Annotated in this window: 48 protein-coding genes and 1 pseudogene (1 of these 49 only partly in view); 17 read left to right on the top strand and 32 right to left on the bottom strand. The window is 74.3% G+C overall.

Features of this window, described 5'->3' with window-relative positions:
* Positions 1 to 61 precede the first annotated feature (61 nt).
* From ABZ449_RS17270 to ABZ449_RS17255, 4 genes are all read right to left on the bottom strand, one after another.
* Positions 62 to 961 carry a Gfo/Idh/MocA family oxidoreductase gene (locus ABZ449_RS17270; protein WP_360346361.1) on the bottom strand — a complete coding sequence of 300 codons (900 nt, stop codon included), beginning with the start codon at positions 959 to 961 and terminating at the stop codon, positions 62 to 64.
* A gap of 170 nt (positions 962 to 1131) precedes the next feature.
* Positions 1132 to 1812, bottom strand: coding sequence for an O-methyltransferase (locus ABZ449_RS17265; protein ID WP_360346359.1), 681 nt, complete (start codon positions 1810 to 1812; stop codon positions 1132 to 1134).
* 111 nt (positions 1813 to 1923) lie between these two features.
* Positions 1924 to 2589: a DedA family protein gene (locus tag ABZ449_RS17260; RefSeq protein ID WP_360346357.1), complete on the bottom strand. Its 666-nt coding sequence runs from the start codon at positions 2587 to 2589 to the stop codon at positions 1924 to 1926.
* Positions 2590 to 2791: 202 nt separating this feature from the next.
* Positions 2792 to 3607: a class I SAM-dependent methyltransferase gene (locus tag ABZ449_RS17255; RefSeq protein ID WP_360346355.1), complete on the bottom strand. Its 816-nt coding sequence runs from the start codon at positions 3605 to 3607 to the stop codon at positions 2792 to 2794.
* Between the two features lie 337 nt (positions 3608 to 3944).
* On the opposite strand from ABZ449_RS17255, the gene ABZ449_RS17250 reads away from it, so the two are divergent.
* The 3 genes from ABZ449_RS17250 to ABZ449_RS17240 all read left to right on the top strand — a co-directional run bounded on the left by ABZ449_RS17250 (position 3945) and on the right by ABZ449_RS17240 (position 6216).
* Entirely contained in the window at positions 3945 to 4505 is a 561-nt protein-coding gene (locus tag ABZ449_RS17250) for a pyridoxamine 5'-phosphate oxidase family protein (protein WP_360346353.1), read from the top strand.
* A 91-nt stretch (positions 4506 to 4596) separates the two neighbouring features.
* Positions 4597 to 5592: a WYL domain-containing protein gene (locus tag ABZ449_RS17245; RefSeq protein ID WP_360346351.1), complete on the top strand. Its 996-nt coding sequence runs from the start codon at positions 4597 to 4599 to the stop codon at positions 5590 to 5592.
* Between the two features lie 225 nt (positions 5593 to 5817).
* Positions 5818 to 6216 carry a hypothetical protein gene (locus ABZ449_RS17240; protein ID WP_360346349.1) on the top strand — a complete coding sequence of 133 codons (399 nt, stop codon included), beginning with the start codon at positions 5818 to 5820 and terminating at the stop codon, positions 6214 to 6216.
* Between the two features lie 18 nt (positions 6217 to 6234).
* Here ABZ449_RS17240 and ABZ449_RS17235 read toward each other — a convergent pair whose 3' ends face one another.
* The 8 genes from ABZ449_RS17235 to ABZ449_RS17200 all read right to left on the bottom strand — a co-directional run bounded on the left by ABZ449_RS17235 (position 6235) and on the right by ABZ449_RS17200 (position 12552).
* Entirely contained in the window at positions 6235 to 6762 is a 528-nt protein-coding gene (locus ABZ449_RS17235; protein WP_360346347.1) for an NADAR family protein, read from the bottom strand.
* 189 nt (positions 6763 to 6951) lie between these two features.
* Entirely contained in the window at positions 6952 to 7116 is a 165-nt protein-coding gene (gene rpmF, locus ABZ449_RS17230; RefSeq protein ID WP_360346345.1) for a 50S ribosomal protein L32, read from the bottom strand.
* Between the two features lie 10 nt (positions 7117 to 7126).
* The gene (rpsR, locus tag ABZ449_RS17225) at positions 7127 to 7345 is read right to left on the bottom strand and encodes a 30S ribosomal protein S18 (protein WP_360346371.1); all 219 of its coding nucleotides are present in this window, start codon (positions 7343 to 7345) and stop codon (positions 7127 to 7129) included.
* A gap of 72 nt (positions 7346 to 7417) precedes the next feature.
* The gene (locus ABZ449_RS17220; protein ID WP_360346343.1) at positions 7418 to 8590 is read right to left on the bottom strand and encodes a GTP-binding protein; all 1173 of its coding nucleotides are present in this window, start codon (positions 8588 to 8590) and stop codon (positions 7418 to 7420) included.
* Positions 8587 to 8892, bottom strand: coding sequence for a 30S ribosomal protein S14 (gene rpsN, locus ABZ449_RS17215; RefSeq protein WP_360346341.1), 306 nt, complete (start codon positions 8890 to 8892; stop codon positions 8587 to 8589). The genes ABZ449_RS17220 and rpsN overlap by 4 nt, the downstream gene beginning before the upstream one ends.
* Positions 8892 to 9128 (bottom strand): 50S ribosomal protein L28, encoded by a 237-nt coding sequence (gene rpmB, locus ABZ449_RS17210; RefSeq protein ID WP_360346339.1) that lies wholly within the window; start codon positions 9126 to 9128, stop codon positions 8892 to 8894. The genes rpsN and rpmB overlap by 1 nt, the downstream gene beginning before the upstream one ends.
* A gap of 195 nt (positions 9129 to 9323) precedes the next feature.
* Positions 9324 to 10796, bottom strand: coding sequence for an APC family permease (locus ABZ449_RS17205; RefSeq protein ID WP_360346337.1), 1473 nt, complete (start codon positions 10794 to 10796; stop codon positions 9324 to 9326).
* A 127-nt stretch (positions 10797 to 10923) separates the two neighbouring features.
* Positions 10924 to 12552, bottom strand: coding sequence for an amidohydrolase (locus tag ABZ449_RS17200; protein ID WP_360346335.1), 1629 nt, complete (start codon positions 12550 to 12552; stop codon positions 10924 to 10926).
* Between the two features lie 114 nt (positions 12553 to 12666).
* On the opposite strand from ABZ449_RS17200, the gene ABZ449_RS17195 reads away from it, so the two are divergent.
* Entirely contained in the window at positions 12667 to 13278 is a 612-nt protein-coding gene (locus tag ABZ449_RS17195; protein ID WP_360346333.1) for a TetR/AcrR family transcriptional regulator C-terminal domain-containing protein, read from the top strand.
* 191 nt (positions 13279 to 13469) lie between these two features.
* Here the strand turns inward: ABZ449_RS17195 and ABZ449_RS17190 are convergent, their stop codons facing one another.
* The 7 genes and pseudogenes from ABZ449_RS17190 to ABZ449_RS17160 all read right to left on the bottom strand — a co-directional run bounded on the left by ABZ449_RS17190 (position 13470) and on the right by ABZ449_RS17160 (position 22724).
* Entirely contained in the window at positions 13470 to 14933 is a 1464-nt protein-coding gene (locus ABZ449_RS17190) for a PHB depolymerase family esterase (RefSeq protein ID WP_360346331.1), read from the bottom strand.
* A gap of 371 nt (positions 14934 to 15304) precedes the next feature.
* A pseudogene (locus ABZ449_RS17185) lies at positions 15305 to 16081 on the bottom strand (GAF domain-containing protein); the annotation flags it as partial.
* A 94-nt stretch (positions 16082 to 16175) separates the two neighbouring features.
* Complete coding sequence (locus tag ABZ449_RS17180) at positions 16176 to 17561, bottom strand: MFS transporter (protein WP_360346329.1); 1386 nt, start codon at positions 17559 to 17561, stop codon at positions 16176 to 16178.
* Positions 17562 to 17875: 314 nt separating this feature from the next.
* Positions 17876 to 18424 carry a hypothetical protein gene (locus ABZ449_RS17175; protein ID WP_360346327.1) on the bottom strand — a complete coding sequence of 183 codons (549 nt, stop codon included), beginning with the start codon at positions 18422 to 18424 and terminating at the stop codon, positions 17876 to 17878.
* Positions 18425 to 18534: 110 nt separating this feature from the next.
* Complete coding sequence (locus ABZ449_RS17170; RefSeq protein WP_360346369.1) at positions 18535 to 19329, bottom strand: fused MFS/spermidine synthase; 795 nt, start codon at positions 19327 to 19329, stop codon at positions 18535 to 18537.
* 89 nt (positions 19330 to 19418) lie between these two features.
* Complete coding sequence (locus ABZ449_RS17165) at positions 19419 to 20390, bottom strand: alpha/beta hydrolase (RefSeq protein ID WP_360346325.1); 972 nt, start codon at positions 20388 to 20390, stop codon at positions 19419 to 19421.
* 18 nt (positions 20391 to 20408) lie between these two features.
* Positions 20409 to 22724 carry a tetratricopeptide repeat protein gene (locus ABZ449_RS17160; protein ID WP_360346323.1) on the bottom strand — a complete coding sequence of 772 codons (2316 nt, stop codon included), beginning with the start codon at positions 22722 to 22724 and terminating at the stop codon, positions 20409 to 20411.
* A 96-nt stretch (positions 22725 to 22820) separates the two neighbouring features.
* On the opposite strand from ABZ449_RS17160, the gene ABZ449_RS17155 reads away from it, so the two are divergent.
* Entirely contained in the window at positions 22821 to 24224 is a 1404-nt protein-coding gene (locus ABZ449_RS17155) for a selenium-binding protein SBP56-related protein (RefSeq protein ID WP_360346321.1), read from the top strand.
* Between the two features lie 37 nt (positions 24225 to 24261).
* Here the strand turns inward: ABZ449_RS17155 and ABZ449_RS17150 are convergent, their stop codons facing one another.
* The 4 genes from ABZ449_RS17150 to ABZ449_RS17135 form a co-directional block, all read right to left on the bottom strand.
* Positions 24262 to 25503 (bottom strand): globin domain-containing protein, encoded by a 1242-nt coding sequence (locus ABZ449_RS17150; RefSeq protein WP_360346319.1) that lies wholly within the window; start codon positions 25501 to 25503, stop codon positions 24262 to 24264.
* 276 nt (positions 25504 to 25779) lie between these two features.
* Complete coding sequence (locus tag ABZ449_RS17145; RefSeq protein ID WP_360346317.1) at positions 25780 to 26310, bottom strand: DUF6114 domain-containing protein; 531 nt, start codon at positions 26308 to 26310, stop codon at positions 25780 to 25782.
* A 2-nt stretch (positions 26311 to 26312) separates the two neighbouring features.
* Positions 26313 to 26969 (bottom strand): DUF6230 family protein, encoded by a 657-nt coding sequence (locus tag ABZ449_RS17140; RefSeq protein WP_360346315.1) that lies wholly within the window; start codon positions 26967 to 26969, stop codon positions 26313 to 26315.
* A 187-nt stretch (positions 26970 to 27156) separates the two neighbouring features.
* A complete protein-coding gene (locus ABZ449_RS17135) occupies positions 27157 to 27885 on the bottom strand; it encodes a TetR/AcrR family transcriptional regulator (RefSeq protein ID WP_360346313.1) in 729 nt (242 codons plus the stop codon).
* 540 nt (positions 27886 to 28425) lie between these two features.
* Here ABZ449_RS17135 and ABZ449_RS17130 point away from each other — a divergent pair.
* The 3 genes from ABZ449_RS17130 (at position 28426) to ABZ449_RS17120 (ending at position 31610) form a co-directional block, all read left to right on the top strand.
* Positions 28426 to 29094: a Tat pathway signal sequence domain protein gene (locus ABZ449_RS17130; RefSeq protein ID WP_360346311.1), complete on the top strand. Its 669-nt coding sequence runs from the start codon at positions 28426 to 28428 to the stop codon at positions 29092 to 29094.
* Between the two features lie 222 nt (positions 29095 to 29316).
* On the top strand, positions 29317 to 30189 hold the full coding sequence (locus ABZ449_RS17125; RefSeq protein WP_360346309.1) for a MoxR family ATPase: 873 nt from the start codon (positions 29317 to 29319) through the stop codon (positions 30187 to 30189).
* A complete protein-coding gene (locus tag ABZ449_RS17120) occupies positions 30186 to 31610 on the top strand; it encodes a VWA domain-containing protein (protein ID WP_360346307.1) in 1425 nt (474 codons plus the stop codon). The genes ABZ449_RS17125 and ABZ449_RS17120 overlap by 4 nt, the downstream gene beginning before the upstream one ends.
* A 92-nt stretch (positions 31611 to 31702) precedes the next feature.
* Here ABZ449_RS17120 and ABZ449_RS17115 read toward each other — a convergent pair whose 3' ends face one another.
* The 3 genes from ABZ449_RS17115 to ABZ449_RS17105 form a co-directional block, all read right to left on the bottom strand.
* Entirely contained in the window at positions 31703 to 32671 is a 969-nt protein-coding gene (locus tag ABZ449_RS17115) for an alpha/beta hydrolase (RefSeq protein WP_360346305.1), read from the bottom strand.
* Between the two features lie 139 nt (positions 32672 to 32810).
* Positions 32811 to 36329, bottom strand: coding sequence for a S8 family serine peptidase (locus ABZ449_RS17110; RefSeq protein ID WP_360346303.1), 3519 nt, complete (start codon positions 36327 to 36329; stop codon positions 32811 to 32813).
* 283 nt (positions 36330 to 36612) lie between these two features.
* Positions 36613 to 37464, bottom strand: a complete 852-nt coding sequence (locus ABZ449_RS17105; RefSeq protein ID WP_360346301.1) for a siderophore-interacting protein — start codon at positions 37462 to 37464, stop codon at positions 36613 to 36615.
* A gap of 81 nt (positions 37465 to 37545) precedes the next feature.
* Between ABZ449_RS17105 and ABZ449_RS17100 the strand changes: the two genes are divergently transcribed.
* A complete protein-coding gene (locus ABZ449_RS17100) occupies positions 37546 to 38373 on the top strand; it encodes a TetR/AcrR family transcriptional regulator C-terminal domain-containing protein (RefSeq protein WP_360346299.1) in 828 nt (275 codons plus the stop codon).
* Here ABZ449_RS17100 and ABZ449_RS17095 read toward each other — a convergent pair whose 3' ends face one another.
* Positions 38374 to 38571 carry a hypothetical protein gene (locus ABZ449_RS17095; RefSeq protein ID WP_360346297.1) on the bottom strand — a complete coding sequence of 66 codons (198 nt, stop codon included), beginning with the start codon at positions 38569 to 38571 and terminating at the stop codon, positions 38374 to 38376.
* 293 nt (positions 38572 to 38864) lie between these two features.
* Between ABZ449_RS17095 and ABZ449_RS17090 the strand changes: the two genes are divergently transcribed.
* Genes ABZ449_RS17090 through ABZ449_RS17080 form a run of 3 tightly spaced genes read left to right on the top strand, consistent with a single transcriptional unit; the run spans position 38865 to position 41347 of the window.
* Positions 38865 to 40112, top strand: coding sequence for a D-alanyl-D-alanine carboxypeptidase (locus ABZ449_RS17090; protein ID WP_360346367.1), 1248 nt, complete (start codon positions 38865 to 38867; stop codon positions 40110 to 40112).
* A 17-nt stretch (positions 40113 to 40129) separates the two neighbouring features.
* Positions 40130 to 40915, top strand: coding sequence for a DUF4239 domain-containing protein (locus ABZ449_RS17085; protein ID WP_360346295.1), 786 nt, complete (start codon positions 40130 to 40132; stop codon positions 40913 to 40915).
* Positions 40916 to 40936: 21 nt separating this feature from the next.
* Complete coding sequence (locus ABZ449_RS17080) at positions 40937 to 41347, top strand: PPOX class F420-dependent oxidoreductase (RefSeq protein ID WP_360346293.1); 411 nt, start codon at positions 40937 to 40939, stop codon at positions 41345 to 41347.
* A 15-nt stretch (positions 41348 to 41362) separates the two neighbouring features.
* Here ABZ449_RS17080 and ABZ449_RS17075 read toward each other — a convergent pair whose 3' ends face one another.
* Positions 41363 to 42142: an MBL fold metallo-hydrolase gene (locus ABZ449_RS17075; RefSeq protein WP_360346291.1), complete on the bottom strand. Its 780-nt coding sequence runs from the start codon at positions 42140 to 42142 to the stop codon at positions 41363 to 41365.
* Between the two features lie 183 nt (positions 42143 to 42325).
* Between ABZ449_RS17075 and ABZ449_RS17070 the strand changes: the two genes are divergently transcribed.
* Positions 42326 to 42727: an NTP pyrophosphohydrolase gene (locus tag ABZ449_RS17070; protein ID WP_360346289.1), complete on the top strand. Its 402-nt coding sequence runs from the start codon at positions 42326 to 42328 to the stop codon at positions 42725 to 42727.
* Here the strand turns inward: ABZ449_RS17070 and ABZ449_RS17065 are convergent.
* Complete coding sequence (locus tag ABZ449_RS17065) at positions 42665 to 44431, bottom strand: TROVE domain-containing protein (RefSeq protein ID WP_360346287.1); 1767 nt, start codon at positions 44429 to 44431, stop codon at positions 42665 to 42667. The two genes, ABZ449_RS17070 and ABZ449_RS17065, sit on opposite strands and share 63 nt — an antisense overlap.
* 337 nt (positions 44432 to 44768) lie before the next feature.
* On the opposite strand from ABZ449_RS17065, the gene ABZ449_RS17060 reads away from it, so the two are divergent.
* From ABZ449_RS17060 to ABZ449_RS17050, 3 genes are all read left to right on the top strand, one after another.
* Positions 44769 to 44930 (top strand): hypothetical protein, encoded by a 162-nt coding sequence (locus ABZ449_RS17060; RefSeq protein ID WP_360346285.1) that lies wholly within the window; start codon positions 44769 to 44771, stop codon positions 44928 to 44930.
* Positions 44931 to 44977: 47 nt separating this feature from the next.
* On the top strand, positions 44978 to 47164 hold the full coding sequence (locus ABZ449_RS17055; protein WP_360346365.1) for a heavy metal translocating P-type ATPase: 2187 nt from the start codon (positions 44978 to 44980) through the stop codon (positions 47162 to 47164).
* Positions 47165 to 47241: 77 nt separating this feature from the next.
* On the top strand, positions 47242 to 47727 hold the full coding sequence (locus ABZ449_RS17050) for a copper chaperone PCu(A)C (protein WP_360346283.1): 486 nt from the start codon (positions 47242 to 47244) through the stop codon (positions 47725 to 47727).
* Between the two features lie 66 nt (positions 47728 to 47793).
* Here the strand turns inward: ABZ449_RS17050 and ABZ449_RS17045 are convergent, their stop codons facing one another.
* Positions 47794 to 48801 carry a hypothetical protein gene (locus ABZ449_RS17045; protein ID WP_360346281.1) on the bottom strand — a complete coding sequence of 336 codons (1008 nt, stop codon included), beginning with the start codon at positions 48799 to 48801 and terminating at the stop codon, positions 47794 to 47796.
* Positions 48802 to 49013: 212 nt separating this feature from the next.
* Entirely contained in the window at positions 49014 to 49865 is an 852-nt protein-coding gene (locus ABZ449_RS17040; RefSeq protein ID WP_360346279.1) for a universal stress protein, read from the bottom strand.
* Between the two features lie 391 nt (positions 49866 to 50256).
* On the opposite strand from ABZ449_RS17040, the gene ABZ449_RS17035 reads away from it, so the two are divergent.
* The gene (locus ABZ449_RS17035) at positions 50257 to 51954 is read left to right on the top strand and encodes a GAF domain-containing protein (RefSeq protein WP_360346363.1); all 1698 of its coding nucleotides are present in this window, start codon (positions 50257 to 50259) and stop codon (positions 51952 to 51954) included.
* A gap of 88 nt (positions 51955 to 52042) precedes the next feature.
* Here ABZ449_RS17035 and ABZ449_RS17030 read toward each other — a convergent pair whose 3' ends face one another.
* Positions 52043 to 52801, bottom strand: the 3' portion of a protein-coding gene (locus ABZ449_RS17030; protein WP_360346277.1) for an alpha/beta hydrolase. Its footprint extends 81 nt past the window's final position; the window shows 759 of its 840 coding nt (coding positions 82–840); its start codon lies beyond the right edge, outside the window; its stop codon occupies positions 52043 to 52045.

Genomic DNA, 52801 nt, shown 5'->3' with positions numbered 1-52801 from the left:
GGCCGGGTGCGCTACCACCTCCGCACCGGGCCCCGCCGCGTCGACCGCTCGGACCGCCGCCTCAGACCGCCACCGGCCCGCCGCTCGCCAGCGAGCGCTCGGCTCCGACCAGGATCTCGACCACCCGCAGGCCGAAGTCCGCCCCGCAGGGGTGCGGCTCGCCCGAGGCGGCGGAGGCCTGCAGGGCGTCCAGCGCCCGGTGCAGGGCCGCGACCGGGCCCTCACCGCGCGGGGGCAGCTCCACCACGCCGTGCTCGCCGCGCAGCTCCATGCCCGTCCCGCCCGCCGCGAGCGGCGCGGTCAGGCTGAGCGCGAGCGTGCTGGAGGCACCGCCGGCGTGCCGCACCACCAGGTGCACGGTGTCCAGCGGTCCGGCCGTCGCCGTCACCTGCGTCGCGTCGCCCAGCACCGGCAGCAGCACGGACAGCGCGTGCGGGCCGACGTCCCACAGCGCGCCCTTCTCCACCCGCCACGGCGAGGCCGCGTACGGGCTGGTGCTGCCGGGGGCGAACACCGAGCCGAGCCAGTCCGAGCGGCCGGTGAACCAGCCGCCGAGCTCCGCCTGCCGCTCGATCCACGGGATCTGCTCGCCGCCGAAGCGCACGGTGAAGAAGACCACCGAGGCGACCTTGTGCTCGCGCACCGCCTCGGCCACGGCCTTGGCGTCCGGCACGGTCAGCGCGACCGGCTTGTCCAGCAGCAGGTGACAGCCGGCCTCGGCGGCGCGCACCGCGAGACCCGCCTGCACGGTCGGGGGCAGCGCGATGGAGACCGCGTCCACCTCTGCCAGCAGCCGGTCGAGGTCCGCGTACCCGGGCACGCCGTGCGCGGCGCCCAGCGCCTCGGCCGCCTCCGGCCGGCGGCCCCAGACGCCGGTGAACTCCAGCCCGGGGTGCTCGGCCAGGACGGGCGCGTGCACCCGCTCCGCCCAGGGGCCGGTTCCCAGCAGTCCGATCCGCACGATGTCTCCGTTCTCCGATGAGCGCCCGTGGGCGCGAGTGGTGGGTGAGCGCCGGTGAACCCCGGCGGCGCAAGTGGGCCCCGGCAGCGCGAGTGGGCCCCGGCAGCGCGAGTGGTCCCCGGTGGTCGGCACGAGCGAGCGCGGGCGAGTACGGGCGGGCGGGCGAGGGCTCAGCCCTTGACGCGGGCCAGGGTGAAGCCGTCGTAGCCCTTGCTGCCGACCGTCTGCACCGAGGTCGCGGTGACCCTCGGCTCGGCCGCGATCAGATCGTGCAGCGCCCGGGTGCCGACCACCCCCGGGTCGGTGCTGGCCGCGTCGGCGACGGCTCCGCCGCGCACCACGTTGTCGACGATGATCAGCGAGCCCGGCCCGGTCAGCTGGAGCGCCCGGCGGAAGTACTCCGGGTTGCTCGGCTTGTCGGCGTCGATGAAGACCAGGTCGAAGGGCTCCGCGCCCTGCTCCACCTGCTCCACCAGCTCGGCCAGCGAGTCCGCGGCCCGGCCCACCCGTACCTCGGCGACCCCGGCCAGCCCGGCGGCCGCCAGGTTGTCCCGGGCGACCTCGGCGTGCCGGGGGTCGAGTTCCAGGGTGAGCAGGGTGCCGTCCGGGGGCAGCGCCCGGGCCAGCCAGATCGCGCTGTAGCCGCCGAGCGTGCCGACCTCCAGGATCCGCTTCGCGCCCTGGGTCAGCGCCAGCAGGTGCAGCAGTTTGCCCTGGTTGGGGGCCACCGCGATCTTCGGCAGCCCGGCCGCGTCGGCGGCTGCCGTGGCCCGCTCCAGCACCGGATCGTGGCCGACCAGCCGCTCGGAGAAGTAGGTGTCCACGGCGTCCCAGGTCGGCTGCGAAGACATCGGGCCCTCCGGAGTGCAAGATCGGCAGTACCCGACCGATGCTACTCCGAGGGCCCGAGGACACCACGGGGGTGGTTGTGGACGACCGGTCTCCCGATCCGCATGGGGTGGTCAGTCGGCGACCGGCTCCTTCGCCCCGGCGGCGGCCTTGGCCGCCTCCTCCGCCTCGATCTTGGCGTGCGTCTTGGCGGCGCGGCGCTTCATGATCCAGGCCGAGAGCAGGCCGATCACCAGCGCCGCCCCCAGGCCCGCCCAGGAGAACCGGGCCAGCCAGGGCTCGATGCTCTTGCCGACCTTGTAGACCAGCAGCGTCGTACCGCCGGCCCAGACCACGCCGCCCAGCACGTTGGCGATCAGGAACTTCCAGTACGGCATCTTCAGCGCGCCCGCGAGCGGACCGGCGAAGATGCGCAGCAGGGCGATGAACCGGCCGAAGAAGACCGCCCACATGCCCCACTTGTGGAACGAGCGCTCGGCGGTGGCGAGGTGCGACGGGCCGAAGTGCTTGGGGAACTTGCGTCCCAGCTTCTCGAAGAGCGGCTTGCCGCCCTTGCGGCCGATCGAGTAACCGATCGAGTCGCCGATGATCGCGCCGGCGATCGCGCAGATGGCGACGCCCCACGGGCTCACCACGCCCTTGACCGCCATGAGGGATGCCGTGACCAGGGCGATCTCGCCGGGGAGCGGGATACCGAGCGACTCCAGGCCGATGATCAGACCGACTACGGCGTACACCGCCGTCGGCGGAATCCCTTCGATCCAGGCGTCGATGTGCAAGGCCAGTCCCTCCGTGGCAGGACGGGACCGGCCGCTCTCCCCCTTGGAGCCGCGTGCCCGTCCCGGCAGTTCGTCCGATGGCGGCACCCAGGCCGCTCCCCCGGAGCGAGCCTAACGTGCCGGGCGGCCTGTCCCCCCGACCGATCACCCGTGGTTACGACGTACGCCCCGGGACCATGGTTCCAGGTTGACCAGCGTTTCTTCAAGATTCGGCAAAACGCAGCGCGACCACGGACGGGCGCTGCTTGATCCAGCGCGCGATCGGCAGCAGGGCGCTCAGCGGCGGACGCCCGCCCTCCGGGTACACCTCCCGGACGTCGGTGACCCGCGGGTGCGCCGTGGCCAGCAGACCGCGCTGGTCCGCGTCCATCCCGAACGGCATCGGCGGCGCCTGGTAGTGCCCGTGCCGCAGCTTGCCCTCGACGGCCCGCCGGCTGAACCAGCGCGGCACCGCGTCCAGCACCATGGCCGCGCCGGGGAAGCGCTCGGCGCAGGCCGCGATCAGGTCGCGGACCTCCCGCGGCCGCAGGTACATCAGCACCCCCTCGGCGCTGATCAGCACCCCGTTCGCCGGGTCCACCTCGTCCATCCAGCCCGGGTCGGTGACCGAGTGGGCGACGATCCGGCGCCGCTCGTCCGGCGGCAGCAGCGTCCGCCGCAGCCCGGCGGTCTCGGCCAGGTCCACCGACAGCCAGCCCGCCCGCCCGTTGTCGACCCGCCAGGCCTGGGTCTCCAGGCCGTCCCCGAGCCCGACCACGGTGCCGCGCGGGCAGCGGGTCAGGAAGTCGGACACCTCGCGGTCGAAGCAGGCCGCCCGCAGCGCCTGGAGCTGGCTCACCAGCGCGTTCTCCCCGAACCGCGCCGCGAACGGGAAGTCGATCCGGCCCACCAGCTCCACCGCCTTCGGGTCGGGCAGCACGGTGTCCGGCCGCCGCGCCTCCACCGCCCGGTGCCACAGCGTCCACAGCGCCGTCTCCGGCACCTGCCCCAGCTCCGGCCGCACTCCGCCGCCACCCATCGCTCGCTCCTTCGGACGTCGTCCCGCCACGCAGCCGTCACGCTCCCGCCGCGTTCTCGCGTTCCCACCGCGTTCCCGCGTTCCCACGGCGTTCCCACGGCGTTCCCGTCATGGGCATGAACCCGCCGATTCTGACACCCCGTCCGCACCTTCCCTCGCGCCGACGCGCCGACCACCGCAAGGGGGCGGATCCGGCGGCAGAAGGGCGCGGAACTCGCCGGAGAAACACGACAGGGGATGTCGGGTTCAGCAGGGACAGTGGTGTCACCGGGCGGCGTCGTAATAACGCCGGCCGGGACGACGCACCGCGATCACGACGTACGGACAAAGGACCCCCATGCGCGAAACACCCGACGAGCTGCGCCGCCTCCAGGACCTCCTCGACACCTCGCTCTCCCGTTCCACGGCGCACCTGCGGTCGATCATCAGCAGCGAGCGCACGCTCACGGCCGAGCAGCTCACCAACGTGCTCACCGGCATGTGCACGCTCGCGCTGTCCACCGTGACGGCCAAGGGCGAGCCGCGGATCAGCGGAGCGGACGGGCACTTCCTGCACGGGAAGTGGCACTTCGGCACCGCGCGGGGCGCCGCCAAGGCCCGGCACCTCGCCGCCCGGCCCGCCGCCAGCGTCGCGCACATGCGCGGGGAGGACCTGGGCGTGTTCACCCACGGCACCGTGGAGATCCTCAACCCCCACGACGGCGAACCGGCCGCCGACTGGCCGGACCTGCTCGCGTACTTCCAGGACTTCTACGGCGCCGACGCCTTCGACTGGGACAACGACGTGGTCTACTACCGGCTGCACCCGCAGTGGATGACCGTGTTCGCCCCCGACTACGCCAAGCTCGTCGGGGAGACGGACGAGACCGACGGGACGGACGGGACCGACGGGACATAAGCCCGCCTGTCGGACCCACCCGTGAGAATGGTGCCGGCGCCGCCCTCGGACCACCGGGCGCGCGACCACGACGGACGACCGGGGGACCGACGTGCGGGCGAGCCGGACCATCGCGTTGCTGCTCCTCCTCCAGACCCGGCGGGAGATGACCGCCGCGGAACTCGCGCTCGAGCTGGAGGTCTCCGAGCGCACCGTGCAGCGGGACGTCGCCGCGCTGGTCGAGGCCGGCGTGCCGGTGTACTCCGAACGCGGCCGCGGCGGCGGCTACCGGCTCGTCGACGGCTACCGCACCCGCCTCACCGGCCTCGAACGCGCGGAGGCGGAAGTCCTGCACCTGGCCGGGCTTCCCGGCCCGCTGCACGCCATGGGCCTGGCCGGGCAGGCCCTCGCCGCCCGGCTGAAGGTCGCCGACGCCCTGGGCGACGCCCCCGCGGCCGCCGTCCAGCGCTTCCACCTCGACGCACCGGCCTGGTTCCGCGACGCCGAGACCCCTGCGCTGCTCACCGAGGTGTCGCGTGCCGTGTGGGAGGACCGGGTGCTCCACGCCCGCTACGCGGCCCGCGGCGGCACCCGGGACCGGCGGCTGGAGCCGTACGGCCTGGTCCTGAAGGCCGGGCAGTGGTACGTCGTGGCGCGCGGAGCGTCCGGCCGGTTCGGCTCGTACCGCGTCGGCCGCTTCGAGACCGCCGAGGCCGGTGACGAACGGTTCGACCGCGACCCGGAGTTCGACCTCGCCGACCACTGGGCCGCGGCCGCGAGGGAGTTCACCCGCGCCATGCTGCGCGAACGGGCCCTGGTGCGGCTGAGCCCGCTCGCCGTCGGGAACCTCGCCGTCCTGCTGGAACCGACCGTCGCCGCCGACGCCCTCGCCACCGCCGGCGCCCCGGACGCCGACGGCTGGGTCACCGTGACCCTGCCGGTCGAGACCTGGGACATCGGCTACTTCGAACTCCTGCGCCTCGGCCCGGAGGCCGAGGTCCTCCACCCGCCCGAACTCCGCGCCCGCCTGGCCGAAGCCACCCGCCGCGCCGCCGCGCTCTACACCCGTCCTCACCCGAGCGGGACCGACGGCCCACCCCGCCCATAGCCCGCGAACCGACCCTGACCGGCCGGCCGTTCGCGAACACGGGCCGCGTGAACCCGCGCTCCGCGAACACGGGCTCAGGGGGACGGACGCCGCATAGGATCCCGGGAGCGAGCGGAACCGCCCGGCGGCTTCACGGGAGAGCACCCCGCGGACGTCACCGCCGCCGAGGCCGCGTCCCGCGCCGCCGCCCTGCTCGACTCGGCGGGCTGGGAGGTCGCGACGTCAGTGGAGGACACCGGCGGGGCGCCCCGTCTCCTCGTCGCCGGCCGCCGCGACGGCTGCGGCATCGAGGTCCGCGCGGTCGACCACGTGCCCACCCTCCGGTTCAGCGGGCGGACACCGGCGATGGCCCTGTACGAGTCGGAGGAGTTCCAGCGGCCGGACCCGGTGCGCACGGCCGAGACCGTCACCGCCGGGTTCGTGCTGTGCTACGAGTGCGACGGCCTGGGCTGGTGCCACGAGTGCGGCGGACGCGGCTGGCGACCCGACGCAACCCACGGGCGGGTCAAGTGCCCCGCGTGCCACCGGCGCCGCGTCTGCGTGATCTGCCGGGGCGCGGCGCAGCTCGCCGTCTCCGATCTGTCGACGTACCAGCGTGGCTACTACCCCGAACTGGATCGGTGACGGTTCGTCACATGCGCGCTACCGGTGCGCGGTGCCGCCGCCGGCCCCGGCCGGCGGGAACGGGGTGCCGGCGACCGCCCGCCCGGTGCGGGCCGAGGCTTCGGCGAGTTCGGCGCGGAACCGGTGACGGGTGCGCACCAGGATCCGCCCGAGCATGTTCCTGCCCGTCCCGGTCCTGCCCCGACCCCAGTAGTGATCGGTGGTGGTGTCCTCGACGATCTCCTCGTCACCGGTGGACAGCAGAATGCCACGGATGTCGGCGTGCGCACGGAACTTGGCCGCCACCGCACGCCGCATCACGTCGTCCTTGACCCGCTCCCAGTCCCTCCGCAGCGGCCTCGACGCGTCACGGCCCAGCTCCGCGGCCCGCAGCGGCGTGCGCGCACGCCGGACGAGGTCGGCGTGACGGGTGCCCTTGAACTTCTGCGCCTGGAAGTAGTGCTCCGAGGTCGGCCACCGGACCCCGTCGAGGTCGAAGCCGTGATCGGAGAAGTTCGAGAAGCATCCGTAGGGGACTTCGTCGGCGCCGTAGAAGTGGATCGTCATGGGAACCTCACGGGTGTCGCGGAGACCCGCACCGTGTCAGGCGCGCCCCGGCCCCCGCAACCGGTTTTCCCCGCCGGGCCCGGCCCTGGCCCCCGCCCGCGCCGCCCGTCCGACAGTCCTGACCGCCGCCGAACGCAGCCGACCGGAGAAGCCTGCGGGGCCGCGGCGCCTGCGCTGCGGCCCCCACGCTCACGGCTGGATCAGCCCGCGCTCGTACGCGCGGACCAGGTTGCGCGGCACCAGGTGCTCGCGCCCGTCGACGGTGATCGGCACAAGCCGGGGCGCGCTCGCCTTCCACTGGGCGCGGCGGTGCCGGGTGTTGCTGCGGGACGTCCTGCGCTTGGGTACGGCCATGGGACCGCTCCTATCGGGTGGTCGAGGTGTAGGGCAGCAGGGCCATGGCGCGGGCGTTCTTGATCGCCCGTGCCATCGCCATCTGCTGACGGATGGTCAGCCGGGTGACCCGGCGATGGGGGCACCTCCCGGCCGAAGGCTGGGGGAGTATCTTGCCGCGGTCGGAGACGAACCTCCGCAGCAGATCGGTGTCCTTGTCGTCGATGGAGGTGATGCCCGCCTCGATCAGCGGGTTCCGGCGCGGACGGGCCGGACGTCCGCCGGTGGGCGCTTGGCCATGTCGGTTCCTTCGTACGGTCGTTCAGGAGACGGGTTCGAGCAGGCCCTCGAAGGCGTCGGGCAGGGCCTTCCAGCCGGCTTCCCCCGCCAGCAGTTCGGCGTCGGTGAGCAGGCAGGAGTCGAGCAGTTCGGTGATCCCGTCGACGTCCAGGCCCTCGGCGGTGAAGACGAGTTGCTGGACGCGGTCACCGTGGGCGGGGTGCCAGTCCAGGGCCGCGGCGGCCCGGCGGGCGGGCGGGTACAGCTCCCAGGCGGCGTCCGGCAGCGAGGCCAGCCAGGGCCCGCACTCCTCGACCGCGAGATTGGCACCGGCGGCGTCCCAGGCGAGCATCAGCTCGCCCCGGTTGGCCAGCCAGAACCGGCCCCGGCTGCGCTGAGCGGCCGGCACCAGCAGCTCGAGCGCCTCGTACAGCCGGCCCGGGTGCAGCGGACGCCGCCGTTCCCAGAGCAGCGTGGCCACCCCCGCCGAGTCGGCCGGCTGCGGCAGCAGCGCCAGGGCCGGGTTCACCCGGTCGCGGGCCGCTGCCACGTCGAAGCCGCCGAGCGCCGCCCGCAGCAGCTCGCCGGTGCCGAGCAGGACCCGTCGGGCGGTCGGGTGCAGCTGCCGCAGCATCGACAGCCCGGCCTCACCGCCACGGGCGACGGCGACGGTGGTGGCGTACTCGATCTGGTGGGCGAGTGCCTCGGCGCGGGTACGGGTGTCGTCGGGCGAGGTCTGCTCGCCGTGCTCGGCCAGGGTGTCCGGGACGGAGAGCTCCCCCAGCAGCCGGTCGGGGTCGACCGCGACCACCACGCCCGCCGGCTCGATGAACTCCGCCGTCGGGCGGCCGTCCACCTCGCCGCCGGCGATCACCTCGACCGCCGGATGCGGGTCGCTGCCGCCCCACAGCTCGACGATCGCCAGCCCGTGCTGCCCGGCCTCGGCGATCCCGGCCAGCTCGGGCAGCAGGTCCGCGCGTAGGGCGCAGCAGGCGCAGTCGTTGGTCAGTGGGAGCTCGGAGGTGTCGTACACACCGTTGTCGTCGCGCAGTTCGCGGCGGACGGTGCCACGGCCGGCGTCGCGCAGATCGTGATGGAGGACCACCCCGTTGACGCTGCCGTCCAGCAACTCCTGGACGGCGCGGCGGCGTTCCGCGCGGTGCAGCCCGGCCACCACGACGACCGGGAGCCTGACGTGTTCGGGCACCGTGCTCACCAGCTCGACTTCCGCACGCCGGGCAGCTGCCCGGCGTGGGCCATGGCGCGCAGGTTGAGCCGGGAGAGGCCGAAGGCGCGCTGGTAGCCGCGCGGGCGGCCGTCCACACTGTCGCGGTTGCGGATCCGGGTGGCGCCGGCGTCCCTGGGCTGGCGGGCCAGTTCCCGTCGGGCGGCCGCTCGCTCGTCGGGCGTGCTGGACGGCTGGGCGATGACCCGCTTCAGCTCGGCCCGGCGCTCGGCGTACCGGGCGACGGTCGCACGCCGCTGCTCGTTCTTGGCGATCCTGCTCTGCTTGGCCATCAGACCTTCTCCCCCCGGGCGCGGATGCGGGCGACGGCGGTCTCGATGCCGATGGCGTCGACGGTCTTCAAGCCCTTGGCGCTGAGCGTCAGGCGCACGAACCGGCCCTCGCCGGGCAGCCAGTAGCGCTTGCGCTGGATGTTGGGGTCGAACCGCCGACGGGTGCGGCGGTGCGAGTGGGAGATCGCGTTGCCGAAGGACGGCTTGCGGCCGGTCAGTTGGCAGTGAGCGGACATGGGAACGGCTCCGTTGCGGATCGGGCGGGCAGGCGGACGGTCACGCTCCCGGGATCGGCGCGATGTCCCCGGGAGGCGTGACCCACCCTAGCCTAGATGAAAATGGATTTCATTTCACAATGGAGCACCGGCAGCCGGCACGGCCCGGTGCGCCGAGGGGCACACCGGGCCGCGGGCCGGCCAGGGACGGGGGCGTCAGCTCTCGATCCGGGTGGAGGCGAGCCGCGCGTACTGCTCGGGGCGCCGGGCACGGATCCGCAGGGCGAGGGCGACCCCGAGCAGGAACACCACGGGAACGGCGGCGATCAGCGACCAGTTGACGACGGACGAGGCACCGGTGAACAGGTCGAGGCGCCAGCAGACCAGTGCGGTGGCACCGATCAACAGCAGGCCGGCGAGCAGCGGGGCGACGACCGTGCGAAGGGCGGACGTGCCGTGCGCGGCGGCGGGATCGCGGCGGAAGAAGGCGAACACGGCGAACGCGGCGAGGGCCTGGAGGAGCAGGATGCCGACCACGCCTGGCGAGTTCACCCACAGGAAGAACTGGGTGTAGGGGTCGGCGCCGGCCAGGGCGGCGGCCGCCACGCAGACGGCGGCCAGCACGGACTGGATCGCACCGCCGATCCACGGGGAGCGGTGCCGGGGGTGGATCCGGGCGAACGCCGGGGGAAGGACGCGCTCGCTGCCCAGGGCGTACCCGTACCGGGTGATGGTGTTGTGGAAGGCGAGCAGCGCGGCGAGCAGGCTGGTGATGATGAGGACGCGCTGGATGTCGGTGGCCCAGGAGCCGACATAGGCGGTCATCTGGGTGAAGAACAGGCCGGCGGGGTCGTCGGTGGCGGCCTGCACGGCGTTCTCGCTGCCGACGGCCTGGATGATCATCCAGGTGATGAAGGTGTAGAACAGGCCGAGGAAGGCGATGGCGAGGTAGGTGGCGCGGGGCACCGTGCGGTCGGGGTCGCGGGCCTCCTCGCGGTAGATGGCCGTGGCCTCGAAGCCGATGAACGCGGCGGAGGCGAGGCCGAGGACGCCCGCCATCCCGCCGTTGGCGGCGTTGCTCGGGGCGAACGAGTCCAGGCCGATGCCGTGCGCACCGCCCTTGGCGAGGACGGCGACGGCGAGGAGCAGCAGGATGCCGGTTTCGGCGAGCAGCAGGACGGCGAGCACCTTGGCGCCGAGGTTGATGGAGCGGTAGCCGAGCAGCCAGACCACGGCGACACCGGCCAGCGCCCACAGCCACCAGGGCAGGTCCAGGCCGAGCAGGTCGTCGGCGGTGGTGCGGGCGAAGTACCCGAACGCGCCGAACATGCCGATCTGGATGGCGTTGTAGGAGAACAGTGCGAGCATCGCGGCGCCGAGTCCGGCGGGCTTGCCCAGGCCGCGGGTGATGTACGAGTAGAAGGCGCCGGCGTTGCGGATGTGCCGGGTCATGGCGGTGAAGCCGACCGCGAAGACCGCCAGGACCACGCCGATGGCGAGGTAGGCGAGCGGGGCGCCGATGCCGCCGAAGGAGATCGCGAACGGAGCGACGCCGGCCATCACGGTGAGGGGTGCGGCGGCGGCGACCACGAAGAACACGATGTCGCCGACGCCGAGGACGCCGCGCTCCAGGGTGGGGTCACCGGTCGCGGGTCCGCCTCTGGCGGTCTGCTGCGTGGGGAGGGTCATCCTCGATGGCCTTTCGAACAGGTGTGTGGGGTGTCGTTCGGGCGGTGTCGGGGTGCCGTACAGGAGGAGTGAGGGTGTCGTTCGGGCGGTGTCGGGGTGCCGCACGGGAGGGACGGGTGCGGGCCGTTCAGGCGGTGTGGGTGCGGGTGCCGCCCAGCCAGGTGCCGAGGACGGGGGTGGACGCCAGACCCCCGGGCGGAACGGTGTACGGGTCGGCGGCGAGCTGGACCAGGTCGGCGCGGGTGCCGGGGCGGATCACTCCCCACCGGCCGTCCTCGAAGGCCTGGTGGGCGACGCCCGCCGAGTAGGCGGCGAGCGCCTGGGCGGTGGTGATCCGCTCCTCGGGGAGCCAGCCCTCGGCGGGCAGGCCGGCGGGGGTCTGCCGGGTGACGGCGGTGGCGAGGCCGGCCAGCGGCTCGTACCGGGTGACGGGCCAGTCGCTGCCGAAGGAAACGGCTGCGCCGGAGGCGAGCAGGGCGGCGATCCGGTACTGGTGGCGACCGCGGTCGGGGCCGATCCGGGGGATGGTGAGTTCGGTCATCAGCGGGTCGGTCTGGGCCCACAGCGGTTCGAAGTTGGCGATCACGCCGAGGGCGGCGAAGCGCGGCAGGTCGGCGGGGTCGAGCAGTTGGACGTGGGCGAGGACGGGGCGCCGGTCGCGCGGGCCGTTGCGCGTCGCGGTGGCCTCGACGGCGTCGAGGGCCTGCCGGATGCCGGCGTCGCCGATGGCGTGGATGTGCGCCTGGAAACCGGCCCGGTCGGCGGCGGCGACGGCCTCGGCGAGCTGCTCGGGGCCCCAGTTGGCGACGCCGTGCGAGTGCGGGCAGTCGGTGTAGGGCTGGAGCAGGGCGGCGGTGCCGGACTCGATGACGCCGTCGGCGAAGAACTTCACGCTGTGCGCGGTGACCCGCCCGGCGGCCCCGCGCTCGACCCGGGCGCGCAACTCCGGGAGGGCGTCGAGCTGTTCGCGCCAGTGCTCGGGTTGCAGCAGGAACGCGAGGTTGGCGCGGACGGAGAGCCGGCCGCTGCTGGCGGCGGCGATCCAGGGTTCGACCTGGTGGGGTTCGACCCAGGCGTCCTGGACCCAGGTGACGCCCGCCGCGGCGAGCAGCCGCGTGGCGGCGAGCAGCGCCTCGACCTGCTGCTCCAGGGTCGGTTCGGGGATCAGCGCGGTGACGGGGGCCATCGCGCCGAATTCGCGCAGGGTGCCGAGCGGGGCGCCGTCGGGTCGGCGGACGATGACGCCGTCGGCGGGTTCGGGGGTTTCGGCGGTGAGGCCGGCCCGGCGCAGGGCCTCGCTGTTGACCCACAGGGTGTGGTGGTCCATGGAGTGCAGGACCACGGGCCGGTCGGGGACGGCTTCGTCGAGCCAGCGGGCGTCGAAGCGGCCGTCCTCGGCGAGCCAGGGGTCGAAGGAGTCTCCCTGGATCCACTCCGTGTCGGGGTGTTCGGTGGCGTACGCGGCGACGGCGGCGACGATCTGCTCGACGGAGGTCAGGCCCCGGACGGGGACGCCGTTCAGGCCGAGGCCTCCCATGATCGGGTGGACGTGGCCGTCGCCGAACGACGGGAGCAGGGCCCCGCCGGCCAGGTCGACGTGCTCGGTGCCGGGCCCGGCCTGGGCGAGGGCGTCGGCGTCGAGGGCGGTGACGATGCCCGCGGTCACGGCTACGGCCGTGGCCCGGGGGTTGTCGGGGTCGCCGGTGTGGACGGTGCCACCGGTGAACAGCAGATCGGCCGAGGCGTGGGTGATCATGAGCGCTCCGCGGTAACTGAACTGAGTTCGGTAATCTTGGACCCGGACCGGCGGGAGCCGGAAGAGTTCTACTGAACTTAATTCAATTACGTTTCGATAACCCCGGGGGAACCAGTGGCACGCCCACGCACTCCGCTGCTCGACCGCACCAGGATCGCCGCGGCGGCGCTGCGGCTGGTCGACGACCACGGCACCCTGACCATCCCCGCCCTGGCCGCGGCGCTCGGCGTCCGGCCGTCCGCGCTGTACCACCACGTCGACGGCCGGGCCGGGATCATCGCCCTGCTCCGCGAGGACCTGTGCACGTCGATCGCCGAGGGCGACTACTGGGACCAGCCCTGGGAGCCGGCCCTCACCGCCTGGGCCCACTCCTACCGGGACGCGTTCGCCGCGCACCCCGGCCTCGTGTCACTGCTGGCCACCGCCCCGCTCACCGAGCCGTTCCTGCACGTGATGTACGACCGCGCGGTGGCGGTGCTGCGGGACGCCGGGTTCGCCGAGAAGGCCACCCTGTCGGTGATCACCGCGCTGGAGTCCTTCGTCCTCGGCTCCGCGCTCGACCTGGTCGCCCCCTCCGTGATGATCGACCTGGTCGACCAGACCGCCACTCCCCACCTCGCGGGCGCCCTGGCCGCACTGCCTAGCCGCCCGGCCCGCGCCGACCAGGCCTTCGAACTCGGCCTGCGCGCCCAACTCGCCGGCTACCGCACCCTGTTGGCCCCCTGACCAGCCTCACCCGCCACCTCCCCGCGGCTCTGCCGCCGACCACCGGCCGGTTCCGGAACGGACCGGCCGGGACCGCCTTCGCCACCGCCCCCGGGGGTCCGGCCACGGTCTGCGCCACCGCGGAGATTCCCGGCGAAAGCCCGCCCCGTCCGTCCGGCCGGGCTGGGCGGGCTGGGCGGCAGCGGAGCGGGTCAGCAGCCGCTGTCGGAGATCACGTAGTAGCCGTCGGCGGTCTCCTTGAGGGTGTGGGTGGTGAAGAGGTTGAACAGGCCCATGTTCTGGTCGGACCCGTTGGCGTAGGTGTAACCGCCGCTGGTGTGGGCGCGGCCGGCGCCGACCTGGTCGTAGTTGTTCGCGGTGAAGCACCGGGGGGTGTAGCCGGTGGTGGTGGCGGTGACGGCGGTGGACCGGGCCCCGGCGGTGCCGGCGGAGTCGACGGCCGCGACCGTGTAGGAGTAGCCGGTGCCCGCGGTCAGACCGCTGTCGGTGAAGCCCGTCCCCGTGACCGAACCCACCTTCGCGCCGCCCCGGTAGACGTCGTAGGAGGCCGCACCACCGACCGGCGACCAACCCAGCGTCGCGGTGGTGTCGGTGGTGCCCGTGACGGACACACCCGTCGGGGCGGGCAGCGTCGTGGTCCCGCCCGAGCCGTCGAGGCCCCAGAAGGCGGCGGTGTAGTAGCTGGAGCAGATCGTGTCGAGGTAGTAGCTGCCGGTCGCGCCGCACTGGCCGGTGCCGGAGCCGGGGTTGACGGCCAGGCCGTGCGTCATGCCGGAGATCGAGTAGAGCTGGACGGCGGGCTTGCCGTCCGGGTCGTTGTAGGAGGTGAGCGTGGTGCCGCCGGTGAGGTTCCGGGTGCTGGAGGGGGTCTGGGAGATGCCCCGGACGTCGGTCCACTGGTCCCGCAGCTCGGTGCCGTTGACGGGCCGCACGGTGGTGTCGGCCGTGCCGTGCCAGATCGCGACCCGCGGGTAGGAACCGGTCCAGCCGGGGTAGGAGTTGCGGACCTTGTCGCCCCACTGCTTCGGGCTGAGGTTCTGGCTGCTGTTCTGGCAGCCGCTCGCGCCGCCCTGCGCGGTGGCGCACTGGGCGGGCAGGCCGGAGTCGACGGCGCCGCCGGCGAAGACGTCCGGGTAGTCGGCGAGCAGGTTCGCGGCCTGGCCGCCGCCCGCCGACAGTCCGGTGACGAAGACCTTCCTGGGGTCGCTGCCGTACTGGGCGACCGCCTTGTCGACCATCTGCTTGACGGACAGCGCCTCGCCCTTGCCGCGGGTGCTCTGCGAGGAGTCGAACCAGCGGAAGCAACTCAGCACGTTGTTCGTCGAGTTGGTCTGCGGGTACACCACCGCGAAGCCGTACTGGTCGGCGAACTGGGCCCAGCCGGAGTGGCCGTGGTAGTCGGAGGCGCTCTGCAGGCAGCCGTGCAGGGCGATCACCAGCGGCCGGCCGGTGGCCAGGCCGTCGGGCGCGTACTCGTACATGGCCAGGTTGCCGGGGTTCGACCCGAAGCCGGTGACCTGGGTCAGGCTTGCGGCGGAGGCGGTGGGGGCGCCGACCGTCAGCAGACCGGCGGCGAGCGCGAGCGCGCCGGTGACGGCCGGGATCCAGCGGCGCACGCCGCCTCTCGTGCGGGGTGTGCCGGGCGAGCGAGTCATGGGGGCTCCTGGGTGGGGTGGGGCATGACCGTCAGCTCCCGCCGGAGCCGGCCGTGACGGGTGGGACCGTCCGGACCGGTACGGGGCTGTGACGTGCATCATGCGGCCCGCCACGGCCTCCGGAAATGGAGGCGAAATCCACCCTTGACCCGTCCGCCATGTGCCGGTGCTCCACACGCGTCCGCGCTCGCGGAAACACCACGGGCCCCGACCCGGGGGGGCAGTCGGTGCCCGAACCGTCCGCGCCGAGTGCCATGGAGCGGCGGACGGTGATCGAGGGTGTCGGACGGTCAGTCGGTGCGGACGGGCGGTTCGGTGGCGGCGTGCAGCCGGTCGAGGGTGACGCCGTCGGCGACTTCGACCAGGCGCAGGCCGTCGGGGTCGTGGATCGTGATCGGTGCGCCGAGCAGCTCGGCGAGGGCCCCGGCGACGCCGGACAGGCCGCCACCGCGGAGCACGAGATCGGCGAGCCGGTCGTGGGTCTCCTCCGCCCGCTGCACCGCCGCGGTGTGGGCCAGCACGGCCCGGTTGGCCTCCGCGAGTTCGGCCAGCGCCGCCCGGGTGCCCGCGCTCGCCCGCGCGGTGTCGACGGCGATGGCCGCGTGGGCCGCCAGTGAACAGAGCAGGGCCACCTCGTCGCTGGAGAAGGACCGCGGGGAACGGTCCGCGGCGAACAGCACGCCGATCACCTCGGTTCCGGAGCCCCCGGTGCGCCCGAGGCACAGGGGCACCCCGAGGATCGCCACCAGTCCCTCCTCCCGGACTCCTTCGTCGACGTCGGCGGTGTGGCGGAAGCGGTGGTCGTTCGGGTGGTCGGGGAGCGTGAGGTAGGCGGTGTCGGTGCCGAGGAGCGTGCGGGCCCGCCGGACGATGGCTCGCAGGACGGCGTCCAGGTCCCGCAGGGCCGCCAGGTCGCTCGCGGTGTCGAACAGCGCCGTCAGTTCCCGCTCGCGCCGACGGTGCCGGCGGAGCGTGCGGCGCACCCGCAGCGCGGCCACGGTCGCCTGCTCCAGCTCGGCCAGGTCGTCGGCCCCGGCGGTTCGGGCCCGGGTGAGCAGCCGGCCGTACTCCTCGGCGGGACCGTCCTCGGCCAGCAGGTCGAGGAGTCGGCCCACGTACGGGCTGATGGACGCGGGTCGGTCGGGCACGGGCGGGATCCGTCCGACTGTCGGGGTCGGGACACCGCAGGCAGGACCGGCGTGCCGGGTCCTGCCTGCGCGTTCGTCGGGTGGTGGGGCGGGATCACACCCCGCTGGTCGTCGGGGCGGCCCGCACGTCGTCCTCCTCCAGCGCGGCCAGGTCGCGTCCGCGGGTCTCCCGGGCGCACAGCACCGCCACCAGGGTGATGACGGCCGCGAGGCTGACGTACACCGAGATCGGGGTGGAGCTGCCGTAGTCCTTCAGCAGGGCCGTGGCGATCAGCGGCGCGGGCGCGCCGGCCGCGACCGAGGCGAACTGGGCGCCGATCGAGGCGCCGGAGTAGCGCATCCGGGTCGCGAACATCTCGGAGAAGAACGCCGCCTGCGGGGCGTACATCGCGCTGTGGAAGACCAGGCCCACGGTGACGGCGATCAGGACCGCCGGGAAGGACCTGGTGTCCAGCAGGCCGAAGAAGGCCCACGCCCACAGACCGACACCGGCCGCGCCGACCAGGTACACCGGCTTGCGGCCGACCTTGTCGGAGAGCGCTCCGAACAGCGGGATCAGCGCGAACTGCACGGCGGAGGCGATCAGCACGGCGTTCAGCGCGGTCTGCTTGTCGAGCTTGAGGTGTCCCACGCAGTAGGCCAGGACGAAGGTCGTGAGCACGTAGTACGAGATGTTCTCCGCCATGCGGGCGCCCATGGCGACCAGGACCTCGCGCCAGTGGTGCCGCAGCACGGCGAGCAGCGGCGGCTGCTCGACCTTCTTCTGTTCGGCCTTGCGCTGCTCGGCCTTGGCGAGGGCCTCCTTGAACACCGGGGACTCGTCGACGGCCAGGCGGATCCACAGGCCGACCATCACCAGCACCGCCGACAGCAGGAACGGAACGCGCCAGCCCCAGGCGAGGAACTGCTCGTCGCTCTGGACGAAGGTCATCAGGTCGAGGACACCCACGGCGAGCAGGTTGCCGGCCGGGGCCCCGCCCTGCGGCCAGGACGCCCAGAAGCCGCGCCGCTTGGGGTCGCCGTGCTCGGAGACCAGCAGCACCGCGCCGCCCCACTCGCCGCCCAGCGCGAAGCCCTGCACCAGCCGGAGCACGGTCAGGGTGATCGGTGCCGCGATGCCGATGCTGTCGTAGCTCGGGACGCAGCCGATCAGCGCGGTCGCGCCACCCATCAGCAGCAGGCTCAGCACCAACAGCTTCTTGCGGCCGATCCGGTCACCGAAGTGCCCGAACACCAGGGCGCCCAGCGGCCGGGCGGCGAAGCCGATCGCATAGGTCAGGAAGGACAGCAGGGTGCCGGTCAGCGGGTCGGCCTTGGGGAAGAACACGTGCCCGAAGACCAGTGCCGCCGCCGAGCCGTACAGGAAGTAGTCGTACCACTCGATGGTGGTGCCGATCAGAGAGGCCGCGACGACCCTGCGCAGTGCCGCTGGTCGGCCGACGGGTGGCGTGCCGTTTTCGGCGAGGGTGGAGCTGGCCATGAGGGGTCACCGCTTCCGCGTGGTGGTGGTGGAGGGATGTCGCGCCACACCGTAGGAACACGCAGTTCACGGGCATATGGGGGGCTGATCCACAGTTCCCGGCGGGACGGTGTGGTTCACCGCCACCGGCCGCCCGTCGGCGGGCACGGGTCGGCCCCGGCCGGGCTCCGGCGTCGGCGACGACCGCGCACGCGGCTGGCAGAGCGCCATGCGCGAGCTGGGACTGTCCACCCGGGGCCGCCACGTCGAGAGCCCCGGCGATCCGGCCGGCCGACGCCGTCTCCTCCGGGAAGGAGCGGGTGCGCGGCTCCAGATCAGCCGAGCCCGTCGGACCAGGCCGCCAGGTGGGCGAAGTCGGGCGCCGTCAGGCCGGTCTTCGGGTCGATGTGGTGGAGGAGGGCCGGGCCGGGGTGGTGGGCTGCCACCCAGGCGCGGTCGGCGTCGGTGATCAGGTCGTCGACCCAGGCGAAGGGGCGGCCCCGGGCCCAGTCGACGATCTGCGGGGTCTTCCAGAACACCCCGCCGTCGGGCTCGGGCCGCGGTTCGGACCAGGCGATGTGGGGCAGGGCGGGAAGCCCGAGCAGGGGCGCGATGAAGGTGTCGGCCTCCTCCTGCCACGTCGTCGCCCACACCAGGTCGAAGGGCAGGGCGGCGAGGGCCGGGCCGTGGGCCGGGTTGATCCAGACCCGCAGCGGCTTCGGCGCCTTGTGGGGCAGGCCCCAGGCCGTGAGCCGGCGGCGTTCGGCCGCCTCCCAGCGGGGTGTCATCAGCCGGTGGGTCTCGTAGCCCTCGGGCCTCCGGTAGGGCTTCGCCGCGCACGGGTTCAGCGGCCCGTCGACGTCCACCAGCAGCAGCGGCCGCATCGTCTCGCCTCCCCGGATCGTCCCCGCACGCTACCGGCGGCGGGCGGGGACGGACCAGCGGTTTTCCGGCGGCGGGGCCGCGACGGGGCGCGACGGGGCGCGGCGCGGCCTCAGCCGATGCTGAACGCGCCGTCCGGCGGGGGCGGGGAGTCGGTGGCCTCGGCGTCGGTGACCGGGGCGGTCCGGCCGACCAGCTCCGCCAGGTCGTCCCCGTCGGTGAGCCTGGCCGGGAAGATGTCGCCCGCGAGCAGCCGGGTCAGCTCGTCCACCGGCAGCGGCTCCGTCGAACCGGCCAGCAGGATGTTGCCGTACCGGCGGCCACGCAGCACCGGCGCCTCCGCCACCAGGCACACGTACGGGAACACCGCCCGCACCGTCGCCGCCTGCGCCTTGGCGAAGGCCAGGGGCGGGCCGTCCGCCAGGTTCGCCGCGTAGCAGCCGCCGGGGCGCAGGGCGGCCGCGGCCAGCCGCAGGAACTCCACCGAGGTGAGGTGGGCGGGGGTGCGCGAGCCGTGGAAGACGTCGGCGATCACCAGGTCCTGCGAGCCGGCCGGGGCCTCGGCGAGGGCCGCGCGGGCGTCGCCGACGGTCGCGGTGATGTCCGCGCCCGGGCCCTGCCAGGGCAGCCGCTCGGCGACCAGCTCCAGCAGCGGCCCGTCCACCTCCGCCACCCGCTGCCGGGAGCCGGGCCGGGTGGCGGCCAGGTAGCGGGGCAGGGTGAGGGCCCCGCCGCCGAGGTGCAGCACGTCCAGCGGCTGCCCGGCGGGGGCGAGGGCGTCGGCGAGGTGACCGAGGCGCCGGGTGTACTCGAACTCCAGGTGGGTGGGGTCGGCGAGGTCGACGTAGGACTGCGGGGTGCCGTCCAGGGTGAGCAGCCAGCCGCCGTCCCGGTCGAGGTCGGGCATGAGCTTGGCGAAGCCCAGGTCGGTCCGCCGTCCTACCGGCAGGGGCTCGTCCTGCTCGTCGTGCTCGTCGTGCCCGTCGTGCTGGAAGGTCACGCGTGCTCCCCGACGGCCTCGACGTCGAGGTAGGCGGCCAGCCAGCGGTCCAGCTCGGCGAACACCTCGGCGCGGGCGTCGGCGCCGGACAGCACCAGGTCGTGCATGCCGCCCTTGATCCGCACGACGGTGACGTGCCGGCCCAGCCGCGGCGCCTGGGCGGCGATGTCGTCGGCGCGCAGCACGGCGTCGGCGTGGTGCAGCGCGTTGTGCCACTTGGTGGTGGAGATGGACCGGGTCGAGGCCATCAGCAGCACCGGCACGTCGATGCCCAGCCCGCGCCGCAGTCGCTGGTGCCCCTGGTGGATCGCCGACAGCCATCCCGCGTACAGCGGGAAGCTCTCGGGGCGCTTGAGGGTGAGGTCGAAGTCCCACTCGCCCCGGTGGTCCTTGTGCAGGCTGTGGGTGTAGTGCGGGTTGAGCGCGGACGGCAGGACGCGGGTCGGCGCCAGCCGCCCCATCGCCGTCACGGCGGGCCCGCCGAGCGTGCGGACCGCGGGCCCGGCCGGCATCGACAGGAACGGGCTGTTGAGGAACAGTCCGTCCACCAGGCCGCGCCCGGCCCGGCGGCCGGCCCACAGGGCTCCGATCAGCCCGCCGGTGGAGTGCCCGTTCAGCAGCAGCTGCCGGTGCCCGTCCAGCTCGCGGATGATCCGGACGGCCTCGTCGATCTCCTCGTCGTACTCGGCGAGGTCGCGGACGAAGTTCGGCGACTGGTGCGGGCGCAGGGAGCGGCCGTACTTGCGCAGGTCGAGGGCGTAGAAGGAGAACCCGAGCGCGGTGTAGTGGTCCGCGAGGTTGGTCTGGAAGAAGTAGTCGTTGTACCCGTGGATGTACAGCACGGCCCGTTCCGCCCCGGGCACCGGCCGGCGGACGAGCGTCGCGCACACCGCCCCCTCGTCGTCCGGCCGCAGCGTCAGCTCGGCGGCCTCGTAGGGGGCACCCAGGATGTCTTCACGGAACTCCATGGGGCTGACTGTACTGGTTCAGCCCTGCTCTTCCCCGGCATCGCCGACCTGCCGGGATGTGATGATCGCAATGCTTTCGGAGAGCGAGGCGTAGGCGTCGGCGTAGGCACGCTCCGCCTGCCGTCCGGCCTCGTCGGCGTCCTCGCGTCGGCCGAGGTCCTCGAACACGGCTTGGAACGCTTTCCAGGTGTTGGCCTCTCGGACGCGGTCGCCGAGTTCCCGCCAGACGGCCATGGACCGTCGGAGGGCTGTCAGGGCGTCGTCCGCCCTCCCCGCGCCCCGAAGGGCGATGCCGAGGTTGTACAGGCTGAGGCCCTGCCCCTCGCGGTCACCGGTCTCCCCCAGCAGGCGGCCGGCCCGCTCGTGTGCCTCCACCGCGTCCCCGACCCGGCCGGCCCGGGCGAGGGTGACGCCGAGATCGCCCAGAACCAGTGCCTCGCTGTGCCGGTCACCGGTGTCCCGGCAGGCGGTCCGCGCCTGCTCATGGGCCTCGACCGCCTCCGTGTAACAGCGCCGGAAGCTGAGGATCTGGGCGACGTAGCCCCAGCACATCCCCTCGCCGTGCCGGTCGCCGAGGGCCCGGAAGTCCGTGATCGCCTGCCGGAGCACCTCGTGGGCCTCGTCCATCCGCTCCTCGTCGAGCAGCAGGACGCCGAGGTTGACGGACAGTTGGGCTTCCAGCCGTCGGTGGCCCCGGCCGCGCACGAGGCCGAGGGCGTAGCGGATCGCCTCGATCGCCGCCTGCGGCTGGATCAGACTCGACAGGACCTCCGCGAGGCTCGCGTAGGCCACGGCCTCTCCCTGGGGGTCGTCGAGCTCCCGGAAGATGTCGCCGGCGGTGAGCAGGGCCTCCATCGCCTCCTCGAACCGGCGGGCCCTGCCCTGCGCGAGGCCGAGGTCCCTCCATGCCGTCGCCTCCGCGGACCTGATCCCGACGGCGAGGGCGGAGGACAGCGCCGCCGTCGCCACCGCGACGGCGTCATCGCTCCGGGACCACCGGACCAGACGGCCGACGAGCAACGCGGACAGCCGCAGGGCCACCGCGGGCAGGCCGATCGCCGCGGCCAGACGCACGGACACGACCAGGTTGGCCCGCTCCTGCCGCAGCCAGGCCAGGGCCTCGGCTCGGTCGGGGAAGCGACCGGGACCCGGGTTTCCGGGGAGCGCCTCGATCTCCTCGTCGGCGGCCGCGGCCGTCTCCGCGTAGTACACGAGCAGGCGCTGCAGGGCCGTCCCACTGTCCGCCGGGTAACGACCGGTCTGCTCCAGGGCGTAGTCGCGCACCAGGTCGTGGAGGTACCAGCGTCCGCCGCCCGCGCTCTGCTCGACGAGGGCACTGCCGGCGAGCCGGGCGAGCCGGGAGCGGACCTGGCGAACCTTCGCATCGGCCAGCGCGGCGGCGGCCTCGGTGGAGACGTCGGGGCCGGGGTTGAGGGCCAGGAGCCGGAAGAGTTCGGCCTGCGGCTCGGTGAGCCGCCGGTGCGAGCGGTCGAGCACGATGCGGATGCCGACCTCGCCGTCGTCCAGGAGGTCGAGCCGCGCGGCGCGGTCGGCCAGGTCGTCGGCGAGCTCGTGCGGGCCCAGGTGCGGGTCGAGGACGAGCTGGGCGGCGGCGAGCCGCAGGGCGAGCGGGAGGTGGCTGCAGAGCTTCGCGATCCGCCGGGCGGATGCCGGGTCCCCCGTGACGCGGTCGTCGTCGGCCCGGGCGGCGCGGACGGCGGCGTCGAGGAGGGCCGTGGCCGCCTCGGCGTCGAGGACGCCGAGGCGGTGGAGGCGGGCACCGAGGCTGGGGAGGGTCTCCCGGGAGGTGACCAGGAGGCGGTGGCGCGCGGACGGCGGCTGGAGGAGCCGGACCTGGTCGGCGGCGGAGGCGTTGTCGGCGATGACCAGGACGCCGCCGTCGTGCCGTTCCAGCCGGTCCCGGTAGAGGGCGGCGCGGGTCTCCGGGTCCGGGGGGATGTGCTCCGCCGGGACGCCCAAGGCGCGCAGCAGGGTGTCGAGCGCCTGCCCGGGCTCCACCGGGGTCTCGTCGTAGCCGCGGAGGTCGACGAGGAAGGCCGCGGAGAAGTGGCCGGCGTCCAGCAGCGCGTGGCCGACGGCGATCGCGAGCGTCGTCTTGCCGATGCCGCCGAGACCGGTGACCGTCACCGTCGAAGGGCCGTCCGAGACGAACGCCGCCCGGAGCTCCACGACGTCCCGGTCCCGGCCGGTGAAGGCGGAGGTCAGCGGCGGCAGGCCCGCGATCGTCGGCGGCCGGGCGGGGACCGTCACGTGTGCGGTGTCCGCCTGGACGACCGGGGCGTGGAAGGTCCCCCCGCGAATGCTGTTGTGCACCCCGCCAGCGTAGCCGTCCGCCCCTTGTGCGCCTGCTGTGCGCCGGTGGTTCTGTGGAACGCTTCCGGGACAGACCAGGCGAGTTGGGGAGTTTGCATGCAGCACGGGCATACCGATCCGTCGCTCTACCGTTCGGCCGCCGAGGCGATCGCCGCTCCGCCGGAGAAGCTGGCCTACGTGGCGGGCTTCGACCGGTCGGGGGAACGGCCGGACGCGTTGCTGAGCGTCGACACCGATCCGGACTCGGCGAGCTACGGGAAGGTCCTGAACTTCGCCGAACTGCCCACGCTCGGCGACGAACTGCACCACTTCGGCTGGAACGCCTGCTCCAGCGCCCTCGCCCACGCCTGCCACGAGAACCCCGAGCGGCGCTTCCTGCTGCTGCCCGGGCTGCGCTCCTCCCGGCTGCACGTCCTGGACACCCGGCCGGATCCGGTCCGCCCGCGGCTGGTGAAGACGATCGAGGCCGAGGAGCTGGCCGCCAAGGCGGGCTACTCGCGCCCGCACACCCTGCACTGCGGCCCCGACGGCGTCTTCCTCTCCTGCCTCGGCGGCGCCGGGGGCGAGGACGGGCCGGGCGGGGTGGCGCTGCTCGACCACACCACCTTCGACGTGCTGCGCGCCTGGGAGACCGAGCGCGGTCCGCAGCACTTCGCCTACGACGTCTGGTGGCACCTGGGCACCAACGTGGGCATCACCAGCGAGTGGGGCACCCCGTCGATGGTCGAGGGTGGGGTGGTGCCGGAGCTCCTGCTCGGACGCAAGTACGGCCACGCCCTGCACTTCTGGGAGCTGGACTCCGGCCGCCACCTCCAGCGGGTGGACCTCGGCGACCAGTACCAGATGGTGCTGGAGCTGCGCCCGGCGCACGACCCGCAGGCGGAGTGGGGCTTCGTCGGCGTGGTCACCAACGTCGAGGACCTCTCCTCCTCGGTCTGGCTCTGGTACCGGGACGGGCCGGCGTTCACCGCGCGCAAGGTGATCGAGATCCCCGCCGAGCCGGCCAAGGCCGAGGACCTGCCGCCCGCGCTGCAGCCGTTCGGCGCGGTGCCGCCGCTGGTCACCGACATCAACCTGTCGGTGGACGACCGCTGGCTATACGTGTCGGCGTGGGGCACCGGCGAGCTGTTCCAGTACGACGTGTCGGACCCGTTCCACCCCCGCCTGGCAGGCTCCGTGCGGCTCGGCGGCGTCGCCGCCCGCACCCCGCACCCGGCGGAGCCCGGCCGTCCGCTGAGCGGGGCGCCGCAGATGGTGGAGATCAGCCGGGACGGCCGGCGGCTCTACCTCACCAACTCGCTCTACGGCGCCTGGGACGACCAGTTCTACCCGGAGGGCATCGAGCCCTGGATGGTCAAGCTGGACGCCGACACCGAGTCCGGCGGGCTGAGCGTCGACGAGCGATTCTTCCCGCACGGCGCCGACTTCCGGGGACTGCGCGTCCACCAGACCCACCTGGCGGGCGGCGACGCCTCCTCCGACTCCTACTGCTTCCGCTGAGCCACCACCGGTGGTGCCGACGGCCGTCCCGCCGGCGTCACCGGTACAGCGCCTGGTCGAACCGCACCTGCGCCGACGGCAGTCCGGCCGCCGTCAGCCGGGTGCGGACGGAGCCGACCATGCCGACCGGCCCGGTGACGCAGGCCAGGTGCTCGCGCCAGTCGCCGGCCGAGGCGACGGTGTCGGCGAGCTCGCCGACGGTGACCGGGGTGACGGTCAACCACGGCTTGTGCAGGCCGAGTTCGGCCAGTGCCTGCCAGTCGTAGAGGTCCGCGCGGTCCCGGGCGCCGACGAACAGGTGGACCCGGCGGCCGGTCGGCCGATGGGCGGCCTGCTCCTCGACGATCGCCTTCATCGGGGCGAGGCCGGTGCCTCCCGCGACCAGCAGCAGGTCGCGGGGGTCACTGTCGGGCAGCAGGCTGCCGCGCGGCGGGCCGAGGCGCAGCCGGTCCCCGACGGCGGTGTGCCCGACCAGGGCGGCACTGACCCCGCCGGGGCCGGTGCGGCGGACGTGGAACTCCAGCTCGTTGTCGGCGCGCGGGGCGCAGCCCATCGAGTACTGCCGCCAGGTGTGCGGCAGCGCCGGATGCTCGACGGTGCCGTACTGCCCGGCCCGGTAGGGGTACGGTTCGCCGGTGCGCACCCGCACCACGGCGAGGTCGGGCCGGCGGCGCTCGTGGCCGGTCACCACGGCGTGCCAGTACGGCGGTTCGGTGAGCGCGGAGTCGGCGCCGGCCACCATCGCGCCGACGGCGAAGCGCAGCATCCGCACCCAGGCGCCCTCCAGCTCCTCGGTCCAGCGCTCGCCGGCCCGGTGCCGGACGGCCGCGCACAGGGCCTCCTCGAAGGCCTCGTAGTGCACCGGCCGGACTCCCAGCTTCCGGTGGTCGCGGCCGAGTTGACGGAGCGTCTGCTCAAGTTCGGCCGGGCGGTCGAGGTGGTCGATCAGGTGCTGGAAGATCCGTTCCAGGTGGAGCTGCTGGAACTCCATCGAGGCGGGGAAGAGCGGCCGCAGGTACGGGCGGCGGCCGAACATCACCGCGTAGAGGTGGTCGATCAGGTCCGCGAGCGGGGAGATCAGATCGAGGTCGCGCCGGATCAGGTGCTGGTCGGCGGCGCCGTCGTAGCCGCCGTCCTCGCCGTAGGCGCCGTACCCGAAGTCGCCGCCGCCCGAGGCGGAGGGGGCGAGGAGTTGGCGTCGCAGGCGCATCGCGTGATGGCGGGCGATCAGGCGGTCGTACTCGGCGGTGGCGGTGGCGGTGGCGGTGCCAGTGCTCATGCTGCTGCTGTTGTCCATGTCCTGTCCAGTCAACTGCCGGCCACCGAGCGCGAAAAGGGCCGATCGCCCCGGACGGACCCGGGACCTTCGACCCCTTGCGTTGGTGCGTGCGGACCAGGACGGTTTCGGCCACCGCGGACGGTGCCGCCCGGAAGGTGCCGGTACGCGAGGGCCCGGCGCGGGGCGGAGACGATGGAAGGGTGCCCCGCGCCCTGGTGCTCTCCCACCACCAGGACCCGGGGCCCCGCCGTCGTCAGACTCCTGCCCGGCGCGTCGTCAGACTCCTGCCCGGCGCGCCTCCCGGCGATCCAGCCGCCGCTGCCGGCCCTGGCGCAGCGGCTGTTCGGGCAGCCATCCGAAGGTGAGACAGGCGCCGATCACCCCGAGCAGCATCCCGATCACGAAGCCGCCCAGGTTGGAGGTGACCCAGCTGGCCAGCGAGGCCAGCACCGCGAGGATGGAGTAGAACAGCCGCTGCGCCGGATTGAACAGGATCAGCAGGCCGCACAGCATCATCACCGCCGGCACCAGGTACCCGGCCAGCCCCTGCATCCCGATGTGCAGGATGACGGGCAGCGGGGCCTTCAGGGTGAACAGGATCTCGGCGCCGCCGAGCGTCACCAGCAGCCCGCCCCAGAACGGTCGCCCGCCCCGCCAGTCGCGCTTGACCGGGCGCGCGGCCGGCGAGGTGGCGGGGGCCGCCACGGCCTGGGCGGGTGCGGCCGCCGTCCCCTCGGCGGCCACCCCCTCGGCCCGTGCCGCGGCGCCCTCGCCGGTGTCGGCCGGCTCCGGTACGGACTCCGTCATGGTCAGCAGCCCGTGGAGCTGAAGCTCAGCCGCAGGTTGGGCAGTTTGAACCCGACGGCGGTGCTCGCGTAGTTGTGCTGGTTCAGGTTGGTCAGCGTGACGTGGTCGGCCTGCTGGCCGAACACACCGGGGTTGCCCTTCCCGATCGGGCCGGCCTTGGTGTAGGTGCTGGCGTCGCCGCCGATCTCGATGTTCTTGAACTCCGCGTTGCCGGAGAGCAGGTCGGAGTCGGTGGTGAGGTCGGAGGCGGTGACGGGGGTGCCGCCGTCGCCGGCGTGGATCACCAGGTTGATGCCGCCGAGGTCGACGCTCTGGCACAGGTTGGTGATCTCGGCCTTCTTGATCGCCGACACCGCGACCAGCACCTGACCACCGGTGGAGCCCTGGTTGGGGCTGTCGGGGATCATCGAGTCCAGCGCGCCGAACTGGGCGAAGCCCTCGCCGTCCAGCTTGTCGGCGGTGATGGTGAACGGCATGCCGGAGATGGAGAACTGGGCGGCGAGCACGCCCTGGGCGGTGAGTGCCATCAGGACGCCCCCGGCGGCGACGGCCGGTACGGCCATCAGGGCGGTGCGCTTCAGCCGGACCCGGCCCCTTCTCGGCCCGCTCGGCGTCTGCGGGGTCTCGGCCGCCGTGGCGGCGTCCTCGGACATGGCCATGTGTGCTCCCTGTGGGTGGAAATGGGTCTGCAGGCACTTGGCACGTTGTCCTGGCGCGGACAGCGTTCCCCGGCGCGACCGGACCGTCCGCCCCTCGGCAGCGAGGCGGGTCCGGTCAGCACGCGGTAAGTAACTGGGAAGCTACTGCCCGGTATTGGCCGGGTCAATACGGGTGCACGAAGGTTCTTCACCAATCCGCGACACGCTTCGGCCAGTCCCTCACCCCCAGCCGCTCGGCCGCTTCCGCCGGACCGAGGAACGGCGACAGGCAGAACATGCTCAACACCGGCAACAGTTCGAGCAGTTGATCCGTCCGGCCGGAGTCGATCCGTCGATAGATCGCGCTGTAGACGCCGCCCACCACGGCGTCCACCATGTCCTTCGCCTCGACCCCGCCCGGCAGTTGGGGCACCTCGGCGAAGAATCCCCGGAACCTGGTGAGCAGTTGGGTCCGCTCCCGTCGGCCGGCCGGGCCGACGGCCTCGACCTCGATCACCGCCATCGTGGCGAACGCCGGTGTTCCGGCGAGCAGTTGGAGCATCACGCCGAGCGCCTTCCGGATCCCCCGGCACCAGTCGGATTCGGCCGCGAAGGCCTCGGCCATCCGCCGGATCACCACGCCGGTGCCGTGCCGGTGCGCGGCCAGGAAGGCGTCCTCCTTGCCACTGAACAGCTCGTAGAAGACCGGCCTGGTCACGCCCGCCGCACGGCAGATGTCGCTGATCGTCGCGTGCTGGTAACCGCGCTCGGCGACGGTCCGCACCAGGCCGTCCAGCAGCCGTTCGCGCTGGGTCGCGGCGACCACGCCGGGGGGCAGTCGGCTCGGCCCGGGTTTGATCGAGCGGGCCGGATCGCGGCCGGTCCGGGCACCCGGCAGCAGGACCACGTCGGCTCCACGGAGGTACTTCCGATCCATCACCAACTCCTGTGTCCTGTATTGACATTGGCGGAACACCGGGTTTACAACACTGACAGGTTTCCAACCGGTGGGCCAGCAGGCGCCCACCGGCCGGACCTCCGGGGGCTCCGAGGACCAGGGCGAACGCCCGGGCCGCAGGGCCACGGCGGTGGCGGGACCGCGACGGTGGCAGCCGTCGACACACCCCCACGGCTCCGCACGTCCCCGACCGAACGGCGCGGAGCCGTGGGTGTCCACGCCGCCGTCCGTACGCAAGGTCGTGCCACCGCGACGCCGCACCACCCGCACCGCCGCACCACCATCGCAACGCCGTACACCGCACTGCCGTACCACCGCAACGCCGTACGCCCACCCTTGCGTACGTCCGCACCGCCGTACCGAACGGGCGGGCCCGTGGCGCCGGGCCCGCCCGCCCCTCGGCACCATGCCACCGGTACGAAGCCTCCGGTACGCCATGCACCTCCCCCGTCGTGCACACCACCACACCCGCACGCGGGGATTCCCCCACCCGTCCACCGGACGGAGAGAGGCACCCTCATGCGCATCAGCCGCACCCTCGCCACCGCCGCCCTCGCCGCGCTCGCCCTCACCGGCGCGGCCGTCGCCCCCGCCCAGGCCGCCGGCGCGGTCCTGACCACCGGCAGCCCGACCGGTCCGGCCGTCGCCGTCGGTGACGTACTGACCGCCAACCTGGTCTCCGGCACCTCCGCGACCTTCTACAGCACCGCCACCGGCACGACCGGCGTCAAGTGTGCCGCCTCCTCCTTCTCGGCGACGGTGACCGCCAACCCGGCCGCGCCGGGCAGCGCCGTCGAGCAGCTCAACACCCAGACCTTCGGCTCCTGCACCTCCAACGTCATCGGCGTCACCGGCGTCAAGAGCGTCACGGTCACCAGCCTGCCGTTCACCAACACCGTCAGCGACGCCGCCGGCTACCCGGTCAAGCTCACCCCCGGCGCGGCCGGCGTGATGGGCACCACGGTGGTGCTCAACACCATCCTGGGCAGCATCAGCTGCAACTACCAGAACTCCACCGGGATCAACGGCAGCGCCTCGAACACCGGCAACACCATCGGCTTCGCCGCCCAGCCGTTCACCCTGGCCTCCGGACCGAGCCTGTGCTTCGCGACAGGCTACTTCACCGCCACCTACGGCCCGGTCGTCGACAGCTCCGTCGCCGGCAGCCCGGTCCTCGTCGTCAACTGACGCCAGGGCCCACCCGGCCCGTCCTGACGACGGCGGCGTACGGCACCCTCACCGGGCCGTACGCCGCTGCGTCGACGACGCACCACGGCCCGCTCCGTCGACCGACGCACCACGGCCCGCCCGCCCCCACCCCCACCTCCGGAGCCCACACCCGAGACAGCGAAGTGACCGGCCGGTAGGGTGGCGCCGCACGGAGACGGCGAACCGGAACGGGGCAAGCGGATGAGCGACAACGGCACGGGCTTCTTCACCTCGGCGGCGGACGCCGCCGAGCAACTGGCCGCCACCGGCTACCTGGCCTCCACCGCCGTGGCCACCACCGTCTTCCTCGCCGACCGGCTCGGCAAGCCGCTGCTGGTCGAGGGCCCGGCCGGGGTCGGCAAGACCGAACTCGCCAAGGCGCTGGCCGAGATCGGCCGGGCCCGGCTGGTCCGGCTCCAGTGCTACGAGGGCATCGACGAGGCCCGCGCGCTCTACGAGTGGAACCACGCCAAGCAGTTGCTGCGGATCACCGCCGGCCGCGACGAGGGCTGGCAGGAGGCCCGCACCGACATCTTCGGCGAGGAGTTCCTGCTCACCCGCCCGCTGCTCACCGCGATCCGCGGCGAGGAACCGACCGTGCTGCTGATCGACGAGATGGACAAGGCCGACGTCGAGGTGGAGGCGCTGCTGCTGGAGGTGCTCAGCGACTTCCAGGTCACCGTCCCCGAGCTGGGCACGATCACCGCCACCCGCCGCCCCTTCGTCCTGCTCACCTCGAATGCCACCCGCGAGCTCTCCGAGGCGCTGCGCCGCCGCTGCCTCTTCCTCCACCTCGACTACCCCGAGGCCGAGTTGGAGCGCCGGATCGTCCGGCTCAAGGTGCCCGGCCTGGACGAGACGCTGGCCGAGTCGCTGGTCCGCGTCGTCGGCGCGCTGCGCGCGATGGAGCTGCGCAAGGCGCCGTCCGTGGCCGAGGCCATCGACTGGGCCCGCACCCTGCTCGCCCTCGGCGCCGGCAGCCTGGACGAGACGGTCGTCCGGGACACCCTCGGGGTGATCCTCAAGCACCAGGACGACATCCGCAAGGCCGCCCAGAAGCTCACCCTCGCATGACGACGCCCCCGCCGGCCGACACCGCCGCCCGCCTCACCGGCCTGGTCCGTGCCCTGCGCGGGCACGGCCTGCGGACCGGCCCCGCCGAGACGGTGGACGCCGCCGCCGTGCTGGAGGTCCTCGGCTTCGCCGACCGCGAGCAGATGCGGGCCGGCCTGGCCGCCGCCCTGCTGCGCTCGGAGGGCCAGCGGACCGTCTTCGACGCCACCTTCGACCTGTTCTTCCCCCTCGGTGTCGGCACCCCGGAGGCCGTGCGGGCCGACCCGCCGCCGGTCCCCGACGACCCCGAGCCACCGCGCTTCGGCCGCCCCGACCCGCTGCGCGAGCAGCTGCGCGAGCGCCTCGCCGCCGCGCTGGCCGACGACGACCGCGCCGCCCAGGCCCGGCTGGCCGGCGAGGTGATGGAGGCCTTCGGCCGGTACGGCGCCGGCGGTGCTCCCGGTGCCGACGGCTGGTCCGCCCAGCAGGCGCTCGGCCGGCTCGCCCCCGAGACCCTGCTCGCCCGTGTCCTGGCCGCCCTGCGCGAACGGCGCAGCGCCCCGGACCTCTCCGACCTGGTGCTCGCCGACGAGATCCGCCGCCGCATCCAGGACTTCCGCGCCATGACCGCCGGCGAGGCCCGCCGCCGGGTCGCCGAACTGCGCGGCCCCGAGCGGATCGCCGAACGCGCCGTCGCCCCCACCGCCGACCTGGTCGACTTCCTCTACGCCGGCCGCGGCCAGCTCGCCGAACTGCGCCGCACCGTCCACCCCTTGGCCCGGAAGCTGGCCACCCGGCTGGCCGCCCGGCGCCGCCGCGCCGCCCGCGGCGAGATCGACCTGCGCCGCACCCTGCGCCGCTCGCTGACCACCGGCGGGGTGCCGCTGCGCCCCGCGTACCGGCTGCGCCGCCCGGCCCGCCCGGAGCTGGTGCTGCTGTGCGACGTCTCCGGTTCGGTGGCGGGCTTCGCCGACTTCACCATGCTGCTGGTGCAGGCGATGAGCGAACAGTTCAGCAAGGTCCGGGTGTTCGCCTTCGTCAACCGCACCGCCGAGGTGACCGGTCTGCTCCGCGGCGGCGACGACCCGGCCCGGCTGGCCGCCCGGATCCTCGCCGAGGCCAAGGTGACGGGCTACCACGGCAACAGCGACTACGGCTCCGCCCTCGGCGGGTTCGTCGAGCGGCACCTGGACGCCGTCGGCCCGCGCACCTGTGTGCTGATCCTCGGCGACGCCAGGAACAACCAGCGCGACCCCAACCTGGAGGCGCTGCGCCGGATCGCCGGCCGGGCCCGCCGGGTGTTCTGGCTCAACCCCGAGCAGCCCTCGCTCTGGCCGACCGGCGACTCCGCCGCGCTCGCCTACGCGGGCGTGGTGGAGATGCACTCCTGCCGCAACGCCCGCCGGCTCGGCGAGCTGATCGCCCGCCTGCTGCCCGTCTGACGCCGGTCGCCGCGCCCGACCGACGGGCGCAGCCGGTCACGGCCGGTCACGGCCCTCGGCGGAGGGCCGTGACCGGCATCGCGTCGACCGGCTCACTTCTCCAGGTGCGCCAGGAAGTCCAGCAGCGCCGCGGTGACCTCGGCCGGGCGTTCCTGCTGCGTCCAGTGCCCGGTCTCCGGCAGGCGGACGTGGCGGTGCAGCTTGGGCAGCCGGCCCAGCACGTGTTCCAGCACCGGGGGCGGGACCATCGCGTTGACCAGGTCCTCCTCGCCCACCACGAACAGCGCGGGCACCTCGACCGTGATGCCGGTGAAGGCGGCCAGCAGTTCGGCGTTGCGGTCGAGGTTGCGGTACCAGTTGAGCCCGCCGGTGAAGGCGTTCGCACCGTGCGCGGCGTAGTCGGCCGTGAAGACGTCAAGGTCCGCGTCGGTGAGCCAGTCCGGCAGCCGCTCCGGCTCCGGGAGGCTCTCCAGCAGCGTCCTGCCCTCGGGGACGATCCACGGCCGCGGCTCGCCGTCCGGCTGCCTGGCGGACAGGATTCGGCGCAGGCTGGACTTCACGTCGGTGGCCAGCTCGGCGTCGGCCTTTCCGGGCTCCTGGAAGTAGATCTGGTAGAAGCCCTCGCCGAAGGTGGCCCGGGCGGCCTGGAGCGGCGGCGGCCCGCCCACCGGCAGCGGCGGCACGCTCAGCCCGGCCACCCCGCGCACCAGGTCCGGCCGCAGCGCCGCGGTGGCCCAGGCCACCGGCGCGCCCCAGTCGTGCCCGACCACGACGGCCCGCTCCTCGCCCAGCGCGCCGATCAGCGCGGTCACGTCGCCGACCAGGTGGAGCAGCGTGTAGTCGTCGATCCGCTCGGGCTGCGCGCTGCGGGCGTACCCGCGCTGGTCCGGCGCGACGACCCGGTAACCGGCCTCGGCGAGCGGCGCGAACTGGTGGCGCCAGGAGTACCAGCTCTCCGGGAAACCGTGCAGCAGCAGGACCAGCGGGCCTTCGCCCTGCTCGGCGTAGTGCAGCCGGACGCCGTTCACCTCGGCCTCGCCGTGCTTGATCGCGTCGTTCAACTCGCAACTCCCCATCCGGTGAAGACGTTCCTCCACTCCCGACCCTGCCCAGCCGGCCACCTCCGGAATCCCGCCGGAAGCGACCGAGGCCGCCCCGGAACTCCGGGACGGCCTCGACCTGGGGAAATTTGACGTTACGTCAGTTCACCGTGTAGCTGTACGGGATCGCCGCGAGCACCGAACCGGTGGTGTTCAGGACGTTGTTGGCGGTGGCCACGCCGGTCGGGCCGGACACCAGGTACAGCACGCCCTTGACGGTGCTGCCCTTCGGACCGGTCGGGGTCAGCGTCACCTGGAGCGAGCCGGTGGCGCCGGGGGCGACGGTCACCGGGGTGGCGGCCGCGGCCGAGGCGTTCACCGAGGCGGCGTACGGGTCACCGGTGCTGGAGGTCAGCGCCGGGTCGAAGGCCTGGGTGTGCGCGGTGGCGCTGATGGTGGAGGTGCCGGCCGGCGCGGGGCCGCTGCCGAACGGGCCGATCTGCTGGACGAAGGTGCTCCAGGTGCCGGGGACGACCGGCTGCTCGGCGGTGCCGTTGTCGGTCACCACCGAGACGGTCGAGCCGTCCTGGGCCTTCTTCAGGTCACCGAACAGGTCCGGCGAGCCGGTGGTGGCGCTCAGCTCGATCTGCGCCGGCGTCGAGGACGCCGCCACGGCCTTGAGCCGGTCGGTGCCCGGCGGCACCAGGAAGGACGGCACCGTGGAGCTGAGGCTCAGCGGCAGGTTGACGGTCGCCGAGGCGCCCTGTGGCACCAGTGCCAGGTCCACCCGGCGGTCGAGCCGGCCGTCGGCCGCGATCCGCTGGGCCGCGACGGTGTTGTTGGTGTAGTTCACCTGGACGGTGACCGGCTTGCCGGCCGCCAGCCTGGTGCGGGTGTCGTTCGGCAGACCGGCCGCGGTGGCCTGGTTCCGGTTGAACGCGACGGTGCCGGCGAAGTCCTGGGCGAGCTCCTGGCCGCTGACCGGGCCGAGCACGTTCAGGACGAACCGCCAGCGGCCGGCGGCCGGGTTGACGGCGGTGGCCGAGACGCCGTTGCCGGTGCCGGCCAGGTTGCCCTGGGCGTCGAACTGCCCGTTGCCCTCGATGTCGATCGGGGTGCCGTTCGGGCTGATCAGCGCGCCCTGCATGAGCAGCTTCGGGTCCTTGGCGACGGTCACGCCGACCCGCAGGTCCTTCTGGCCCTTCGGCACGTCGAAGGCGTACGCGAAGCTCTGCGTCGGCGAGGCGCTGCGGCCGTTGCCACCGGTGATGGTGCCGGTGAAGGCGCCCTTGCCCTGGTCGACCGGGACCAGGCTGCGCAGCACGACCGGGACGCTGGTGGTGTTGCCGTTGGAGGCGGAGACGAGGACGGCCTCGCTGGAGTCACCGCTGGTGGCCGGGGTGGTGAGCTGGACCTTGAGGGTCTTGGTCTGGCCCGGCTTCAGGTCGGTGGTGCCCGGGCTCACGGTGCCGGCCGGCACCGCGCGCTGGGTGGCGGTGCCCAGCTGGACGGCGCCGCTGTAGCCGGCCGCACCGGCCGGGGTGTAGAGGATCGCGGTCCACTCGCCGGCCACCGGGTGCGGAACGTCCACCAGGCCGAAGTCGGCCGGGGTGGCACCGCCCTGCGGACGGGTGTTGGTCTCGAAGCGGCCCGAGGGGTCGAGCAGCGTCATGCGGACCACCGGTCCGTTGGTGACCGGGTTGGGCGCCCCCTGCCAGGCGATCGAGGCCGCGAGGCGGTCGGCGCCGGCCGGGACGGTGAACTTGACCTGCTTCTGCACCCAGTCCGCGCCGTTGGTCGCGTACTTGAAGGTGTCCTTCGAGGTCGGGTCGAGCTGGACGGTCTGGCGGTCGCTCGACAGCGGGGCGAAGCTGCGGGTCGTGGCGCTCACCGTCTGGGTGCTGTCACTGGTGTTGGTGACGGACACGTCGGCGGTGTGGGTCGAGCCGGGGGCGCCGGCGATGTCGACCTGGCCGGTGTCGACCACGACCGTCTTCGCGCCCTCGGTGCCGTCCCCGTCGTCGTAGCCGCGGGCGGCCTCGACGGCGGCGCGGACGTTCAGCAGGCCTGCGCCCTGCTCCTCGGCCGGCACGCCGAGGTCGGTGGCGGTGCCGGTGAGGAACTTCTTCACCAGCGCCGGGGAGGGCGAGTCGCCGCCGTGGGTGTCGCGGTAGGCCTGGATGACCAGGGCCGCGGCGCCGGTGACGAACGGGGCCGACTGGCTGGTGCCGCCGAACGGCTGGATCGGCGACGGCTGGCCGTTGTAGCCCTTGCAGTCCTCGTACTTGGCGAGGTCCGGGGTGCACAGCGCCCAGTCGGACTCGCCCGGGGCGACCAGGTCGACCGTCCGGCCGGCCTGGGTGAAGCCGCCCGAGGAGAGCGCGGAGATGCGGTTGTCGCTCCAGGTCCGGTTGGAGAACCGGGAGGCCGCGTAACCGGTCTGCTGGTAGTTCTGGTTGTCGGTGGAGGCGCCGACCGCGATCACGTACGGGTCGGTGGCCGGGGTGCCGATGGTGCCGCTGATGCCGGCGTCACCGCTGGAGACGGCGACGGTGACACCGGCCTTGACGGCCTGCTCGTTGAAGAGCGAGATGGTGTCGCGCGCGCCGCTGTCCGGGGTGACGTTGCCGCCGAAGGACTCGTTCAGCACGTCCACGTGGGCGACCCGCACCGCGTAGTCGATCGACTGCAGGATCGAGGAGTTGGACATCATCTCGCCGCCGGCCTTCAGCGCGACCAGGTCGGCGTCGGGGGCGAGGCCGCGGATGCGGATGTTGCAGCCGGCCGGGAGCGGGTGCGAGGAGTTCACGAACTTGGAGACGTCGTAGACCTGGCGGCCCTGGGCGATGACCGCCGAGGCGTCGCCGAAGGCCTCGGCCGCACCGGTCGGCGCGTCCCAGCCGTCGCCCGCGAAGTCCTGGTAGTCGACCACGGCGTGCGAGCCGTCGGCGCGGATGAAGTCAGGGTTGTTCGGGTCGAGGCCGTCGGCGATGTAGGCGACCTTGACGCCCTTGCCGGTGGCCAGGTCCTCCACGCCGGGCTTGCCGTTGCCGGTGACGGCCCGCGTCGAGTAGAGGCCCTCGGGCTCGAGCAGCGGCTTGCCCGGGTCGGAGGGGCAGACCGTGTTGGTCGCGTTCTCCTCCGCCGCCTGGCCGTTGCTGCCCGGAACGGCCTGCGGAGCGGCATCGGTCTTGGGCGCCTTGTCGCCGGCGCCGCCTGCCCCGGCGGCGGTACCGGCGGCGTCCTTGGCCGCCTTCGCCTTGCCGGCGCCCGCCGGGGCGACGTGGACCTGGGTGTCGGCCACCACGGTGGAGACGGCCGGGTCCGCCTGGAGCTGGGCGCGCAGGGCGGGGCTGACCGTGGCCGAGAAGGCGTTGCCGACCACGAAGCTCTTGATGTCGGTGCCGCCGCCCGCCTTGACCTTCTTCAGCAGCGGCGCCTGCGCGTCGGCGGTCTTCTGCTGCCGGGCGCCCAGGTGGCCGTGGTCGGCCGGGGCGTCCGCGATCTGGTCCTTCAGGATCACGATCACCGGCACCGGGGCCCCGTCCGCGGGCGCCGCCTGGGCGTTCCGCGGGTCGGGGGCCGGGGCCGCGCTCGCCGTGGTCCCGAGGCTCAGGACCATCGACGCGGCGGTGACCGTGACGGCCGCCGCCAGCTGGGTTTTCCGCCAGCCGATCATATAAATCCTCTCGTCAGATGGATAGCTGACGCATTCCAACGCACCTGAGAGGATCACGACAAGGGGGTAAATCCCCATCAGAAAGTAAAGTTGACCATCAATCAGTAAAATTCGGGGAGGAAATCGGGTCGAATCCACATCTTTCAGCCGATCGGCCCTGACCGGAATCCGGCCGCCGCCCCGCCGCCCCGCGAGAAGGGCGTCGGCGGAGTCCCTTCCCGCGGCAGCGCCCGGCGAAACGGCCGCCGTGGCGGCCGCCCGCCCGCTCCTCCGCTCGCCGCGGTCAGTACCCGGCCGACCGCTCCTGAGCGTCCGCCAGGTCCTCGGCGGTGGGCGCGTCGTCCTGGGTCAGCCGGTGGCGCCAGTACCCGGTGAAGTCGATGCTCTCCTTCGCCACCCCCTCCTCCTCGACCAGGTACCGACGGATCGTCCGGACCGCCCCCGCCTCCCCCGCCAGCCAGACGAAGGGCGCACCGGCCGGCAGCACGACACCCCGGAACGCTTCGGTCAGCACGGAGCCCGGGACGGCGCCGTCGCGGTGGAGCCACTCCACCTCCAGCTCGGCACGGCTCTCCAGGTCCTGGCGTTCCGCCCGGTCCGCGACCTCGATCCAGGCGTACGCCGACACCCCCTCGGGCAGCGCCGCGACCAGCGTCGCGATCGCCGGCAGCGCGGTCTCGTCACCGGCCAGCAGCACCCAGTCGGCGGCCGCCGCGGCCTCGGCGAACGGGACCGGCGGCGCGTACAGCGCGGAGGGGCCGACCATCCCGAGCCGGTCCCCCGGCGCGGCGCGCAGCGCCCAGGAGACGGCCGGCCCGGTGTCACCGTGCAGCACGAAGTCGATCTCGACCAGCCGGGTGCCGGGGCGCCGGCCGCGCAGGGTGAAGCTGCGCATCACCGGGCGTTCGGCCTCGGGGATCGCCAGGTAGGCCTGGTACCAGCCCATCGGGTCGTCCTGCCGGGCGGGCAGCACCGGCTCGCGCCGGCCGGGGCGGGGGAAGCAGAGCTTGAGCTGCTGGTCGGGGGTGGTGCCGACGGCGTCGGGCAGTTCCTCGGCGGCAAAGGTGATCCGGGCGGTGCGCGGCGTGATCCGGCGGACCTCGACGACCTCGACGGAGGTGACGGGCAATGTCATCGCGAAACCCCTTCGATTGGTAACCTTACGGCATAAAGAGTTGCCGTCGGGGCGATACTTTACGCCATAAGGAGATGCTGGATGACCGTCTACGCCGGGCAGGGCGACGCCCATCGCTCGCTCGCCCTGCTCTGGGGCGCGCCCGAGGAACCGCGCGCCGGGCGCAGCGGCCCCAAACCGGGCCTGAGCGTGGACGCGATCGTGTCCGCCGGAATCGCGGTCGCCGACGCCGAGGGAATGGCCGCACTGTCGATGCGCGCCGTGGGCGAACGGCTCGGCCGCACCGCGATGGCGCTGTACACCTACGTGCCCGGCAAGGCCGAACTGCTCGACCTGATGCACGACCGGGTGCTCGCCGAACTCACCGGCGAACTCCCGCCCGAACCCGCCGCCGGACCCGCCGCCGAGCACGCCCCCGGACTCCCCCCGGCCGAGCATTGGCGGGACGCCGTCACCGCCTGGGCCGAGGCGCTGTACGCCTGCTACCTGCGCCACCCCTGGGTGCTCCAGGTCTCGCAGGCCCGCCCGGTGCTCGGCCCCGCCGAACTCGCCGCGATGGAGGCGCTGTTGCGCGCGCTGCGGCCGACCGGGCTGGCTCCGCGGCGGCTGCGCGGGGCGGTCGCCGCGCTCTGGCAGTTCGTCCGCGGACTGGCCGCCACCACCGCCGACGCGCGCGGCGCGGCCGCCGCGACCGGCGTCGCCGACGCGGACTGGTGGGCCGCCCGCTCCGCCCGACTGGTCGAGCTGGCACCGGACTTCGCGGAACGCTTCCCACTGCTCACCGCCCTGCAGAGCACGGGCGGCGGCGCCCCGGAGGACAGCCACCGGGAGGCCTTCCGCACCGGGCTCGCCGTGCTGCTCGACGGCATCGCGGCGGGCGAGCCGGAGGAGCCCTCGCCGACGTCCTAGCTAGCCGTGCCGGGCGGCGGGGAGCGCCAGCAGGACGCCGGCCACCACCAGGACGGTGTATCCGGCGGTCTCGTGGCCGGCCGGCACCAGGACCCGGACGAAGCCGAACAGCCGGAAGCCCTCGATCCAGGTGGACAGCAGGCCGGAGGCGCCGCCGACGATCAACACCGAACCGAGGTAGCCGAACAGGGTCTTCATGCTCCCGAGCCTAGGAATCCGGCCCTCCGCCGGGCATCCGACTTTCGGCGCGGTCCGGCACCACCAAAGTCGTACCGGCCGCTGGGCCCCGAGGGCCACGGGGCCTGTTCGGCTCCGCACGGCTCCGGACCGCTCCGCACGGCTCCGGACGGCTCGGTACGGCTCCGGACGGAGCAGCAGGCCCGGCGATCCGGCGGCGGCGCGGGTACGTTCGCGGTGTGCTCCTCACCCGCGTGACGCCGAAGTCGTCTTCCGCCACCAGGGCCGCGGCCGGCACCTCCGCCTGCGCCCTCCTGATACTCGTCGCCGCTCCGGCCGCCCTCGCCCAGGACTCCGTCCCCGCCGTCGGCGGGGAGCGGCTCGGCCGCCCGGCCGTCCAGGTCGAGCCGCTGGCCGGTGCGCCGGCGCTGCCGTCCGAACTGACCGGCCGCTCCTGGCTGGTGGCCGACGCGACCACCGGCGAGGTGCTCGCCGCCCGCGACGCCCATCTGCCGCTCCCCCCGGCCAGCACCCTCAAGATGCTCTTCGCGGACACCGTGCTGCCCAAGTTCGACCGGGGGCTCGAGCACAAGGTCACCACGGCCGAACTCGCCAGTCTCGGCGCCGGCAGCAGCCTGGTCGGCGTCAAGGAGAACCTGGCGTACCGGGTCGAGGACCTCTGGCGGGGCGTCTTCCTCAGCTCCGGCAACGACGCCGTCCACGTCCTCGCCCACATGAACGGCGGCATCCCGCAGACCGTCACCGAGATGCAGGAGCGCGCCAGGGCGCTCCAGGCCCGGGACACCAAGGTGGTCTCGCCCGACGGCTACGACATGGACGGCCAGGTCTCCTCCGCGTACGACCTCACCCTCTTCGCCCGCGCCGGGCTGCGCAACGCCGACTTCCGCTCCTACTGCGCCACCCGCACCGCGCGCTTCCCCGGCGGGCTGGACAAGCTCACCGGCCAGCGCACCAGCTTCGACATCGCCAACACCGACCGGCTGCTCGGCAAGTACCCCGGCCTGATCGGCGTCAAGAACGGCTACACGACCAACGCGGGCGCCACCTTCACCGGCGCCGCCGAGCGCGACGGCCGCACCCTGCTGGTGACGGTGATGCACCCCGAGGCGCAGGGCCGGGTGTACGACGAGGCCGCCAGCCTGCTCGACTGGGGGTTCGCGGCCGCCGGGAAGGTCCAGCCGGTCGGCAAACTGGTCGACGAGCCCGCCGCGCCCTCGCCCTCCTCCCCCGGGACCGGCGCCGAGGCCGCCGACCAGCTCCCGCCCTGGTCCCGCCCACCGACGGGCGGCTCCTCCGACTCCGGCTCCGGGCTCGACGCCGCCGTCTGGACCGCCGCCTTCCTCGGCACCGCCCTCGCCGCCTGGGCCGCCGCCCGCACCGCCGCCCGCCGCCGTGCCGTGCCCGCCGCTCCCGCTCCGGCGTTCGGCGGGGGCGGGGCGAGCGCCGTCGGGGGCGCCACCGGCGTCGGAGGCCACGGGCGCCGCCTGACCCGCCGCGCCCGCGGTCTGCTGCACACCGTCCGGTCCCGTCGGCCTCGCTGACCAGGCAGGACGCCCCGATGGAACTCTGGCTGCTGAACACCTTCTCCACCGCTCCGCTCGCCCTCCTGGTGGTCGGCGGCTGCGTCCTGCTGGCCCTGCTGGGCAGCCTCGTCACCACCCGCCTGTACCCGGCGCTCGTGGGCGGCGAGAACAACGACATGGTCGGCGTGGTGCTCGGCATGTTCGGGGCGATCTACGGCATCATCCTGGCCTTCGTCATCGTCAACCTGTGGACCGAGCTCCAGGACACCCAGAAGGTGGTCGCCACCGAGGCGACCGCCGTCTCCCAGATCGCCCGCGACGTGCAGGCCTTCCCGCCCGACACCCGGGCGGCGATGGATGCCGCCATCCACGACTACGTGCACGCCGTGGTCGAGGTGCAGTGGCCACTGATGCGGGCCGGGAAGGGCGACTACCAGGCGACGGCCGCGAAGGTCGAGGCGGTCTACCAGGCGCTGCGCGGGTACGAGCCGCAGTCGCAGACCGAGCAGGCCTTCTACGCCGAGGCCCTCGACAGCCTCAACGACGTGGTCGCCCAGCGCCGGACCCGGGTCGACGTGAGCCGGGAGGAACTGCCCCCGTTGCTCCGGGTGCTGATCGTCGGCGGCGCGCTGGTCATCCTGCTGCTGACCCTGCTGTACGGCGTCCGCAGCCGCCCGGTCCGGCTGCTGTTCGTCGGATCGGTGGCCGCACTGATCGGTTTCAGCCTGCTGCTCGTCCTGGTGCTGGACCGGCCGTTCGCCGGGGACCTCAGCGTCTCGCCGGCGCCCTTCAAGGAGAGCGCGCTCGCGCGGTTCTGGTGACCGGCCTCTAGACTTCCGGGCATGACCACGCCCGACCCCTCCACCGCGGACCGGCTCGCCCGGATCGTCCGGCTCTCCTCCGGGAGCTACCTGCTCGTCACCACGTACAAGAAGGACGGCACCCCGGTGCCGACCCCGGTGTGGGTGGTGCGCGACGGGGAGGCACTCGGGGTCTGGACCGTCGCGGACTCCTGGAAGGTCAAGCGGATCCGCAACCGCGCCGACGTGCTGGTCGGCCCCTGCGACGTCAAGGGCCGCCCGACCGGCGAGCAGTACCCGGCCACCGCCGAGGTCCTCGGCCCCGAGCGCACCGCCGCCTACCGCACGCTGCTGCGCCAGAAGTACGGCCTGGTCGGCGTGCTCACCCTGCTCGGCAGCCGGCTGCGCCGCGGCGAGCGCGGGACGGTCGGCATCCGGATCACTCCGCTCTGAGGCCGGGCCCCGGGCCTACGGGTGCGGGCCGGCCAGCGCGCTGGGCAGTCCGACGAACTCCGACTCCGGTCCGAACCGCTCCTCCAGTCCGTCCGCCAGGGCGTTCAGCGCGGCCGCTCCGTCGCCGTGGAAGGACGACCCGTGCATCACCGCCAGGGTGCGCGGGCGCAGCCCGGCGAGGGAGCGCAGCGCGCTCGCGGCGGCCGTCAGGCAGGAGGTCTGGCGGAACAGCCGCTCGGACTCCAGGGCCGATTCGACCAGGTCCGCGTCGGTGACGGCGGGGCCGTTGCCGACGTGGGTGAAGAGGTCGCCGCAGAACAGGGTGCGGGTCTGCTCCTCGAACAGCACCCGCGCCTCCCAGCCGTGCGGCACGTGCGCGGTGTTGATGTTGCGCATCCGCCGGCGCACCCGGCGCCCGCCGAGGTCCAGCACCTCGCCGTCGTCCATCGGCACCGGCGGGCGGTCGGCCAGGTCGTTCAGCGAGACCAGGCAGCCGAGCGTGTTGTGCGCGACCCGCGCGTACGGGGCCGCGGCGAGGAACTCGTTCATCGCCCCGCACTCGTCCGCCTCGACGTGCCCGAAGGTCACCCACCGCAGCCGCTCCACCGGCAGCACCCGGCCGACCGCCTCGGACACCGCCGGGAACAGCGAGCGCATCCCGGTGTGGAAGATCAGCGGCTCCTCGGCGTCGACCAGGAACTGGTTGAAGGTGAATCCGGCGGGCGGGGCGATCTCCGGGACGAACGTCAAGACCCGGTAGATGCGCTCGGCGATCTCGTCGATGCGTGTCTCCATGGGCCCGTTGCCTACCCGGGCGGCGTGGGAGCGCCGCGCAGGCGGCGCCGGACATGCCGCCCACATCGCCGGTTCGGCCGAACGGCGCCCGCGCCCCGTCGAGCGTCACCGTCCCCGCCGGGGCGGGCCCGGCTCCGCTGCGGCCGGCACGGCCGCGCCGGCCGGCGTGGCAGGCTGGCGGCCATGGAACAGAACGAGGCCGAACCGCTCCCCCTGCTGGTCGTCGACGGCGCGAACGTGGTCGGCTCCGTACCGGACGGCTGGTGGCGGGACCGGCGGGGCGCCGCCGAGCGGCTGAGGGACGGGCTGGCCGCCGTCGCCGCCCGGGGCGTGCCGGAGCTGCCGGGGCCGCTGGAGGTGGTCCTGGTGGTGGAGGGAGCGGCCAGGGGCGTCGCCGGGCTGCCGCGGGTTCGGGTGGTCGAGGCGAGCGGCAGCGGGGACGACCGGATCGTGGAGCTGGTCCGCGCCGCCCGTACCGAGGATCCGGGGCGGACCTGCCTGGTCGTCACCGCCGACCGTGAACTACGCTCCCGCGTCGGCGCGTTGGGCGCCGGGGTGACCGGGCCCCGCAGTGTCCGGAGCTGACCTCTCCCAGGGGTGGCCGCCGTCCCGGCCGCTCTCCAGCAGCGGGATCAGTTCGAAGGACGCGTCGCTGAGGCCGCCGAGGGTGTAGCGGCGCGGGCCGGGCTCCGCATGGCCGACGGCGTAGCCGGCCAGGTTCCAGGTGTAGACCGGGACGTCCTCGGGGACGGGCGCGAACGGGTCCGCCCGCGACCAGTGGGCCTGCTCGTCGGTCACCACGACCACCCGGTCGTGCTCCCGGTAGTGCCGGCGGACCGCGCCGGCCGTGTCGGTGCCGCCCAGATCGCGGAAGAGGCGCAGCGTCCCCAGCACCGACGGCTCCGGTTCGACCAACCGGCTGCCGCTGCCGAACTGGACCAGGTCGGCCCGTTCGGCCCGCAGGGCCAGCGCGGTGCCGAAGACTGCGGCCGTGTCCGCCCGGTTCAGCTGGGTCCGGGCCGACGGGAGGTCGAACATCGAGCCCGAGCGGTCCACCAGCACCAGGGTGCGGCCGGGCAGTGCGGGCACCCTGGCCAGCGAGTGGCCGAGGGCGGTCTCCAGGGGCTCGGACCAGCGCGACGAGCGGGTGGCCCGGTGGGCGGCGAGGAAGCGGAACGGGAACTGCCGGGAGCGCCGGACCTCCTGCGGGTCGGCGATCCGGCGGGCCACCTCCGCCGCCGCCTCGTCGTGGATCCCGGCCTGGTCGAAGTTGCGGAGGTTGCGCACCAGCGCCATCGGGCCCATCGCGGGGATGACGGCCTCCCAGGCGGCGGCGTCCAGCGGTCCCTGCAACCAGCCGGCCAGGGCCTCCCAGGTCATCCCGGCCTCGGCGAGGCGCTGCGCGCCGCCGGGCTCGGTGACCAGCGCGCGGCGGCCGGCCGACGGGACGCCGAGCAGCGCGTGGTGGGCGCCCAGCAGGCGCTGGTCGGCGGGCGGCAGGGCGCGGTCCGGGTGGTGGCGGCGGTCCAGGGCGTACCGGAACAGCGCGCCCTGCCAGGGCTTGTCGGGGTCGGGCGCGGGGTGGGTGAGCTCCAGGACGTCACCGAAGCGGAAGGCGTGCGAGGGAGTGTCGTACTTCAGCAGCGCGCGGCCGGTGTAGAGCCGGCGGACCGCGTCGCCGATGCCGCGGCGCAGCGGCTGGGGCAGCCGGCGGCCGTACCGGCCGGTCCAGTGTGCCAGCAACTCCCCCGGCTCGTCGGGGCGTTGGAGCACGGCGTCGACGGCCTGGCGGGAGTACCCGGCGGCGCCGGCCACCGCCCGGGCGTGGACGAACTCGACGGCCCCGACCAGCGCTGCCGTCCGGATGCGGAACTCGGCGCGAAGCCAGCGCAGCAGGCCGAGGGTCCACTCGGGGTCGCTGAGGGCGTGTTCGCGGATCAGCCGCACGTACCGCGCGTCGCGTTCGACGGCCGACTCGTAGAAGCTCTCCTGGCCGTACAGGTGGGAGACGGCGAGGAGGAAGAGCTCCTCCTTCGGCTCCCGGACGTAACCGGTGCCGCCCTGGTGGTTGGTGACCGCCGTTCCCGGGTCGGCCGCCCTTCGCCGGGTGGCCGCCGCGCCGCGGACCACCGGCGGCGGCGCCGAGCGCAGGTGCGCGACCGCCGGGATCGGCCACAGGCCGTGGGTGGAGAGCGGGGAGGGCACCCCTCGCCCGGTCAGTCCCGGTAGTTCTCGCTGGATCTCGGCCCTGGTGGCGGCCTTGGTCCGTTGGCGGTTGAACCGGGTCATGCAGAGGTCCCCCTGGTGGGTGGTCGGGCCGGAGCGGGAGGGGAAGGACGGGGCGGGGCACGCGGGAGCGGGCGCGGGCCGAGGAGGGCGCGCGCCGGGACGGGCGCCTCCCGGGATCAGATCGGCACCGGTGTCACTTGATGGTTTTCGAAAGGAAGTAACCGGGGCCAGGCGCATCGGGAGGCGCCGTCCCGGACGCTACCCGGTCGGGCCACGGCCCGTCATCCGATTATTCGCGCCCGGTTGTTCGCGTCCCGATTTCGGACCGTACGGGAACCACCGCGCGGTCGCGTCCGACTGCTGGGGGGTGAGTGCGAAGTCGCCGGGTGTCCGGCCGTTGAGTGTGCTGGCGGGGTTCCTCCTGCTGCTGGTGGTGGTGTTCGTGGTGGCCTACGGGGTGGGCCGTCAGGTGGGGCCGGTGGCGCCCGGGCTGCGGCCGAGCAGCGGCGGCGGGGCGTCGCCCGGGATGGGTGGGCACGACATGGGCGGGATGCGGTGAGCGCCGTCGCCGAGCCCGTGGTCGCCACCGATCTGGCGGTCGGCGGGATGACCTGCGCCGCCTGCGTGGGCCGGGTGGAGAAGCGGCTGGCCCGGATCGACGGGGTGACGGCCGGGGTGAACCTGGCGACCGGGCGGGCCCGGGTGCTGCACCCGGCCGGGGTTCCGGTCGCGGAGCTGGTGGCGGCGGTCGAACGGGCGGGCTACACCGCCGAGCCGCTGCCCGCGGGGGCTCCGGTCGTGGCGGCGGCCGAGGAGCCGGACGAGCGGTGGCGGCTGCTGGTCACCGCCCTGCTGGCCGTCCCGGTACTGGTGCTGTCGATGGTGCCGTCGGCGCAGTTCACCGCCTGGCAGTGGGTCTGTTTCGCCCTCGCCGTCCCGGTGGTGACCTGGGGCTCGGCCGGTTTCCACCGCCGGGCCCTGCGGGGTCTGCGGCACGCGGCGGCGACCATGGACACCCTGGTCAGCCTGGGTGTGGTGGCCTCCTTCGGCTGGTCCGCGTACGCGCTGTTCCTCGGCGGGGCCGGCGATCCGGACATGCGGATGCCGTTCTCGCTGACCGCCGACGGCGGCGGCACCGCGCACGTGTACCTGGAGGCGGCGGTCGGCGTGCCGCTGTTCGTGCTGGCCGGGCGGCTGCTGGAGGGCCGGGTGCGCCGGCGCAGCGGGTCCGCGCTGCGGGCGCTGGCTGAGCTGGGCGCCAAGCAGGTGTGCCTGCGGGAGGCGGACGGAGAAGAGCGCCTGGTGCCGATCGAACTGCTGCTGCCCGGGCAGGAGTTCGTGGTGCGGCCGGGCGAGCGGGTGGCCACCGACGGGATGGTGCTCGAGGGCGGTTCGGCGCTCGACCTGGGTCTGCTGACCGGGGAGAGCGTGCCGGTCGAGGTCGGCCCCGGGGATCCGGTGGCGGGTGCGACGGTCAACGTCGGCGGCGCCCTGGTGGTCCGGGCCACCGCCGTCGGCGCGGACACCCAACTGGCGCGGATCACCGCGCTGGTGGCGCAGGCCCAGGCCGGCAAGGCGCGGGCCCAGCGGCTGGCCGACGCGGTGGCCGGAGTCTTCGTGCCCTGCGTGCTGGCGATCGCCGCGAGCGTGCTCGGCTTCTGGCTGGGCGCGGGCGCGGCCCCGCAGGCGGCGGTGACGGCGGCGGTCGCGGTGCTGGTGGTGGCCTGCCCGTGCGCGCTCGGCCTGGCCACGCCGACGGCGCTGCTGGCGGCGACCGGACGCGGCGCGGAACTGGGCGTGCTGGTGCGCGGCCCCGAGGTGCTGGAGAGCCTGCGCCGGGTGGACACGGTGGTGATGGACAAGACCGGGACGCTGACCACCGGCCGGATGGAGCTGGCGGCCGTCACCACCGCCGACGGCCTCCCGCAGGACGAGGCCCTGCGGTGGGCGGGCGCCGTCGAGCACCGCTCCGAGCACCCGATCGGCCGGGCCGTCGCGGCGGCGGCCCGGGAGCGCTGCGGGCCGCCGCCGGCCGTGGCGGGTTTCGCGGCCACCACCGGGCTCGGGGTGTCCGGGACGGTCGAGGGCCGGACCGTACGGGTGGTGCGACCGGACGACACCGTCCTGCCGCCGGCCCTGGCCGAAGCGGCCGCGCGGGCCGGGGAGGCGGGCCGCACGGCCGTCGCCGTCGAGCTGGACGGGCGGCCCGCGGCCGTCCTGGCGGTCGGCGACACGCTGCGCCCGGGCAGCTGGCGAGCGCTCCACCGGCTGCGCGGGCTGGGCCTGGAGACCGTGCTGCTGACCGGGGACGGCCCCGGCGCCGCGCGGGCGGTGGCGGCCGAGCTGGGGATCGAGCGGGTGCACGCCTCGGCCTCCCCCGAGCGCAAGGCCGAGGTGGTGGCCGAACTGCGCGCCGCCGGACGGACGGTGGCGGTGGTCGGCGACGGCGTCAACGACGCGGTCGCACTGGCCTCGGCGGACCTCGGGGCGGCGCTGGCCTCCGGCAGCGACGCCGCGATCGGCGCGGCCGGGCTGACCCTGGTGCGCGGCGACATCGAAGCGGTGGTGGACGCCGTACGGCTGGCGCGGCGGACCCTCGCGACCATCCGGGCCAACCTGCTCTGGGCCTTCGGCTACAACCTGGTGCTGATCCCGCTGGCGGCGGTCGGACTGCTCAACCCGATGCTGGCTGCGGTCGCGATGTCGCTCAGCTCGCTGCTCGTGGTGGGCAACAGCCTGCGGCTGCGCACCTGGGAGCCGGGGCGGGCGCAGCGCCGGGGAGGACGGCGGTGACGGGCCCGAAGGGGAAGACGGCGGTGACGGGGCCGAAGGGGAAGACGATGGCGAGGGGTCCGAAGGGGAGGACGGCGGTGAAGGCGTCCGAGCGGCTCGGGGTGGCCGGCCCGCCGGTCGGCGCGGCGGTGCTGGCCCTGGCCCTGCTCACCGGGTGGACGGCGGTCGGCGGGGCCGGCCGCGCCCGCCCGGTGGAGGCCGGGCCGGGCTGGGTGCTGCTGCCGACGGCGGGGGCGGCCTCCGCCACGGCGGCCTTCTTCACGGTCCGCAACCCGGGCGACGTGCCGGACGAACTGACCGACGCCAGCTGGGAGTTCGGTGGCCGGATCACCCCGAAGCGGCATCTACACCAGGGGGCGGCGGGCCGCTGGGAGCCGGCGCCGTCACTGCCGGTCCCGGGCCGCGGCGAACTGCGGATGACCCCGGAGGACGCGGACCTGATGATCGCCGATCCGCCGCCGCTGCGGGCCGGCCAGTGGGTGGAGTTCACCCTCACCTTCCGGCACAGCCCACCGCTGCGGCTCGCCGCCCAGGTACTGCCCGCGGCCGAACGGCCGCGCTGAACGGCGACAGGGCGTGTTCCGCGAGGTCTTCCTCCGACCTCCGCGGAACACGCCCTGTCCCCCTGCTCAGGCAGTCCCCTCCCCGAGCGTCTCCTCGGCCGTGCGGCGCGGGGTGGCCGCGCCGGGCGGGCCGTAGCCGGCCCGCAGCACCAGCTGGACGTGGCCCGGCCCGGCGGCCGGGTCGCGCAGCGCCCAGCGGGTGTCCGGCCACTCGATCGCCTGGTGCCAGACGGTGAGCCGGACGCCGTGCAGCGTGGCCAGGAGCCAGACCCGCTCCAGCGCCTGTCCGGTGCGCAGCCAGTCCAGCGGGCCGTCGCCGGGGGTGGTGAGGGTCAACAGCTGGGGCAGCGCCTCGAACCGCTGGGAGGGCCGCCCGGGCGCCTCCGGCGGGCGGCCGGCGAACTCGCGCATCGGCACCCGGGCGTCGTGGTCCTGCGGGCCGAGCGCGGCCTGCGGGATGCCGTCCCCGGCGGTGCCGTCGTCGCTGCGCAGCCAGGCGCGGGACTCGGCGGTGCGGGCCGGGTCGGCGGCGTTGCGGCGCTCGGCCTCCGCGGTGAGCGCCTGCACCCGCCGTACGCCGTCCTCCTCCAGCGCGGCGAGCGCGACGCCCTCCTCGCGGGCGGCGGCCATCAGCTCGCCGATCACCGCCTCGGGAACGTCGCGCTGGGTGAAGGGCTCGCGGCTGGAGTGCCGGGCGGCGATCGCGGGGTAGAGGTCGCGGCCGAAGGGCGCCTCCTCGGCGGCCGGCCGGGAGAGGTCGAGCACGGCGAGCAGACCGGGATCGGCGACGTCGGGCAACAGCCGGACCAGCGGTTCCCGGTCCAGCCGCCCGGCCGCCACCCGCAGGTTGAACACGGCCGCGCCGACCGCGACGTGCACCGCGGCGCCGACCGGGTCGGCCAGCGGAACGGAGCGCCCGGCGTCGGCGTGGACGGCGAGTCCGCGCCCGTCCGGGGTCGGCACGAAGCGCCATGGCTGGCTGTTGTGCATCGACGGCGCGGCGCCGCCGGCGGCGGCCAGCAGGTGCAGGTCGGCCGCGCTGAGCATCTGGGTGAGAGCCGGGTCGAGCGTCATGGCGATCCACTCCTTCGACCGCGGGGCTTCGGCTCCGACCGCCGGGTCGGCAGCACGGGCCCGCGAGTCCCGCTGTCCACGGGCCCGTTCTCCACGGTCCCGCTGCTTACGAGCGTGCGCGCCCCGCGTGGCCGAGGACAGGGCCCTTGGGCCCGTCCTCGGGCCCGTCCGGTGGATCGGGACGGGGGCGGATCCACCGGACGGGCCGTTCGTCACCCGTGCGGAACGACCGCGACGGGGGCTTCGGCGTGGTGCAGGACGGCGTGCGCGATCCGGCCGAGCCGGGGCCCGAACTCGACCGGGCGCCGGCCCCGGCCGACCACGACCAGCGCGGCGCCGGCGGAGGCCTCGACCAGGGCGCGGGCGGCGCCGAGCTGCACGTCCTCGACCACCTCGACGCCCGGGTGCTGCTCGCGCGGGCCGGCCAGGGCGAGCGAGAGCAGCTTGGCCTCCAGCGCCTCCAGCTGGGCGAGCTCGGCCGCGGGGACGGGCCCGCCCGCGTAGCCGAAAACCGGCGGCAGCTCCCAGCCGTGCACCGCCCGGACCGGGACTCCGCGCAGGGCCGCCTCGCGGAAGGCGAAGTCGAGCACCTCGGCCTCCGGGGCGTGGACGTCGACGCCGACCACCACCTCGCCCGCGCCGGCCTCGCCCTCCTCGCGGACCACGACCAGCGGCACGGTGCTGCGCCCGGCCGCCGACATGCTGACCGAGCCCAGCAGCAGGCCGGTGAAGCCGCCGCGGCCGCGCGAGCCGAGCACCAGCAGCTCCGCCTCCGCGGCGGCGGCCACCAGGCCGTCCGCCGGCGCGTCCAGCACGGCGTCGGTCTCCACGGCCAGGTCCGGGTACAGGGCGCGGACGTCCTCGGCGGCCGCGGCCAGGGTGCGGCGGACGGCCTGCGGCAGGTCGTCCGCCTCGGCGAAGGAGGACACGCCGTCGGTCAGCCACGGCCAGGCGTGCACCAGACGCAGCGAGGCGCCCCGGCGCACCGCCTCGGCGGCGGCCCAGTGGGCGGCCGCGGTGCTCTGCGGCGATCCGTCGACCCCGGCCAGCACGGTTGACGTCATGAGTGCTCCTCCACACTGTCGACACGTTGTCGACGCTCGGCGGTTCGGTGCGGGCCGCGGTGCGCTCTGACGCCCCGTCCGCTCCTCCCCCACCCTGGCAGCCCCGCGCCTTCCGGCGGCAGGGGCCCCAGGGCCCTGGACGGCGGGACGAAAGGCCCGCCCGACGGAGCCTACGGCCGACCCCGCCGTCCGGACCACCGACACCTTGGCACTACCGTGAACACGGCAATCCCGCTGGTCGGCGGCACCGGAGTCGGGCCGGGCGGCGGGGGCGGCCGTCCGCGGGGCGGCCGGGGCGCGTCCGGACGGTGGACGGGTCGGCCAGGGCAGCACGACGAGGAGGACAGCGGTGGGCGGAGCGGACGGCAGCGCGGCGGGTGGCGGCGCGCGGATGCCACGGCTGCGCCTGGACGAGCTGCTGGAGGAGCTCCAGTGGCGGATCGACGCGGCGCGCGGCACGCAGAACCGGGTGCACAGCCTGCTGGAGGCGGTGCTGGCGGTCGGCCGGGAGCTGGACCTCTCGCAGGCGCTGCACCGGATCGTGGAGGCCGCCGCCGACCTGGTGGACGCCCGGTACGGGGCGCTCGGGGTGATCGGGCCGGACGGGCACACCCTGTCACAGTTCCTGACGGTGGGCCTGACGGACGGGGAGATCGCCGAGATCGGCCCGCCGCCGTCGGGCCGGGGCATCCTGGGCGAGCTGATCCGCGAGCCGCAGCCGCTGCGCTGCCCGGTGCTGTCCGACCACCCGGCCTCGGTCGGGTTCCCGCCGAACCACCCGCCGATGCACACCTTCCTGGGGGTGCCGGTGCGGGTGCACGGCGAGGTGTTCGGCAACCTCTACCTGACCGACAAGCGCGGCGGGCTGGACTTCGACGAGGACGACGAGGCGGTGATCGCCACCCTGGCGGTCGCGGCCGGTGTGGCGATCGACAACGCCCGGCTGTACGAGGAGGCGCAGCTGCGCCAGCGCTGGCTGCGGGCGAGCACGGAGATCACCCGCAGTCTGCTGTCGGGGGCACCCCGGCTGGAGGTGGTCGAGCTGATCGCCCGCCGGGCGCGGGAGATCTCGGGCGCCGAGCTGGCGGACGTCTCGGTGGCGCTGGCCGGCCCGGAGGAGCGGGCCGAGGAGCTGACGGTGGAGGTCGCGCTGGGTGGCACCCCGTCCGCGCGGCTGGGGGTGACGGTGCCGGTGGACGGCACCCTGTCGGGCGCCGCGTACGCCTCCGGCTCGCCGGCCACCAGTGACGAGCTGGCCTGCGACACCCGCTTCCCGGCCGGCCCGGCGGGCCGCTTCGACGGGCTGGGCGCGGCGGTGGCGGTGCCGCTGGGCACCGGTGCCGGCTACGGGCGGGGCGTGCTGCTGCTGGCCCGGGCGCAGGGGCGGCCGGCCTTCGGGCCGGAGGAAACCGGCCCGCTGCTGGGCTTCGCCGACCAGGCCGCGCTGGCCCTGGAGCTGGCCGAACGGCGGCGCGACGCCGAGCAGTTGAACCTGCTGGAGGACCGCGACCGGATCGCCCGGGACCTGCACGACCTGGCGATCCAGCGGCTGTTCGCGACCGGGATGACGCTGCAGAGCGCGGGCCGGCTGATCGAGAGCGAGGCCGCGGCCGACCGGGTGGCCCGGGCGGTGGCCGACCTGGACGAGACCATCAAGATCATCCGCTCGACCATCTTCGGCCTGCGCGCCCACAGCGAGCCCGACCGCGGGCTGCGCGCCCGCGCCACCCGGGTGGTGACCGATGCCCAGGGCACGCTCGGCTTCGCCCCCCGGCTGAGCATGGAGGGCCTGCTGGACACCGACGTGCCGCAGGAGCTGGCCGGGCACGTGGTCGCGGTCCTCGCCGAGGCGCTCAGCAACGCCGCCCGGCACGCCCGGGCGTCCCGGGTCGAGGTGACGCTGCGCGCCCTGGCCGGGCGGGTGGCGCTGACCGTGACGGACGACGGCGTCGGCGTGCCCGAGGGCGGGCGGCGCAGCGGACTGCGCAACCTGGCCGAGCGCGCCGACCGGGTCGGCGGCACCTTCACCGTCGACCCGGCCGAGGGCGGCGGCACCCGGCTGGCGTGGGAGGCCCCGATCGGGTCCTGAGGGCCCCCGGGGGGGCGGCCCGGGCTTCTTCGGCGCGGCGGTCCCGGCTCCGGCCCCGGCTCCGGCTCCGTTCCGGGGACCGGGGCCGTCAGCCCCGCAGGGCGCGCAGGAACCCGAGGAGGTGGGTGTTGAACTCCTCGGGCCGTTCCATGTTCGGGTAGTGCCCGGTGCCCTCGACGGTCACCGCGCGGCCGTCGACGACGGTGCGGACGACCCGTTCGGCCAGGCCGATGTGGTCCGTGGAGTCGATGCCGCCGTTGATCGCCAGCAGCGGGACGGTGATCCCGGTCAGCCTCTTCCAGGTGTCCGTCACCGGCACCAGGTACTGGGGCTCGTCGGGGGTGTGCTTGGCGACGGTCCTCCGGGTCATCTCCTTGAGCCGGCGCACCACCTCCGGGTCCACCTCGTCCAGGGCGCGGTAGGGCCCGGAGGCGAGGCGGGTGAAGGAGTCGAGCCAGCGCTCGGCGTCGCCCTCGGCGAGCGCCGCGGACTGCTCGGCGGCGAGTTCGCCGAGCCACGGGTCGTTGAACTCGGACTCGCCGGTGCCGTTGCCGCTGATCACCAGCGCGCGGATCAGCTCGGGGTGTTCGAGCGCCAGGTCGAGGGCGATCGTGCCGCCCATGGACAGCCCGATCACGGTCACCGGGCCGAGGCCGAGGTGGCGCAGCAGGTCGGCCACGTCGTCGGCGGGGCGGAAGGGCCGGCTCGCGTTGTCGGAGGCGCCGTGGCCGCGGGTGTCGGGTGAGATCACCCGGTGCTCGGGCAGCAGAGCCGGGAGCTGGTCCGTCCAGCTGCGGTGGTCCAGCAGGCCGCCGTGCAGCAGCACCACGGGCTCGCCCGTACCGGC

It is taken from the genome of Kitasatospora sp. NPDC005856, from assembly GCF_040629945.1.
Lineage (GTDB): Bacteria > Actinomycetota > Actinomycetes > Streptomycetales > Streptomycetaceae > Kitasatospora.
Note: the sequence above shows the minus strand (reverse complement) of the source record. Positions and strands in the feature narration are given on the sequence as shown.

Coding starts and splice junctions, on each gene's coding strand:
- ABZ449_RS17265 (WP_360346359.1), bottom strand. CDS start 1,812: ATGTCTTCGCAGCCGACCTGGGACGCCGTGGACACCTACTTCTCCGAG.
- ABZ449_RS17035 (WP_360346363.1), top strand. CDS start 50,257: ATGCCACGGCTGCGCCTGGACGAGCTGCTGGAGGAGCTCCAGTGGCGG.
- ABZ449_RS17110 (WP_360346303.1), bottom strand. CDS start 36,329: ATGATCGGCTGGCGGAAAACCCAGCTGGCGGCGGCCGTCACGGTCACC.
- ABZ449_RS17190 (WP_360346331.1), bottom strand. CDS start 14,933: ATGACTCGCTCGCCCGGCACACCCCGCACGAGAGGCGGCGTGCGCCGC.
- ABZ449_RS17040 (WP_360346279.1), bottom strand. CDS start 49,865: ATGACGTCAACCGTGCTGGCCGGGGTCGACGGATCGCCGCAGAGCACC.
- ABZ449_RS17130 (WP_360346311.1), top strand. CDS start 28,426: ATGCGCATCAGCCGCACCCTCGCCACCGCCGCCCTCGCCGCGCTCGCC.
- ABZ449_RS17200 (WP_360346335.1), bottom strand. CDS start 12,552: ATGATCACCCACGCCTCGGCCGATCTGCTGTTCACCGGTGGCACCGTC.
- ABZ449_RS17045 (WP_360346281.1), bottom strand. CDS start 48,801: ATGACGCTCGACCCGGCTCTCACCCAGATGCTCAGCGCGGCCGACCTG.
- ABZ449_RS17235 (WP_360346347.1), bottom strand. CDS start 6,762: ATGACGATCCACTTCTACGGCGCCGACGAAGTCCCCTACGGATGCTTC.
- ABZ449_RS17125 (WP_360346309.1), top strand. CDS start 29,317: ATGAGCGACAACGGCACGGGCTTCTTCACCTCGGCGGCGGACGCCGCC.
- ABZ449_RS17095 (WP_360346297.1), bottom strand. CDS start 38,571: ATGAAGACCCTGTTCGGCTACCTCGGTTCGGTGTTGATCGTCGGCGGC.
- ABZ449_RS17070 (WP_360346289.1), top strand. CDS start 42,326: ATGGAACAGAACGAGGCCGAACCGCTCCCCCTGCTGGTCGTCGACGGC.
- ABZ449_RS17145 (WP_360346317.1), bottom strand. CDS start 26,310: ATGACGGAGTCCGTACCGGAGCCGGCCGACACCGGCGAGGGCGCCGCG.
- ABZ449_RS17080 (WP_360346293.1), top strand. CDS start 40,937: ATGACCACGCCCGACCCCTCCACCGCGGACCGGCTCGCCCGGATCGTC.
- ABZ449_RS17105 (WP_360346301.1), bottom strand. CDS start 37,464: ATGACATTGCCCGTCACCTCCGTCGAGGTCGTCGAGGTCCGCCGGATC.
- ABZ449_RS17140 (WP_360346315.1), bottom strand. CDS start 26,969: ATGGCCATGTCCGAGGACGCCGCCACGGCGGCCGAGACCCCGCAGACG.
- ABZ449_RS17135 (WP_360346313.1), bottom strand. CDS start 27,885: ATGGATCGGAAGTACCTCCGTGGAGCCGACGTGGTCCTGCTGCCGGGT.
- ABZ449_RS17175 (WP_360346327.1), bottom strand. CDS start 18,424: ATGCGGCCGCTGCTGCTGGTGGACGTCGACGGGCCGCTGAACCCGTGC.
- ABZ449_RS17250 (WP_360346353.1), top strand. CDS start 3,945: ATGCGCGAAACACCCGACGAGCTGCGCCGCCTCCAGGACCTCCTCGAC.
- ABZ449_RS17120 (WP_360346307.1), top strand. CDS start 30,186: ATGACGACGCCCCCGCCGGCCGACACCGCCGCCCGCCTCACCGGCCTG.
- ABZ449_RS17165 (WP_360346325.1), bottom strand. CDS start 20,390: ATGGAGTTCCGTGAAGACATCCTGGGTGCCCCCTACGAGGCCGCCGAG.
- ABZ449_RS17055 (WP_360346365.1), top strand. CDS start 44,978: ATGACCTGCGCCGCCTGCGTGGGCCGGGTGGAGAAGCGGCTGGCCCGG.
- ABZ449_RS17180 (WP_360346329.1), bottom strand. CDS start 17,561: ATGGCCAGCTCCACCCTCGCCGAAAACGGCACGCCACCCGTCGGCCGA.
- ABZ449_RS17100 (WP_360346299.1), top strand. CDS start 37,546: ATGACCGTCTACGCCGGGCAGGGCGACGCCCATCGCTCGCTCGCCCTG.
- ABZ449_RS17255 (WP_360346355.1), bottom strand. CDS start 3,607: ATGGGTGGCGGCGGAGTGCGGCCGGAGCTGGGGCAGGTGCCGGAGACG.
- ABZ449_RS17170 (WP_360346369.1), bottom strand. CDS start 19,329: ATGCCCGACCTCGACCGGGACGGCGGCTGGCTGCTCACCCTGGACGGC.
- rpsN (WP_360346341.1), bottom strand. CDS start 8,892: ATGGCCAAGCAGAGCAGGATCGCCAAGAACGAGCAGCGGCGTGCGACC.
- ABZ449_RS17150 (WP_360346319.1), bottom strand. CDS start 25,503: ATGAGCACTGGCACCGCCACCGCCACCGCCACCGCCGAGTACGACCGC.
- ABZ449_RS17065 (WP_360346287.1), bottom strand. CDS start 44,431: ATGACCCGGTTCAACCGCCAACGGACCAAGGCCGCCACCAGGGCCGAG.
- ABZ449_RS17075 (WP_360346291.1), bottom strand. CDS start 42,142: ATGGAGACACGCATCGACGAGATCGCCGAGCGCATCTACCGGGTCTTG.
- rpmF (WP_360346345.1), bottom strand. CDS start 7,116: ATGGCCGTACCCAAGCGCAGGACGTCCCGCAGCAACACCCGGCACCGC.
- ABZ449_RS17155 (WP_360346321.1), top strand. CDS start 22,821: ATGCAGCACGGGCATACCGATCCGTCGCTCTACCGTTCGGCCGCCGAG.
- ABZ449_RS17205 (WP_360346337.1), bottom strand. CDS start 10,796: ATGACCCTCCCCACGCAGCAGACCGCCAGAGGCGGACCCGCGACCGGT.
- rpmB (WP_360346339.1), bottom strand. CDS start 9,128: ATGTCCGCTCACTGCCAACTGACCGGCCGCAAGCCGTCCTTCGGCAAC.
- ABZ449_RS17085 (WP_360346295.1), top strand. CDS start 40,130: ATGGAACTCTGGCTGCTGAACACCTTCTCCACCGCTCCGCTCGCCCTC.